The sequence below is a fragment of the Streptomyces echinatus genome, assembly GCF_014203595.1.
In the GTDB taxonomy this organism is placed as follows: domain Bacteria; phylum Actinomycetota; class Actinomycetes; order Streptomycetales; family Streptomycetaceae; genus Streptomyces; species Streptomyces echinatus.
Window position 1 is genome coordinate 111,559 of the sequence record NZ_JACHJK010000015.1, and the last position, 55,577, is coordinate 167,135.

Genomic DNA, 55,577 nt, shown 5'->3' on the forward strand with positions numbered 1-55,577 from the left:
GAGGCGATCGTGACCAGCACCCTCCTGCCGGCCGCCGAGGCCCACCGCTACTCCCTGCTGGGCCCCCAGGTCATCCGGGTCTGACCGGCCCGGCCCCCTCCGCCGCCCCCACCCTCAGGGCACCCCGGCCCCAAAAGCCCATTATGTCCACATGTCTCCCTATTCATGCCCTCATACCTCCAGGAGCGATCCATGCGCACCCCGAGCCGACGGAGGCCGCGAGCCACGCTCGCCGCGGCCGCCGCAGGGACGCTGCTCGCCCCGCTGCTCTCCGGCTGCTGGGCCGGTGCGGGCGGGACCGGTTCCGGCGGCGACGCCATCAACGTCCTGATGGTCAACAACCCGCAGATGACCGAGTTGCAGAAGCTGACCGCCGCGCACTTCACCAAGGAGACCGGCATCAAGGTCAACTTCACGGTCCTGCCCGAGAACGACGTCCGCGACAAGATCAGCCAGGACTTCGCCAACCAGGCCGGCCAGTACGACGTGGCCACGCTGTCCAACTACGAGATACCGATCTACGCCCGCAACGGCTGGCTGCACGAGATGAACCCGTACGTCGCGAAGGACCCGGCCTACGACGAGCAGGACGTCCTCCAGCCGATGCGCGAGTCCCTGACCGGCGACGACGGCAAGCTCTACGGCCAGCCCTTCTACGGCGAGTCGTCCTTCCTGATGTACCGCAAGGACGTGTTCGCTGCGAAGGGCCTGACCATGCCGGCCCACCCCACCTGGCGGCAGGTGGCCGACCTCGCGGCGAAGGCGGACGGCGCCCGGCCCGGCATGCGGGGCATCTGCCTGCGCGGACTGCCCGGCTGGGGCGAGGTGATGGCACCGCTGACCACCGTCGTGAACACCTTCGGGGGCACCTGGTTCGACAAGGACTGGAAGGCCCGGCTCGACTCCCCCGCCTTCCGCGAGGCGACGGAGTTCTATGTCGGCCTCGTCCGCGAGCACGGCGAATCCGGCGCCGCCCAGTCGGGTTTCGCCGAGTGCCTGAACAACATGACCCAGGGCAAGGTCGCCATGTGGTACGACGCGACCTCCGCGGCCGGCCTGCTGGAGGCGGACGACTCACCGGTCAAGGGCAAGCTCGGCTACGCCCCCGCGCCCGTGGAACGGACCAGGTCCTCGGGCTGGCTGTACACCTGGGCCTGGGGCATCCAGCAGGCCTCCCGCAATCCGGACAAGGCCTGGAAGTTCGTCTCCTGGGCGTCGGGCAAGGGCTACGAACGGCTCGTCGGCGAGACCAGCGGCTGGTCCGACGTGCCGGCGGGCAAGCGGGCGTCGACGTACACCAACGCCGCCTACCGCGCGTCCGCCGCCGCCTTCCAGGAGATGACCCGGGAGGCCATCGAGAACAGCCGCCCGAACGACCCCGGCGTACAGCCGCGCCCCGCGCCCGGCATCCAGTTCGTCGGCATCCCCGAGTTCACCGACCTCGGCACCAAGGTCTCCCAGGAGATCAGTTCCGCCATCGCCGGACGGCAGTCCACGGACTCGGCCCTGAAGAAGTCGCAGGCGCTCGCCGAGCGCATCTCCGAGGAGTACGAGGGACGATGACCGCGACGACACCCTGCGCGGCGACACCGGCACGCGCCACACGTCGGCCCCCGGCCCGGCTGCGCGCCTGGGCCACCCGGGCCCCCCTCCTGCCCGCCCTCGTCTTCATGATCGTCGTGACCCAGCTGCCGTTCGTCGCCACGCTGGTGATCTCCTTCTTCGACTGGAACGCCCTCTACCCGAAGGCCCGCCACTTCACCGGCCTCGACAACTACCGCCAGGTCCTGACCGACGCGGACCTGCGCCATTCGGTGTGGACGACCGTGCTGCTGACGGTGACGGTGGTGCTCGTCAGCCTGGTCCTCGGCCTGGCGCTGGCGCTCCTGCTGAACCACAGGTTCCGCGGCCGGGGCGTCGTCCGCACCCTGCTGATCGCCCCCTTCCTGGTGGTCCCGGTGGCCGCCGCCCTGCTCTGGAAGCACGTCCTCTACAACCCCGAGTACGGCCTGCTCAACGGCCTGTTGCACTACGTCGGCGGCCCGCAGCCCGACTGGATCTCCCGTATGCCGCTGCTGGCGGTCGAGGCCTCCCTGGTGTGGCAGTGGACGCCGTTCATGATGCTGATCCTGCTGGCCGGTCTGCAGAGCCGTGACCCCGAGCAGATCGAGGCCGCGCGGGTGGACGGCGCGAACGACTGGCAGGTCTTCCGCCATCTGACGCTCCCGCACCTGCGCCGCTACCTGGAACTCGGCGCCCTGCTGGGCTCGATCTACATCGTCCAGAACTTCGACGCCGTCTTCACGATCACCTCCGGCGGGCTGGGCACCGCCAACCTCCCCTACACCGTCTACCAGAGCTTCTACCAGGCCCACGAGAACGGCCTCGCCTCGGCCGCCGGCGTCCTGGTGGTCATCGGCTCCATCGTCATCGCGACCTTCGCCCTGCGCGTGGTGTCGTCCCTGTTCCGCGAGGAGGCGTCCCGCGCATGAGCGACATCGCCCTGAGGGTCAGAAGGCACCGGGGCCTGGGCTTCGGCCTGGTGGCCTGGCTGGCCGGCATCGTCTTCTTCCTGCCCATCGCCTGGATGGCGCTGACGTCCTTCCACTCCGAGGCGGACGCGGCGGCCAATCCGCCGTCCTTCGGCGCCTCCCTCACCCTGGACGGCTACCGTGAGTTCTTCGGCAGCGGCGGCGGGGCGAGCCCCTGGCCCGCGCTGATCAACTCGACGGTCGCCTCGCTGGTCTCGACGCTGTGCGTCCTCCTCCTCGCCCTGCCGGCGGCGTACGCGCTGTCGATCCGCCGGGTGCGGAAGTGGACGGACGTCCTGTTCTTCTTCCTGTCCACGAAGATGCTGCCGGTCGTGGCCGGCCTGCTGCCCATCTACCTGTTCGCGAAGAACACCGGGATGCTCGACAACATCTGGCTCCTGGTCGTCCTCTACACCTCCATGAACCTGCCGATCGCGGTGTGGATGATGCAGTCCTTCCTCGCCGAGGTCCCGGTCGCGGTGATCGAGGCGGCGCAGATCGACGGCGCCCGGCTGCCGACGATCCTCGCGCGCGTGGTGGCCCCGATCGCCCTGCCCGGCATCGCCGCCACCGCCCTGATCTGCTTCATCTTCAGCTGGAACGAGCTGCTCTTCGCCCGGGTCCTGACGGGTGTGGTCGCCGAGACCGCCCCCGTCTTCCTGACCGGCTTCATCACCAGCCAGGGCCTGTTCCTGGCCAAGGTGTGCGCCGCGTCGCTCGTCATCTCCCTGCCGGTGCTCGCCGCGGGGTTCGCCGCCCAGGACAAGCTGGTCCAGGGCCTGTCGTTGGGAGCCGTGAAATGAAGGCCGCCGTCATCGAGTCCGTGGGCCGGGCCGTCGTCACCGAGGTCCCCGACCCGACGCCAGGGCCCCGCGAGGTCGTCGTCGAGGTCGCCGCCTGCGGCCTGTGCGGGACGGACCTGCACATCCTCCAGGGCGAGTTCGCGCCCAAGCTGCCGATCGTCCCCGGCCACGAGTTCGCGGGCGAGGTGGTCGGAGTCGGCACGCAGGTCACCGAGGTGGCGGTCGGCGACCGGGTGGCCGTCGACCCCTCGCTCTACTGCTACGAGTGCCGGTACTGCCGCACCGGACATAACAACCTGTGCGAGCGGTGGGCCGCGATCGGCGTGACGACGGCGGGCGGGGCCGCGCGGTACGCCCTCGCCCCGGTGGCGAACTGCGTGAAGCTGCCCGAGCACGTGCGCACCGAGGACGCGGCCCTGGTGGAGCCGCTGTCCTGCGCGGTGCGCGGCTATGACGTCCTGCAGTCCCGCCTCGGCGCGCACGTGCTCATCTACGGCTCCGGGACCATGGGCCTGATGATGCTGGAACTGGCCAAGCGGACCGGAGCGGCGAGCGTGGACGTGGTCGACGTGAACCCGGCCCGCCTGGAGACGGCGCGGCGCCTCGGCGTGTCCGGCTCGGCGGCGAGCGCGGACGAGCTGGACCGGCCGCGGGGCTGGGACGTCGTGGTGGACGCGACCGGCAACGCGGCGGCGATCCAGGACGGCCTGGACCGGGTGGCGAAGGCGGGCACGTTCCTGCAGTTCGGGGTGGCCGACTACGCGGCCCGGGTGACGATCGACCCGTACCGGATCTACAACCAGGAGATCACGATCACCGGTTCGATGGCCGTGCTGCACAGCTTCGAGCGCGCGGCGGAACTGTTCGCGAACGGTGTCCTGGACCCCGAGGTGTTCATCAGCGACCGGATCCCGCTGGAGCGGTACCCGCAGGCGCTGGAGCAGTTCGCGGCGGGGGTGGGGCGGAAGATCGTGGTGGTGCCGTAAGCCGTTCGGCCGGTAAGGGAACGGTAAAGGGGTGTCGTTCGTTCACCCGGCATGACAGCTATGACCCCTGGCTCGAACATCCCTCTCTCGGCCGCGCGCGTGACGGTGGACGTCTCCGCCCCGGTGCGGCTCGACGTGTCGGGCCTGCTGCTCACCGGCGACGGCAAGGTGCGTTCCGACGACGACTTCATCTTCTACAACCAGCCCACGGGCCCGGGTGTGACGTACCGCTCCGGCGGCGGCACCGCCCCCGACGCGGTCACGGTCGACACCGCCGCCGTGCCGCCGGACATCGAGAAGATCGTCGTCACGGCCAGCCCGGACGCCGCAGGGCAGACCTTCCAGGGCATCGAGCCGACCGCCACGATCCGGGACGCGGACGGCGGTGCCGTGCTGGGGTCGTTCACCCCGCCGCAGCTCGGCACCGAGACCGCGCTGGTGGTCGTGGAGATCTACCGCAGGGGCGGCCAGTGGAAGGCGCGGGCCGTCGGCCAGGGGTACGCCAACGGGCTCGCGGGCATCGCGACCGACTTCGGTGTGACGGTGGAGGAGCCGGCCGCCGCCCCGGCCGCCCCCGCGGCCCCGCCGCAGCCGGCCGCCGCCCCGCCGCGGCCGAGCGCGCCGCCGCAGCCGGCCGCGCCGGCGCCGGGGGCCGGGAAGATCAACCTGGACAAGGGCCGGGTCAGCCTGCAGAAGAACCAGACGGTGTCCCTGGTCAAGGGCGGCCGGCCGCTGCTGTCCCAGGTGCGGATGGGCCTCGGCTGGGAGCCGGCCTTCCGCGGCAAGGACATCGACCTGGACGCCTCGGTCATCGCCTACGGACCGCAGCGCAACCACATCGACAGCTGCTACTTCGGCAAGCTGACGATCCTGAACGGCGCGGTCAAGCACTCCGGCGACAACCTGACCGGCGAGGGCGGCGGCGACGACGAGGTGATCGTGGTCGACCTCGGCCGCCTCCCCCAGGACGTCACCGGGCTGGTCTTCACGGTCAACTCCTTCTCCGGCCAGAAGTTCACGGAGGTCGCCAAGGCGTACTGCCGCCTGGTCGACGCGGCCACGGACGAGGAACTGGTCCGCTTCGACCTCACCGGCGCGCAGCCCCAGACGGGCGTCATGATGGCCAAGCTCGTCCGCCAGTTCTCCGGCGAGTGGGACATGACGGCGGTGGGCGAGTTCGTGAAGGCGCGGACGGTACGGAACATGGTGGAGCCGGGGGCGAGGGCGCTGTAGGACCGACATGAACCGGAGTCGGGCCGGCACCGGAGTCGGCCGGCACCGGAGTCGGCCGGCACCGGAGTCGGCCGGCACCGGAGTCGGGCCGGGGACGCGCCGTCGCGCTGACGGCCGTCACCCGGCTGCGGCGCCGTCGTGGCCGGGCGCGCAGTTCCCCGCGCCCCTTGGCGGGCGCTGCTGTGCCGTCGGCTTCGTCGTGGGCGTCCGCCACTGGGGACGGCCGTCACCCAGCTGCGGCGCCGTCGTGGCCGGGCGGCAGTTCCCCGCGCCCCATTTGGGCGCTCGCTCAGCCTGTCGGGGCGGGTGAGGCCCACCGCGTGACGGCAGACCAGCCTCAGCCGGACCGCAGACCCTCGTGCAGCAGGCCCAGGTAGCGGCGGATCTCGCGCTCCCCCGTTCCCGCCAGCTCCACGGCCGAGGCGACGCCGTGCGCCAGCCGCAGCACCTCGATCGGCTCCACGTCCCCCCGCAGCGCCCCCGCCGCCTGCGCGGCCCCGACCAGCCGGGCCACCGCGCCCTTCACCACGTTCCCGCACACCGTCAGCGCCGCCGCGCTGCTCTCCGTCACCGCCGAGCTGAGCAGCGCCTTCATCCCCCGCACCTGAAGGGTGCCGACGGCCAGTTCGTACAGCCACTCCCCGAGCGCCTCGCCCGGCGGCAGCTCCTTCGCCAGCTCCTCGGCGCGCACCCCCAGCGCTTCGATGCGGTCCAGGTACGCCGCCTCCAGCAGTGCCTGCCGGGTCGGGAAGTGCCGGTAGAGCGTGCCCGAGCCGACGCCCGCCCGCTTGGCGATGTCGTCGAGCGACGCCTTCTCCCCATGCTCCGCGAAGGCCTGCGCCGCCACCTCCAGCAACCGCTCGTAATTCCGCCGAGCGTCCGCGCGCATGGGCCTGCCCTGCGTCATCCACCCACTCCTTGCAAACCGGGGACCCTCTCCGTATCCTATCGAACACTAAACGGAGACATTCCCCGCTTATCGCCGTGGTGCTCTGCGGACGGACGCACGGCCCGCGGACGGTCAGGCGAGCCAGGGCCAGCGGCCGTCCCGGCCGCTCTCCAGCAGCGCGACCATGCGGAACGCGGCGTCGGTGAGCCCGCCGAAGGTGTGCCGGTTCCCCGTGCCCGACGGACCGTGGCCCGCCCGGTAGCCCTCCAGGTTCCAGGTGTACACCGGGACGTGGTCCGGGACCTGGGCCGTGGGGCCGCCGTGCCGGTGCGGGGAGTACTGCTCGTCGGTGACGATCAGCACCCGGTCGTGCCGCCTGTAGTGCCGGCGCACCGCCTCGGTGGTGTCGGTGCCCCCCAGGTCGCCGAAGCGCTCCAGGACCTTCAGCACCGACTCGCCCGTGCGGAACCGGACCGTGTCACTGGTCGAGCCGAACTGGACCAGGTCGGCGTCCGCCGCCCGCAGCGCGAGCGCCGTACCGAAGACCGCCGCCGCGTCCGCCCGGCTGAGCTGGGAACGCGCCGACACCTTCGACCAGAACATCGAGCCCGAGCGGTCGACCAGGATCAGCGTCCGGCCCGGCAGCGCGGGCACGTTGGCCAGCGAGTGGCCGAGCGCCTGCTCCAGCGGGTAGGACCAGCGCAGCGAGGGCGCGTGCTGGTAGGCGGCCAGGTAGCGGAACGGGAACTGCCGCGAGCGGCGCACCTGCTCCGGGTCGCTGATCCTCGCCGCGACCTGGGCGGCGACCTCGTCCGAGACGCCGGCCTCGTCGAAGTTCCGCAGGTTGCGGACCAGCGCCATCGGGCCCATGGACGGAATCACCGCCTCCCAGGCCGCCTTGTCCAGCGGGCCCTGGAGCCAGCCGGCCAGCGCCTCCCAGGTGACGCCCGCCGCCGCCAGCCGCTCGGCACCGTCGGCCGAGGTGACGACTGCCCGCCGTGCCTCGACGGGCAGCGCCATCAGCTCGCGGTGCAGGGAGAGCGCCGGGAGCGACGCGGGCGGCACGGCGGTGTCCGGGTGGTGGCGCCGGTCGAGCGCGTACCGGAAGAGGTCGCCCTGCCACGGCTTGTCCGGGTCCGGGGAGGCGTGCACCAGGTTGAGGATGTCGCCGAAGCGGTAGCCCTTGGACGCGGTGTCGTACTTGAGCAGCGACCGGGCGTGGTAGAGCCGTCGTACGGCGTCGGCGACACCGCGCTTGACGGGCTTGGGCACGGCGCGGCCGTACGCCGACGTCCAGTACGCGAGCAGCTCGCCGGGCTCGTCCGGGCGCTGCAGCACGGAGGCCACGACCTGCCGGTTCGACGGGCCGTCGGTCGCCCCGGCCGCCAGCCGTGCGTGCACGTACTCGGCGGCGCCCACGAGGGAGGCCGTGCGCATGTTGCCCTCGCCGCGCAGCCAGCCCAGCAGTCCGGCCGTCCACTGCGGGTCCGCGACGGCGAGGTCACGGACGAGCCGGGCGAACCGGTCGTCACGGTCCTCGGCCTTCTCGTAGAAGGTGTCCTGCGAGACGAAGTCGGCGACGGCGAGCAGGAACAGCTCCGAGCGCGGGTCGCGCTCCTGGCCCCGGCCGCCCTCGTGGGTCCGCAGGACGCGGCCGGTCGATGCCACCGCCGACTTCGGCTGCGCCTTGGCGGTACGCGTGTTGAATCGCGCCATGGTGAATTCCCCCGAATTCGTGAGCGTTTCGGAGGGAGGCGCAGCAAATGGAGGGTGCCCGAGGTCGAGAGTCGGCGGCGGTTCACATACGGCTGCTCTACCCGCTGAGCTACGGCGTCCCGAAGACGCCGACGGGATTCGAACCCGCGCTCTGCCGTCCAAGGAAGTAACCGCTGCCTGCGCACCGGACACCCACCATGTGCTGCGCCTCCCGAGATCAGGTCGGCGGCGGTCGTGGATTCTTTGCAAAAGAAGTAACCGCAGCCTGCGCACCGGGAGGTGCGAAGTTCTTGGTGTCCAGAGATCAGGATCGGCGGAACCGACGTACGGTGCTCTGCCCCTGAGCTACACCGGCCTGTCGGAGCCGGTGGCGGGATTCGAACCCGCGGCCTCCCCATGATGAGTGGAAGTAGGTCCTGCCTGTCGCACCTGGACGTGCACCACTCTAGGAGGACGGCCGCGGGCCGGGCCAACGAATTTGCTTACCGCTTGTGCCGCTTCCAGGGACCGGTGATGGCGAGCATGATGCCGGGGGTCTGGATGTTGGCGAAGAGGGTCTTGCCGTCGGGCGAGAAGGTGACGCCGGTGAACTCGCTGTACTCCGGCTCCTCCTCGGTGCCGATGTTCAGCTCGTTGCGGGCGATCGGGTAGGTCCGGCCGCTCTCGGTGGCGCCGAACAGGTGCTGGACGCCCTCGCCGTCCTCGGCGATGACGAGGCCGCCGTAGGGGGAGACGGTGATGTTGTCGGGGCCGTCGAAGGCGCCGTCCTCGGCCGGGTCGGGGTTCACCCCGAGCAGCACCTTCAGGGTGAGCGTGCGGCGCCCCGGATCGTAGAACCAGACCTGGCCGTCGTGCTGGACCGGGCTCTCCTGGCGGGCGAAGGAGGAGACGACGTACACGCCGCCGTCGCCCCACCACATGCCCTCCAGCTTGCGGGCGCGGGTGACCTGGCCGTCGGTGAACTGCTTGCGCACCGAGACGGTCTTGGCGTCACGGTCCGGGACGTCCACCCAGTCGACGCCGTAGACAGTGCCGATCTTCGTGGCGCGGGACAGGTCGTCCACGAACTTGCCGCCGGAGTCGAAGCACTTGAACGCCTGGAGCACACCCGCGTCGTCGGCGAGGGTGCGCAGCTTGCCGCGGCCGTGGTGGAAGCCGTGCGGCGGGACCCAGCGGTAGAAGAGTCCGTTGGGACCGGCGGCGTCCTCGGTCAGGAAGAGGTGGCCGCGCTTGGGGTCCACGACGACGGCCTCGTGGGCGTAGCGGCCGAGGGCCTTGATCGGCTTGGGGTCGCGGTTGGCCCGGTGGTCCTCCGGGTCGACCTCGAAGACGTAGCCGTGGTCCTTGGTGAAGCCGTATCTGCCGGCCTTGTCCTCGGTCTCCTCGCAGGTCAGCCAGGTGCCCCAGGGGGTCCGGCCGCCCGCGCAGTTGGTGGCGGTGCCGGCGATGCCCACCCACTCGGCGACCTGGCCGCCGCGGCGGACCTCCACGACGGTGCAGCCGCCGGCCGCCCCCGGGTCGTAGACGAGGCCCTCGGTCAGTGGCACCGGGTGCGGCCAGTTGGCGCGGGCGCCGGCCAGCTCGTGGTTGTTGACGAGCAGGGTGGCGCCGCGGGGGCCGTCGAAGGTGGCGGTGCCGTCGTGGTTGGACGGGGTGAACTCGCCGGACTCCAGCTTGGTCTTGCCGCTGTACGTGATGATCGTGTACTCGAAGCCGGCGGGCAGGGCGAGGATCCCGTCCGGGTCGGAGACCAGCGGGCCGTAGCCGACGCCGTGGTGGTGGCCCCCGTGGGCGGACTCGGCCTCGGCGCTCTCGGTGTCCGTGGCCGCCAGGGCGTTCGGCGCGGTGGCGAGGGCGCCGACGCTGCCCGCCAGGGCGACCCCGGCACCGGTGATCGCGGATTTTCTGGCGAAGTCCCTACGGGTGAGCGACATGGTGTCTCCTGTGACGACGGTGGTAGTGCCGTGGAGGGTGGGGGGCCTCGGCTCGGCGCACACGCTCCCGCCCACTCGTGAACGGGAGTTGAACGCCGCGCTACCACCAGGGCGCCGGTTCCATGAATCCGTATGCGGCGGACCATGGCCCGCAAAAGCACCGGTCATTTGTGCGACACGACGGTCATCCGCCGTGCTGGGACCGCGCCTTGAACGCCGCCTTCCGCGCTTCCTTGGCCACCTTCTTGTCCGGGTGCAGCCGGCCCATCGCGTCCAGGACCTCCGCGGTGGCGGGGTGCCCCACCCGCCAGGCCGCCGCGAAGAACCCGCTGTGCTGAGCCGCCAGCCCCTCCACCAGGGCCTGCAGCTCGTCGGAGTTGCCCTCGGCCTGGAGCTGCGCGGCCAGGGTGTCGACGGTCAGCCAGAACACCATGTCCTGGGAGGGCGCCGGTACGCCCGCGGCCCCCCGCTCGCTCAGCCACACGCGGGCGAGGCCGCCCAGCTCGGGGTCGTCCAGCACCTCCCGCAGCGCGGGTTCGGCCTCGGTGCCGAGCAGCGACAGCGCCTGCTGGCAGCGCAGCCTGCGCAGCGGGGCGCCCGCGTCCGCTCCCCGGGCCGCCGCCAGCAACTCCCTTGCGGCCGCGAGGGGTTCGCGGCTGTCGAGCCACTGTTCGGTCTCGGCCCGGGCGGCGGACCGGCCGAACCGGGCGGTGCCGTCGAGCAGTGCGTCCGCGCCCTTGCCGGCCAGCTCGCCGACGGCCGGTGCCTCGAACCCGGCCTCCAGCAGCCGGGCCCGCAGGCCGTAGACGCCGAGCGGGGTGAGCCGGACGATGCCGTAGCGGGTGACGTCGGTGTCGTCCACGGGCGCCGCGGGCTCCTCGTCGGCGTCGGCCATCAGGGCCTCGTCCACCGGCTGGTACTCCACGAGTCCGATGGGCTCCAGCAGCCGGAACTGGTCGTCCAGCCGCATCATCGCGTCGGAGACCTGCTCCAGGACGTCGTTGGTGGGCTCGCCCATGTCGTCGGGCACGATCATGGAGGCGGCGAGGGCCGGCAGCGGGACGGGGGACTCTCCGGGGCCGTCCTCACCGACGGTCAGCAGGTAGAGGTTGCCGAGGACGCCGTCGAGGAACTCCGCCTCGGCCTCCGGGTCCCAGTCGAGTGACGAGAAATCGACCTCGCCGCCCGCGTCCAGCGCGCCGGCCAGCTCCTGAAGGTCGGGGACGGACGCGTCGGCGACGACGGTCTCCAGCGCGGCGAGCCAGACGGTGAGCACGTCGTGCGGGGAACCGCCGGTGAGCAGCCCCAGCTCCTCGCCCGCCCGGACGGTGCCGGCGTCCTCGTCCACGATCTCCACCAGGCCGGCGTCCACGGCGACCCGCCAGGCCTCACTGGCGTACGCGGCGGCGTCGTCCCCGGTGAGTCCGAGCAGACCGGCGGCGGCCGGCAACTGCTCCTCGACCAGCCCGCCGCCGGCGTCCACACGGGTCTCGGGGCCGGCCCAGCGGGCGAGGCGGGCGGCCCGGGAGAGCAACGGCGTGGACAGCGCGGCGCGCGCCAGCTCCGCTTCGGGGTGCAGCCGTACGGGCGGCAGGGGGGAGCTGTCTGACATCGGCTGGTTCTCCTCGGACCGTGAAACGGGCTCAGCCGCTCAGCCTAGACGGATTTCCACCCATGCCGCCCGGTTCATCTCCCCGTAGGCCGCCGTACATGGCCGAAACCTTGACAACTCCCCGGGCCAGGCAGGAGATTGACGCGCGTAGAAGTTGGGGGGACAACTGTTCACTCGACTCTATGCGTGTCACAGAGGGCTACGAGCCCCGCACGCTCCCGTTCCACCCTCGTCCCGGCGCTCACGTACGTCCCCGGAGGGAATCCCTTGCCGAGCAGGTCTTCCGCGCGCCTCGCCGCGCTCACCGTCGCCGCCGTCTGCAGCGCGGCGTCCGCCGTCGTCCTCGCCTCTCCCGCGCACGCCGACTCGGTGCGCGTCCACGACATCCAGGGCACGACCCGGATATCCCCGTTCGCCGGGCAGAAGGTGACGGACGTGCCCGGCATCGTCACGGCCACCCGCACCTACGGCTCCTCCAAGGGCTTCTGGATCCAGGACGCGGCCCCGGACGACAACCCGGCCACCAGCGAGGGCGTGTTCGTCTTCACCAGCTCCACGCCGAAGGTCGCGGTCGGCGACTCGGTGACGGTGACCGGTACGGTCTCCGAGTACGTCCCGGGCGGCACCTCGTCCGGCAACCAGTCGGTGACGGAGATCACCAAGCCGGCGATCACCACCGTCTCCACCGGCAACGCCGTTCCGGCGCCGGCGGTCGTCGACCGGCACTCGGTGCCGGGCGCGTACGCCCCCGCGGGCGACACGGCCGCCGCCGGCTCGGTCAACGGCCTGCCCCTGGACCCGTCGAAGTACGCCCTGGACTACTACGAGTCCCTGGAGGGCATGAACGTCCAGGTCGCCGACGCCCGTGTGGTCACCGCCACCGACCCGTACAGCGAGCTGTGGGTCACGGTGAAGCCGTGGGAGCACCGCAACCGCCGCGGCGGCACGGTGTACGGCTCCTACGACTCCCAGAACACCGGCCGGCTCCAGATCCAGTCGCTGGGCTCCACCGCCGGCTTCCCCAAGGCGAACGTGGGCGACACCCTGGAGGGCACCACCACCGGCCCGCTGGACTTCAACCAGTTCGGCGGCTACACCCTCGTCGCGTCCGAGCTGGGCACGCTGAAGAGCGGCGGTCTGCAGCGCGAGACCACGCGGAAGCAGTCGGACCGCGAGCTGGCCGTGGCGACGTACAACGTCGAGAACCTCGACCCGTCGGACGCGACCTTCGACAAGCACGCCTCCTCGATCGTGCACAACCTGCAGTCCCCGGACATCGTGTCGCTGGAGGAGATCCAGGACGACAACGGCGCCAAGGACGACGGCACGGTCGGCGCGGGCGCGACCGTGAACAAGCTGATCGACGCGATCGTCGCGGCCGGCGGCCCGAAGTACGACTGGCGCTCGATCGACCCGGTCAACGACCAGGACGGCGGCGAGCCCGGCGGCAACATCCGCCAGGTGTTCCTGTTCAACCCGGAGCGGGTGTCCTTCGTGGACCGCGCGGGCGGCGACTCCACCACCGCGGTCGGCGTCACCAAGGTGCACGGCAAGGCGCAGCTGACGGCCTCCCCCGGCCGCATCGACCCGGCGAACGCGGCCTGGGCCCACAGCCGCAAGCCGCTGGCCGGCGAGTTCGCCTTCCGCGGCAAGACCGTCTTCGTGATCGCCAACCACCTCAACTCCAAGGGCGGCGACCAGGCGCTGACCTCGCAGTACCAGCCGCCGGTGCGCAGCTCGGAGGTCCAGCGGCACGCCCAGGCGACCGCAGTGAACGCGTTCGTCAAGGACATCCTGGCCGTGCAGAAGAACGCGGACGTCATCGCGCTCGGCGACATGAACGACTTCGAGTTCTCCGGCACCGCGGAGATCCTGGAGGGTGACGGCGCGCTGTGGTCGGCGATCAAGTCGCTGCCGAAGAGCGAGCGTTACACCTATGACTACCAGGGCAACCAGCAGGTCCTGGACCAGATCCTGATCAGCCCGGCGATCCGGCGCGGCTGCGACTTCGAGTACGACAGCGTGCACGTCAACGCGGAGTTCAACGACCAGATCAGCGACCACGACCCGCAGGTGCTGCGGTTCCGTCCGTGACCCGGCGGCGGGACCGGCCGGGCATCGTGCCCGGCCGGTCCCGCCGTGCGGTACTCACCGGTTGCGGTCGATCCTGCGCCAGATCACGGCCGCGCCGAGGACGGCGGCGCCCGCCGCGCCCACGATCAGCACCGGCCGGGGATGCCGCATCGCGGTACCCATGGCCGTCCGCACCGGTCGCGGCACCCGCAGGTCGTGCTGCACGGTGTGACCGGCGTGCAGCGCCCGGTCCTGCAGCGCGTGCCCGCCGTGCCCGGCCCGCTCCTGCACCAGGTGGCCGGCCTTCGTCATCCGTTCCTGAGCGTCGTGGCCGGCCCGTACGGCACGGTCCTGCATCAGGTGCCCGGCCTTGGCCGCGCGGTCCTGCATCAGGTGCCCGGCCTTGGCCGCCCGGTCCTGCACGCCGTGCCCGGCGTGGGCGGCGCCGGAGCGCAGCTGGACGGTCATGGCGCCGGCCTTGTCCCTCAGGTCGGCTGCCCGGGCCCGGGCCCGGCCCTTCACATCGGCCCGGCCCACCAGCTGCGCGACGGTGTCGCCGAGCTGGCTGCGGGTGTGTTCGATCTGGCGTCGCAGTTCGTCGGGGCCCTTGGCGCCCGAGCCGTGCGGATTGCTGTGCCTCATCGGTGTGCCCTTTCCCTGATCACGTCGACGTCCGCCCTGACGCTGCCGAGCGTCTCCTCGGGCGTGGGCGGGGCGGCGCGGCGCAGCTGGGCGCGTCCGGTCGCGGCCAGCACGGCAGCCACGGCGAAGAACACCGCGGCCACGATCAGCGCCGCCGCCCACACGGGCAGCACCAGACCGAGGGCGGCGGTGGCCGCTCCGGCCAGGACGATCAGTCCGACGTAGCCCACGGCGCCCGCGGCGCCGAGCAGTCCGCCGCCGCGTCCGGCCCGGCGTCCCTTCTCGGTCAGCTCCTCCTTGGCGAGGGCGACCTCCTGCCGCAGCAGCCGGGAGAGCTGTTCGGTGGCCCGGCCGACGAGTTCACCCGTGGAGGGGTGCCCGTCGGCCGCGGGCCGTGTCTGCGAGGTCACGGTCACGGTGTTCCGCCTCCTCTCTGTACGGAACCTCCGGGTACCCGGGCCGAAGGTCCTTAGCCCTGCCCGCCGCCTCCCGCCCCGTGCTCACCGAGGCGGGCGAGTTGGGACTGGAACCAGTCGAGACGCGCCTGCAACAGCGCGGCCTCGGCAGCCAGTTCGGGTACGCCCAACTCGTCGGCGGACATCAACTCCGTGAACGGCCGGTCGGCTCCGGCACTCCCGGCGATCACCCGGAGGCCCTGCCCGGCCAGCCTCGCGAACCCCGCGAGCGAGACGGACGTACGCCCGCGCGCGCAGCCGCCGCAGCAGGGGGCGAGGACCCGCCAGCCCGGACGGCCCCAGCCTGCGTCGGCCAGCGCGACGGCGGCGGTGCCGCAGCCGCAGGGTCCGGCCGTGGCGCTGCGCACCCGCTGCCGGGCGTAGCGGAAGCCGCGCTCGAAGCGGATGTAGGCACCGAGGACGGAGACCTCCAGCAGGACGGCGGACCGGTGTTCGGTGGTGCACAGCAGGGCCTCGGCCGCCGCCCGGTCGTGCACGCAGTGGAAGCCGCAGTCGCAGCGGCGGACGGGCGGGCGGTGGCGCAGGCCGTAGACGCAGGAGGCGTCGTCGAGGACGGCGTAGGGCAGTGCGCCGCCGAGCGATACACCGGTGAACCCGGCCCGGGTGCCGTCCTGGGACAGCACCGGGTGGGCGATCTTGTATCCGGTCGGCGGCTCCGTCGGGCGTTCCGCCGGGAGCCGCAGCCTCATCGGGCGGCCGGGACCTCTTCGCGGGCCGGCTCGGCCGGTTCGGTGCGGGCGGTCTCCTCGGGGAGCGGGGGTTCCTCTTCGTGGACGAGCGGTCGCTCCTCGGCGATGCCGGTGGCCAGTGCCTTGCCGAGCTTCATGGCGCCTCCCATGACCTGACGTCGGTGACCCTCCGGCCATAGTGACCCATGAAGGGCCGAGTTGGACATAGGACCTTGGGCCACACCCAGAACTCATCAGCAATGCTTATCGATACCTCTTAGGAAAATTAAGTAGAGCTTCACCGAAGTGCTGCGGAGACTACTCCCATGACGAGCCCACGCAAGCCCTCGCCCTTCGGCCGCACCCTCTGCGCGATGATCACGCCTTTCACCGGGACGGGTGAGCTCGACCTGACCGGCGCCCGCCGGCTTGCCACCCGGCTGGTCGCGCGGGGCTGTGACGGACTGGTCCTCAGCGGCACCACGGGCGAGTCGCCCACCACCACCGACGAGGAGAAGGCCGAGCTGGTCGCGGCGGTACGCGAGGCGGTCGGCGACCGGGCCACCCTGATCGCGGGCGTCGGCACGGCCGACACCCGGCACACGGTGCGGATGGCGCTCGCGGCGGAGCAGGCCGGAGCCGACGGTGTCCTGGTGGTGACGCCGTACTACAGCAGGCCGCCGCAGGAGGCGGTGGCCGCCCACTTCCTCGAGGTCGCCGACGCGAGCGCGCTGCCGGTGATGCTCTACGACATCCCGGGCCGCACCGGCACCCGCATCGAGCCGGACACCATGATCCGCCTCGCCCGGCACCCGCGCATCGTGGCCGTGAAGGACTGCTCCTACGATCTCCTCGGCACCCAGAAGGTGCTGGCGCGCACGGAGTTGGCGTACTACGCGGGCTGCGACGAACAGGTGCTGGCGCTGTACGCGGTCGGCGCGGCGGGCTGTGTGAGCACGGTTGCCAACGCCGTACCGGCGCACATCGCCGCGATCCTGGACGCGTTCGACGCGGGCGACACCGCCCGGGCGGCCGAACTCCAGCTGGCCGCCGTGCCGTTCATCGAGGCGATGATGAACGCGGGGCTGCCCGGCACCGTCACCGCGAAGGCCCTCCTGAGCCGCCTCGACCTGCCCGCGGGCCCGCCCCGCGCACCGCTGCTGCCCGCCGGCCGGGAGACGGCCGACGGACTGCTGGCGCTGTACGGGGCGCTCAGCGCAGGCTGACCGGCGGCGGACGGAGACGGTCACCGTTCCCGCCCGGGCCGCACCCGGCCGTCCGGTCCCCGCAGCTCTCCCGACTTGCGCACCGACCGCCGCCGGCCTGCCGAGCGAGGAGAAATCCCCTCGGGCCGGCCGCCCCTCCTGCCGTACGGTGTCCCCGTGAGCCGCCCCCTGTTGTTCCTGGACGTCGACGGCCCCCTCAACCCGTACGCGGCCCAGCCGGAACGCCGGCCCGAGGGCTACACGACGATCCGGGTGCCGCCGTACGGGCGGCGTCCGCTGCGGGTCTGGCTGAATCCGGACCACGGCCCGGCCCTGCTCCGGCTCGGCTACGACCTGTGCTGGGCGACGAGCTGGATGGCCGAGGCCAACGTCTGGATCGCCCCGGCCGTCGGCCTGCCCGAGCTGCCGTACGTCGACTTCGGCACCGGCCTGTTCGCCGAGCGCCCCGACGGCGTGCACTGGAAGACGGAGGCGATCGTGGCGTACGCCGAGGGCCGCCCGTTCGCCTGGGTGGACGACGAGCAGAGCCCGCCGGACACGCTGTACGTCCGCTCCCGGCACCCCGGCCCCGCCCTGCTCCACCACGTGAACCCGAGGATCGGCCTGCGCGCCCCGGACTTCACGGCACTACGCGAGTTCGCCCGGTCCCCACGCCGATGACAAAGCGCCCCTCACCCGGGGGGCGGGGGCGCTCGGCCGGGTGGGTGCGTCAGTTGTGGCTGTGCAGGATGTCGTTCAGGCCGCCCCAGACCGCGTTGTTCGGGCGGGCCTCGACCGTGCCGGTGACCGAGTTGCGGCGGAAGAGGATGTTGGACGCGCCGTTCAGCTCGCGGGCCTTGACGATCTGGCCGTCGGGCATGGTGACCCGGGTGCCCGCGGTGATGTACAGGCCGGCCTCGACCACGCACTCGTCGCCGAGCGCGATGCCGACGCCCGCCTCGGCGCCGACCAGGCAGCGCTCGCCGAGGGAGATGATCACATTGCCGCCGCCGGACAGGGTGCCCATGGTGGAGGCGCCGCCGCCGATGTCCGAGCCGTCGCCGACCACGACACCGGCGGAGATCCGGCCCTCGACCATGGAGGTGCCGAGGGTGCCGGCGTTGAAGTTGACGAAGCCCTCGTGCATGACCGTGGTGCCGGACGCGAGGTGCGCGCCCAGGCGGACCCGGTCGGCGTCGGCGATGCGCACGCCCTTCGGGGCGACGTAGTCCGTCATGCGCGGGAACTTGTCGACCGAGGTGACCTGGAGGTGCAGGCCCTCGGCGCGGGCGTTCAGGCGGACCTTCTCCAGGTCGTCCACGGCCACCGGGCCGAGGGAGGTCCAGGCGACGTTGGCGAGGTGGCCGAAGATGCCGTCCAGGTTCTGGCCGTGCGGCTTGACCATCCGGTGCGAGAGCAGGTGCAGGCGCAGGTAGACGTCGTGCGCGTCGATCGGCTTCTCGTCCAGCGAGGCGATGACCGTGCGGACCGCGACCACCTCTACGCCCCGGCGGGCGTCCGGGCCGGTCGCCGCGGTCGCGCCGCCGCCCAGCAGCTCCGCCGCCCGCTCGGCGGTCAGCCGCTCGGTGCCGGCCGGGCCCGGCTCCTCGACCAGCTCGGGGGCCGGGAACCAGGTGTCGAGAACGGTGCCGTCGGAGGCGATCGTGGCGAGGCCGGCGGCGACGGCGCCGGTGGTACGGGTTGCAGACTCGGTCATGGTGCAAAACCTAACGTGGGCGGGGCGGTGAGGGCGAACCGCGTCTCACGTGCCGGGCGCGGTTCAGGGGATCAGCCGAGCCAGCAGGGTGCGGGCGTACTCCTCGTCGTACGAACCGCCCGTCAGCAGCACCTGCAGACAGATGCCGTCCATCAGCGCGAGCAGGGCCCGGGCGGTGACCGGGTCGGTGCGGCGGGCCAGCAGCGCGGCCGCCTGCTCGGTCCACTCGGCGGCGACGGGGCGCAGCGCGGGCCGGCGCAGCGCCGCCAGATAGAGCTCGTACTCCAGCTCCACGCCGGTGCGGTCGCCTGTGAGCCACTCCCCGAGGGCCCGGGCGAGGTCCGCGGCGAGGTCGCCCCGGCCGCCGTCCGGCAGCAGCTCGGCCAGCACCTTGCCGAAGCCCTCGTTCGCCTGCCGCAGCGCGGCCACCAGCAGCTCCTCCAGGGTGGCGAAGTGGTAGGTGGTGGAGCCGAGCGGTACGTCGGCCTCGGCGGCGACCGTGCGGTGGCTCAGACCGGCGATGCCGTCCCGGCCGGCCACCCGGATCGCGGCGTCGATGATCCGCTGCCGGCGCTCGGGATCGTGCCGGCGGGGCATCAGTGGCTCGCCCCGTCCAGGTTGAGCACGACCACTCCGCCGATGATCAGCAGGATCCCGGCGACCTTGGCCGGGCTCAGGCCCTCCCCGAACAGCAGCAGGCCGAGGACGGCGATGGCCGCGGTGCCCACGCCGGACCAGATGGCGTACGCGGTGCCGATCTGGACTGTCTTCAGCGTCTGGGCGAGCAGTGCGAACGAGACGACGTATCCCAGGGCGGTCACGAGTGAGGGCCAGAGCCGGCTGAAGCCCTCGGTGTACTTCATCGCCGTCGTGGCGGCGACCTCGGCGGCTATGGCGCCGGCGAGCGTCAGATATCCCATGTGTACGAGCGTACACAACGCATGTGTACGGTCGTACACATGCTTCTGGCCGGAAGGTTGCGCCAACGGAAAGCGGCGGCACCCCGGAGGGTGCCGCCGCTTCACGCGCGAGGTGTTCTCAGACGTTGAACCCGAGCGCCCGGAGCTGCTCGCGACCGTCGTCCGTGATCTTGTCCGGACCCCACGGCGGCATCCAGACCCAGTTGATGCGCAGCTCGTTGACGAGGCCGTCCGTGGCGGACTTGGCCTGGTCCTCGATGACGTCCGTCAGCGGGCAGGCCGCCGAGGTCAGGGTCATGTCGATCGTCGCGATGTTCGCGTCGTCGATGTGGATGCCGTAGATCAGCCCCAGGTTGACGACGTCGATGCCCAGTTCGGGGTCGACGACGTCGTACAGCGCCTCGCGGAGTTCTTCCTCCGAGGCCGGCTTCATTTCAGCGGTCTCGCTCATGCCGTCTTCCTTTCGGCGTCGGCGCCACCCAGCGCCTGGGCCGTCGCGTCCTTCCACGCCATCCAGCTCAGGAGGGCGCACTTGACCCGCGCGGGGTACTTGGAGACACCGGCGAACGCGACCGCGTCCTCCAGGATGTCCTCCATGGCCTCGTCCGGCTCGATCCGGCCCTTGGACTGCATCAGCTCCAGGAAGGTCTCCTGGATCTGCTGCGCCTCGGTGACGTCCTTGCCGACCAGCAGCTCGTTCAGCACGGATGCGGAGGCCTGGCTGATGGAGCAGCCCTGGCCCTCGTACGAGACGTCCTCGATCTTCGTGCCGTCGTACTTCACGCGGAGGGTGATCTCGTCGCCGCACGTCGGGTTCACATGGTGCACCTCGGCGTCGCCATCCCTGAGACCACGCCCGTGCGGGTTCTTGTAGTGGTCCAGGATGACTTCCTGGTACATCGAGTCCAGCTTCACGGTTTCAGCTCACGCCTCTCAGCCGAAGAAGTTCCGTACGTGCTCCAGCCCCTCGACCAGTGCGTCGATCTCGGCGGGCGTGGAGTACAGATAGAACGACGCTCGCGTAGTCGCAGGAATTCCGTAGCGGAGGCAGACCGGACGGGCGCAGTGGTGGCCGACCCGGACCGCGATGCCCTGCTCGTCGAGGACCTGGCCCACGTCGTGCGGGTGGATGTCGCCCAGCGTGAAGGAGATCGCGGCGCCCCGGTCCTCGGCCGTGGTCGGGCCGATGATCCGCAGGTCGGGGACCTCCGCCAGACGCCGGACGGCGTACTCCGTCAGCGCGTGCTCATGGGCGAGGATCTTGTCCATGCCGATCGACTGGAGGTAGTCGATCGCCGCGCCGAGACCGACCGCCTGCGCGATCGGCGGGGTGCCCGCCTCGAACTTGTGCGGCGCCGGGGCGTACGTGGAGGAGTGCATCGAGACGGTCTCGATCATCTCGCCGCCACCGAGGAACGGGGGCAGGTCCTCCAGCAGCTCCTGGCGGCCCCACAGGACGCCGATGCCGGTCGGGCCGCACATCTTGTGGCCGGTGAAGGCCACGAAGTCGGCCTGGAGGGCCTGGACGTCCATCGGCATGTGCGGCGCGGCCTGGGAGGCGTCGATGCAGACGAGCGCGCCGACCTCCTGGGCGCGACGGATTATCGTCTCGACCGGATTGACCGTGCCCAGGATGTTCGACACCAGCACGAAGGAGACGATCTTCGTCTTCTCGGTGATGACCTCGTCGATGTTCGACAGGTCCAGGCGGCCGTCGTCGGTCAGGCCGAACCACTTCAGCTTCGCGCCCGTGCGCTGCGCCAGCAGCTGCCACGGCACGATGTTGGAGTGGTGCTCCATCTCCGTGATGACGATCTCGGTCTCGTGGTCCACCCGGTAGGGCTCGTCGGCCCAGCCCAGCATGTTCGCCACGAGGTTCAGCGACTCGGAGGCGTTCTTGGTGAAGATCACCTCGTCGCGGCTCGGCGCGTTGATGAACGCGGCGACCTTGTCACGCGCGCCCTCGTACAGCGCCGTGGCCTCCTCGGCGAGCACATGCACACCGCGGTGGACGTTGGCGTTGTAGCGCTCGTAGTACTCGCTCAGGGCGTCCAGCACCTGGCGCGGCTTCTGCGAGGTCGCCGCGTTGTCCAGGTACACGAGCTTCTTGCCGTCGTGGACCTGACGGTCCAGGACGGGGAAGTCCTTGCGGATCGCCTCGACGTCGAGGAGGCCCGGCAGCTGTGTCACGCGGATGCGCCACCCTTCACGTATGCCTCGTAGCCCTCGTTCTCCAGCTTGTCCGCGAGCTCGGGGCCACCGGACTCGACGATGCGGCCACCGGCGAACACGTGGACGTGGTCGGGCTTGATGTAGCGCAGGATGCGCGTGTAGTGCGTGATCAGCAGGGTGCCGACCTCGCCGGTCTCGCGGACGCGGTTGACGCCCTCGGAGACGATGCGGAGCGCGTCGACGTCCAGGCCGGAGTCGGTCTCGTCCAGGATCGCCATCTTCGGCTTGAGCAGCTCCAGCTGGAGGATCTCGTGGCGCTTCTTCTCACCGCCGGAGAAGCCCTCGTTCACGTTGCGCTCGGCGAAGGCCGGGTCCATGTTGAGGCGCTCCATGGCCTCCTTGACCTCCTTCACCCAGGTGCGCAGCTTCGGGGCCTCGCCGCGGATCGCGGTGGCGGAGGTGCGCAGGAAGTTGGAGACCGAGACGCCGGGGACCTCGACCGGGTACTGCATCGCCAGGAACAGGCCCGCGCGGGCACGCTCGTCGACGGACATCTCCAGGACGTCCTCGCCGTCGAGCAGCACGGTGCCGCTGGTGATCGTGTACTTCGGGTGACCCGCGAGGGAGTAGGCGAGGGTCGACTTGCCGGAGCCGTTGGGGCCCATGATGGCGTGCGTCTCGCCCTGCTTCACGGTGAGGTCGACGCCCTTGAGGATCTCCTTCGTGGCGTTGTCGGCCTCGACGGTGACGTGCAGGTCTCGGATTTCAAGCGTTGCCATGGGTGCCTCAGGACTCCTGGGTGAGGGAGACGAGAACGTCGTCCCCTTCGATCTTTACGGGGTATACGGGGACGGGGCGCGTCGCGGGGAGGCCGGACGGCTTGCCGGTGCGCAGGTCGAAGGCGGAGCCGTGCAGCCAGCACTCGATCTGGCAGTCCTCCACCTCGCCCTCGGAGAGCGAGACGTTCGCGTGCGAGCAGATGTCGTATATGGCGAACACCTCCCCCTCGGTCCTCACGACCGAAACCGGCGTGCCGTCGAGTTCCACCCGCTTCGGGATGTCCTCCTCCAGCTCGCTCAGCCCGCAGGCGCGTACGAAGGTGCTGGTCATGCGACCGACGCCTCCAGCTCCTCCTCGATCTTGGCGAGCAGGCGCTCCTCGATGTCGGCGACACCGATCTGCTGGACCAGCTCGGCGAAGAAGCCGCGGACCACCAGGCGGCGGGCCTCGTGCTCCGGGATGCCGCGGGCCATCAGGTAGAAGAGCTGCTCGTCGTCGAAGCGGCCGGTGGCGGAGGCGTGGCCGGCGCCGACGATCTCGCCGGTCTCGATCTCCAGGTTAGGCACCGAGTCGACGCGCGCGCCGTCCGTGAGGACCAGGTTGCGGTTCATCTCGTAGGTGTCCGTGCCCTCGGCCTTGGCCTCGATGAGCACGTCACCGATCCAGACCGCGTGCGCGCTCTCGCCCTGCAGCGCACCCTTGTACATGACGTTGGACTTGCAGTGCGGGGTGTTGTGGTCGACGAGGAGACGGTGCTCCTGGTGCTGGCCGGAGTCGGTGAAGTACAGACCGAACAGCTCGGCCTCACCGCCGGTGCCGGCGTAGGCGACGCGCGGGTGCAGGCGGACGAGGTCGCCGCCGAAGGTGACCACGAAGGACTTGAAGGTGGCGTCCCGGCCGATCAGCGCGTTGTGCTGGCCGACGTGGACGGCCTTGTCGTCCCAGTCCTGGACGGAGACGACGGTCAGCTTGGCGCCGTCACCCAGGACGTAGTCGACGTTGGCGGCCAGTACGGCGTCACCGGTGTGGTCGATGACGACGACGGCCTCGGCGAAGGCGCCCAGCTCGATCACCTGGTGACCGTAGGCGACCCCGCCCTCGCCGTGCACGGCGATGCGGATCGGCTCGCTGAGGACCGTCTCCTTGGGGACGGTGACCACGCCGGCCTTCTCGAAGGCCGAGTACGCCTGGGCGGCGACGCGGTCGACGGGGGTGCCGGCCCTGCCGATGCGGGCGTCGTCGCGGCCGACCGTCTCGACGGTCACACCCTCGGGAGCCCGGACGTCCACCTTCACGCCGTCACCGGTCGCGACCGCGGTGCCGTCGTGCAGCCCGCGCAGCCGCTCCAGCGGGGTGAACCGCCACTCCTCCTCGCGGCCGTGGGGGACGGGGAAGTCCGCCACGTCGAAGGACGGGGGCGCGCTCATGCGCGTGGCGACGGTCGACTCGGCGGCCACCGCGATCTGGCCGGCCGTGGTGGACCCGACCGGGTAATTCTGAGCCTCAGCCATGGCTGTCGGTCTGCTCTCTTTCCTGCGTCAGTTTCGCTAGCTGGGGTCCGGAGGCGGGGGCTTAGCCGACCGCGCCTTCCATCTGCAGCTCGATCAGCCGGTTGAGCTCGAGGGCGTACTCCATGGGCAGCTCCTTGGCGATGGGCTCGACGAAGCCGCGCACGATCATCGCCATCGCCTCGAACTCGCTCAGACCACGGCTCATCAGGTAGAAGAGCTGGTCCTCGGAGACCTTGGAGACGGTCGCCTCGTGACCCATGGACACGTCGTCCTCGCGGACGTCCACGTAGGGGTACGTGTCGGAGCGGGAGATCGTGTCGACGAGCAGCGCGTCGCACAGCACGTTCGACTTGGATCCGGCGGCGCCCTCGCCGATCTCGACGAGACCGCGGTAGGAGGTGCGGCCACCGCCGCGCGCCACGGACTTCGACACGATGTTGGAGGAGGTGTTCGGCGCCATGTGGACCATCTTGGAGCCGGCGTCCTGGTGCTGGCCCTCGCCCGCGAAGGCGATGGAGAGGGTCTCACCCTTGGCGTGCTCGCCCATCAGGTAGACGGCCGGGTACTTCATGGTGACCTTGGAGCCGATGTTGCCGTCGATCCACTCCATGGTCGCGCCCTCGTACGCCACGGCGCGCTTGGTGACCAGGTTGTAGACGTTGTTCGACCAGTTCTGGATGGTCGTGTAGCGGCAGCGGGCGCCCTTCTTCACGATGATCTCGACCACCGCGGAGTGCAGGGAGTCCGACTTGTAGATCGGCGCGGTGCAGCCCTCGACGTAGTGGACGTAGGCGTCCTCGTCGACGATGATCAGGGTCCGCTCGAACTGGCCCATGTTCTCCGTGTTGATACGGAAGTAGGCCTGGAGCGGGATCTCGACGTGCACGCCCTTCGGCACGTAGATGAAGGAGCCGCCGGACCACACGGCCGTGTTCAGCGCGGCGAACTTGTTGTCACCGGCCGGGATGACCGTGCCGAAGTACTCCTTGAAGAGCTCCGGGTGCTCCTTCAGGGCGGTGTCGGTGTCGAGGAAGATGACGCCCTGCTCCTCCAGGTCCTCGCGGATCTGGTGGTAGACGACCTCCGACTCGTACTGGGCGGCGACACCGGCGACGAGGCGCTGCTTCTCGGCCTCCGGGATGCCCAGCTTGTCGTAGGTGTTCTTGATGTCCTCGGGCAGGTCCTCCCAGGACTCCGCCTGCTTCTCCGTGGAGCGCACGAAGTACTTGATGTTGTCGAAGTCGATACCCGAGAGGTCGGAGCCCCAGTTCGGCATCGGCTTCTTCTCGAAGAGCTTCAGGCCCTTCAGGCGCAGCTTCGTCATCCACTCCGGCTCGGACTTCTTGCCCGAGATGTCGCGGACGACGTCCTCGTTCAGGCCGCGCCTGGCGGAGGCACCGGCGACGTCGGAGTCGGCCCAGCCGTATTCGTACTTGCCCAGGCCCTCGAGCTCAGGGTGGGCAGTCTCCGTGGGGAGAGTCATGCGGGGTTCCTCCCGGCCGTGCTTGCAGGTGCGTCAGTGGATGTCTTGGGGATGAACGTCGTGCAGACGCCGTCGCCGTGCGCGATGGTCGCCAGTCGCTGGACGTGAGTACCCAGCAGCTCTGCGAAGATCTCCGTCTCCGCCTCGCACAGCTGCGGGAACTGTTCCGCGACGTGGGCGACCGGGCAGTGGTGCTGGCAGAGCTGCTCGCCGACCGGTGCGCTGCGCGCCGTAGCAGCGTACCCGTCGACGCTCAAGGCCTTGGCCAGCGCTTCGGCCCGTTTGTCGGGTGTCACGGCCTCGATCGCCTCGCGGTACGCGCTCGCCTGGGCGGCGATCCGGGCGCGGGCGAACGCGGCGACCGCCTCGGGGCCGCCCCCCTGCTCGGCGATCCAGCGGAGCGCGTCCACGGCGAGCTTGTCGTACGACTGGTCGAAGGCGTCCCGGCCGCAGTCGGTGAGCGCGAAGACCCTGGCGGGCCGGCCGCGCGTGCGCGTGCCGTACACACGCTGCTCACGCGCCGCCACGACGTCGTCGGCGACCAGCGCGTCCAGGTGACGCCGTACGGCCGCCTGGGTCAGTCCCAGCCGGCCCGCGAGTTCGGCGACGGTCGACGGGCCGTGGTCCAGGATGGACCGCGCGACCCGGTTGCGCGTCGAGCGCTCACCGGTCGCTAGCTCCTCCTGAGGGGCCCCCGTGGGGGTCTCCCGAGCCTCGCCGACGTTTTTCACAACGCCATTGTTGCGTAATTCCGCGGAGCCTGACAAGCGACGTCCGGATCATCGCGCGGTGCCCTGCATCACTTAGGCCTACCTAATCCGACCTGCGGAAACGATCTTCTGATCGATCATCCAGGCCCGTTCCGAGGGCAATCCGGTGGCGTCGCGAGACCGCGTGGGGAAGACTCCCTGACCATGCCCGCACCCCTTCCGACCGGCCCTCTTGTCACTCGCGACACCCTCGCGGCAGGCCTGCGTCTGCTGGGTGCCGAGACCGGCGAGACCCTCCTCGTGCACTCCTCGCTCAGCTCCCTCGGCTGGGTGAACGGCGGGGCGGTCGCCGTCGTCCAGGCACTCCTCGACGTGCTCGGCCCGTCCGGCACGCTCGTCGTCCCCACCCAGACCGGCGACCAGTCCGATCCGGCCGCATGGGGGAGCCCGCCGGTGCCGGCGGAGTGGTGGGACCGGATCCGCGCCACCATGCCCCCGTACGACCCGCTGATCACCCCCGCGCTCGGGGTCGGCGTGATACCGGAGACCGTGCGGACCTGGCCGGGCGCCCTGCGCAGCGCGCACCCGCAGACCTCGTTCGCCGCGCTCGGTCCCCGCGCACGGGAGATCACCGAGGACCACGCCCCGGACTGCCGGCTCGGCGAGCGCAGCCCGCTGGCCCGGCTGGAGCGGCTGGGCGCCCGGGTGCTGCTGCTCGGCGCGGGCTACGACGCCTGCACCGCCTTCCACCTGGCCGAGTACCGGATACCCGCGCCCCGTGTGGAGGTCGGGCGGCCCGCCCCGGGCGGCGGCTGGGAGACGGTGGTCGAGGTCTCGATCACCTCCGACCGGTTCGACGAGCTGGGGCACGACTACGAACGGGACCGGTCCGTGCTGCGCGGGCGGGTGGGCGCGGCGGAGGTCCGGCTGTTCCCGGTGGCGGACGCCGTGGCCTACGCCGAGCGGTGGCTCCCGCTGCACCGGCCCCGTGAGGAGGACTTCCCCCACCCGGCCGCCTGAAGGGCAAGCGGTCTCCCTAGACTCTGGACCCATGCGAAGTGAGTCCGTCCACCCGTCTCCCGGCCACCACCCCCCGGAAAGACGCTTCGCGCCGCACCCGCTGATCGAGGTCCAGGGCCTGGTGAAGCGGTACGGCACGAAAACCGCGGTGGACGGCCTCGACCTGGTGGCCGGTGCGGGCGTGACCGCCGTGCTCGGCCCCAACGGGGCGGGGAAGACGACCACGGTCGAGACCTGTGAGGGATACCGGAAGCCGGACTCCGGCACGGTGCGCGTCCTGGGTCTCGACCCCGTGCGGCAGTCCGCCGAGCTGCGGCCCCGCATCGGCGTGATGCTGCAGTCCGGGGGCGTGTACTCGGGCGCCCGCGCGGACGAGATGCTCCGGCACGTGGCGAAACTGCACGCGCACCCGCTGGACGTCGACGCCCTCGTCGACCGCCTCGGCCTCGGCTCCTGCGGCCGGACCGGCTACCGCCGGCTCTCCGGCGGCCAGCAGCAGCGCCTCGCGCTCGCCATGGCCGTCGTGGGCCGTCCGGAGCTGGTGTTCCTGGACGAGCCGACGGCCGGACTCGACCCGCAGGCCCGACGGGCCACCTGGGACTTGGTGCGGGACCTGCGCGCCGACGGCGTCTCGGTGATCCTCACCACGCACCACATGGACGAGGCCGAGCAGCTCGCCGACGACGTGGCGATCATCGACGGCGGCCGGGTCATCGCCCAGGGCTCCCCCGAGGAGCTGTGCAAGGGCGGCGCCGAGAACACCCTGCGCTTCACCGGCCGCCCCGGCCTCGACGTCGGCTCGCTGCTCAAGGCCCTCCCGGCCGACTGCACGGCCGCCGAGCTGACCCCGGGCTCCTACCGGGTCGTCGGCAACGTCGATCCCCAGCTGCTGGCCACGGTCACCTCCTGGTGCGCCCAGCACGGGGTGATGCCGGACCGGATCTCGGTGGAACGCCACACCCTGGAAGACGTCTTCCTGGAGCTCACCGGCAAGGAGCTGCGCTCGTGACCACCGTGGGTACCTACACCCCGAAGCCCGGAGCCGCCCCGCTCCCCCGCATGATCGCGGCGCAGGCGGCGCTGGAGACGAGGATGCTGCTGCGCAACGGCGAGCAGCTGCTGCTGACGGTGGTCATCCCGACCCTGCTGCTGGTGCTCTTCAGCTCGGTCGACATCGTGGACACCGGCAAGGGCGAGGCCGTCGACTTCCTCGCCCCGGGCATCCTGGCCCTGGCCGTGATGTCGACGGCGTTCACCGGCCAGGCCATCGCCACGGGCTTCGAGCGCCGCTACGGCGTCCTGAAGCGGCTCGCCTCCTCGCCGCTGCCCCGCTGGGGCCTGATGACCGCGAAGACGGCGTCCGTGCTGGTCACGGAGATCCTCCAGGTCGTGCTGCTGACCGTCATCGCCTTCGCGCTGGGCTGGTCCCCGCACGGCAGCCCCGCCGCCGTCCTGCTGCTGCTCGTCGTCGGCACCGCCGCGTTCTCCGGGCTGGGCCTGCTGATGGCGGGCACCCTCAAGGCGGAGGCGACGCTGGCCGCCGCCAACCTGGTCTTCCTGCTGCTGCTCGTGGGCGGCGGGGTGATCGTGCCGCTGGAGAAGTTCGGCTCGGCGGGCGAGCAGGTGCTCGGCCTGCTGCCGGTCTCCGCGCTCTCGGACGGCCTGCGGGACGTGCTCCAGCACGGCGCCGGCATGCCCTGGGCCGACCTGGGGATCCTCGCCGTGTGGGCGGTGGCCGGGCTGGCCGCGGCGGGCAGGTTCTTCCGCTGGGAGTGACCCGGGCCCGCGCCTGCCGCGGGCCCTGCCGAGCACGGGACACGGGAGCGGCCCCTCGGCCACGCGTGCGGAACCACTGTGCCGCGCGGGAACGGGCCCTCGGCCACGCCCGTCCGGGCCGTAGTGACGCGTGGGAGTGACCCGCATGACGCGTGAGAGTGACCCTCGTGAACGCGTGCACAAGCGGCGGCCTACCATGGTGCGCGTGCCAAAGCTGACCCGCGCCGATGCCGAAGCGGCCCTGCGCAACCCGCTCGCCTTCATCGCCGACCGCTGGACCCCGGATCCCCGGACCGTCCGGCGGGCGGCCCTCGCCGCGCTCGTGATGTCGGTGGTGATCGTCGTCACCGGCGGCGCCGTCCGCCTGACCGGCTCGGGCCTGGGCTGCCCGACCTGGCCCACGTGCACCGACGACTCGCTGACCACCACCCGGGCCATGGGCTTCCACGGGGTCATCGAGTTCGGCAACCGCATGCTGACGTACGTGCTGTGCGCCGCCGTCGGCTGGGCCATCATCGCGGCGCGCTCCCAGAAGCCCTGGCGGCGCAGCCTGACCCGGCTGGGCTGGGCGCAGTTCTGGGTGGTCATGGGCAACGCGGTGCTCGGCGGCATCGTGGTGCTGGTCGGCCTCAACCCGTACACGGTGGCCGCCCACTTCCTGCTCTCCACGGCGCTGATCGCGGTCGCGACGGTGATGTGGCAGCGCACCCGGGAGGGCGACGCGGCGCCGCGCCCGCTGGTCGGCAAGGCGGTGCAGCAGCTGGTGTGGTTCCTGGTGGCCGCGTCCGCACTGCTCATCGCGGTCGGCACGGTGGTGACCGGGGCCGGGCCGCACGCCGGTGACTCCAGCGAGGTCGAGCGCATCCACATCGACTGGGAGGCGGTCGCCAAGCTGCACGCGGTGCTCGCCTGGATCGTGGTGACGCTGACGTTCGCGCTGTGGTTCGTGCTGAAGGCGGTCGACGCGCCGCGGGGCCCGCTGGCCCGGACGCGCGAGCTGTTCATCCTGCTGCTGTGCCAGGGAGCCGTGGGCTACGTCCAGTACTTCACCCACCTCCCCGAGGCGCTGGTGGCCGCGCACATGCTCGGTTCCACGGTGATGTGGATCTGGGTGCTGCGGGTGCTGCTGTCGCTGCGGGAACGCCCCGTGACCGAGCCGGACGTCCCGGCGCCCGCCCCGGCCGAGCGGCTCGAACCCGCTTCCGGCTGACCCTCCCTGCCGCCGCGCCGTGGTCAGCCGTACGCGGTGACCAGGGCGTCGATCGCCGGGCCCAGATAGGCCCGGGTCAGGCCGGCCCGGCGGGCGAGCCAGTCGGCGGTGGCCGGGCCGGGGACAGGTGCCTCGTACCGCCGGCGGGCGATGTCCTCGACGACCTCGGCCGGAGCGCCGAGCGCCGGCAGTTCGGCCAGGGCCTCCCGCTTGGAGATCAGCCGCCCGTCCCGCAGGGTCACGGTGGCCCGGGCGAAGGTCAGCAGGCCCAGGTCCACCCAGACGTCCTGCCGCCACAGCCGGGCCCTGTCGACGGCCGGGCGCCAGAAGGTGCGCTGGTCACGTACGACGAAGCCGTTGAGCTGTTCCCCGGACACCGGCGGGAGCAGCCCGGCCGGCGGCTCACCCTGCAGCACCCGGCCGAAGTCGTGCAGTTCACGCCGGGTGACGGGGGTGACCGGACGGCGCATCAGACGGCCGTGCGCCCAGGTGAGGTGCGAGCGGCCCGGGTCGCCCAGGGTGGCCGGGGTCAGGTAGCTGCAGTGGAGATGCGCCGCGAGGGGCGCCCCGCGCAGCCTTCGGTGCGACCGCGCCAGCCGCCGTACGGTCCCCAGGGACAGGGGGCCCGGCAGGACGGCGATCAGGTCGAGGTCGCTGCGCCCCTCCTGGTAGTCACCGCCTGCCAGTGAGCCGTGCGCCCAGACGGCGCGGGGCCGCAGCGGCAGCAGCGCGTCCATGAACTCGTCGAGCAGGGATGCGGTCGTCATCCGCCCAGTCTCGACGGCTCACCCGAGTCCGTACACCCGGCGCGCGTTGTCCGCCGCGATCAGCCGGGCCACCCGCTGGGCGTCCTCCAGGGACCACGCTCCCTCGGCCACCCAGGTGCCCAGGACCCGGCCCAGGGCCTCCCGGAAGAGGCGGGCGCCGACGACGTGCAGTTCGGGCAGGCCCTGGGCGCCGGTGGAGAAGAGGATCTTGCCGAAGGGGGCCAGCTCCAGGATCTCGGCCAGGACCGTGGCGGCCCGGGCTCCGGTGCGGACGAGCGCGGCGCCCGAGTCCGCGTAGACGTGCGGGAAGACGCCGGCCAGATGGGCGGCGTGGCGGTGGTACGGATAGCCGTGCAGCAGGACGAGATCGGTGCCGAGGCCGGCGGTGGCGCGGACGAAGTCCGTGAGCAGCACCGGGTCCGTGCGGTCGATGCGGGAGCCGGGCTCGCCGAGACCCGCGTGCAGCTGCAGGGGCAGGCCCGAGGCGACCGCGATCCACAGCAGGTGCCGCAGCAGCACGGCGTCGGTGAGCGCTCCGCCGACCCGCCGCCCGGCCAGCCAGCGGCCCGCCGCGCCCCGCACCTCGCCGGGCCCCGGCGGCTCCGGTGCGAGCGCCAGGCCGTGCCGCAGGCCCGCGACGGAGGTGAAGGCGACGGCGGTCGACGCGGCTCCGTGCACCGACTCGGCGAGGTTGGCGAGGAAGGACTCGACGGTGCCGGAGGTGTCGGCGACCTGCTCCGCGAGCAGCTCCAGGCGGACGATCTCCCGCGCCTGGGCCTCCCCGGCGGAAGCCAGCTCGGTGGGACCGGTGAGGTCGCCGGGCAGGCCCGTGTCGACCAGATAGGTCGTGATCCCGCTGCCGCGCAGCAGCCTGCGGCCCGACTCCAGGACACCGAGTTCACGGCGCCGCGCGAGATACAGGGCGGGCGGGCAGTGCGGTTCCAGGCCGAGTATCGGCGGGCACCAGCGCCGTACGGCGAAGCCGGTCTGGGTGTCGAAGAGGGTGGTGCCCGGCGCGGGCGGTCCCTCGGTGCGGGCCAGCTGGGCCTCGAAGGTGCCGAGGCCCAGTTCCGTCCGCAGCACGCCGTGGCAGTACTGGTCCACGAGGGACGGCATTTCGATCATCCGGGACTCCCCGTGGGACGTGGGCGCGCGGTGCTGCCCTACACGTCCTAACGGGTGAACCCGGTAGGAGGTCGCGGCCCGGCTCAGCCCTTGGCCGAGCCGCCCACCTGAATTCCGGCCATCCGCTTCCACTCGTACGGGCCGGTCGTCACCTTCGCCGCGAACTCGCCGTCGAAGGCCTCGTGGACCGTGATGCCGGACTTGGCCACCGCCTGCTCGGCGATGGCGTAGGAGGGCGCCACCAGGTCGCCCCAGCCGCCGTCCTCGCCGACGAGGACGATGCGGGCGCCGCGCTCGCCGATGTAGGCCACCTGGCCCTCCGCGCCGCCGTGCGCCTTCGCGAAGGCGCTGATCTGGTGGGCGAGCCGGGACACCTTGCGCTCGGCCCGCGCGTCAACCTGCTGCGTGTCTGCCATGGCCAGGATGCTACTCACCGGTAGATCGACTGGCGAGGGCAGGGCCCTGTGACTTACGCCCGGCGGCGTCAGCGCAGGAACGGGTCGACGGCGACCGCGACGAAGAGGATCGACACATACGTGATCGACCAGTGGAAGAGGCGCATCTCCTTCAGCTTGACGCCCGTCACCTCGGCCTTCGCCCGGTTCTGCAGCCCGTGCGCCTCCCACAGCCAGAAGCCGCCGGCGGCCAGGGCGACCGCCGTGTAGAACCAGCCGGTGTAACCGAGCGGGGTGAGCAGCAGGGAGACGGCGACCATGACCCAGCTGTAGATGACGATCTGCCGGGCGACGACCTTGTTGGAGGCGATGACCGGGAGCATCGGCACGCCCACGCGCGCGTAGTCCTCCTTGACCTTCATGGACAGCGGCCAGTAGTGCGGCGGCGTCCAGAAGAACATGACGAGGAAGAGGATGACCGGGGCCCATGACATCGAGTTGGTCACGGAGGACCAGCCGATCAGCACGGGGAGGCAGCCCGCGATGCCGCCCCACACGATGTTCTGCGACGTGCGCCGCTTGAGGATCATCGTGTAGACGACGACGTAGAAAAGGAGCGCTCCGAGCGAGAGCCAGGCGCTCAGCCAGTTGACGGCGAGCCCGAACAGCAGCGTCGAGACGACCGCCAGCGTGATGCCGAAGACCAGGCATTCGAGCGGGCTGACCATGCCGGTCACCAGCGGGCGCTGCGAGGTGCGGTCCATCAGGGCGTCGATGTCCCGGTCGATGTACATGTTCAGCGCGTTGGCGCCGCCCGCGGACAGGTAGCCGCCGACGCAGGTCAGCAGCACCAGCTTGAGGTCCGGCACACCCTGCTGCGCCAGGAACATCACCGGCACGGTGGTGATGAGCAGCAGCTCGATGATCCGCGGCTTGGTCAGCGCCACGAACGCCTTGACGCGGGCCCCGAACGGCCGATGAGCCGGGCCCTGGCTCGCACCACCGAGCACACCCGATGGACGGGATTCGACGGCCGTCACGCACACCCCTGACAGAGACATCCCAGCAAGCCTCCCCGTGTGAAGTCCCGGTAAAGGCTCGCGCGTACCACGCCACTTTAGACGTTGCCCATACCCCGGCCTTCGCGGGGGTGGGGTCGTGTTGGCGGGGCCGCCGCGGGCCCGTCCGGACATACGTGCGCAGGCTCGCTCCGACGTGCGTACCGGGGCCGGGTCGGGCGCCCCGTGGAGGCCGGATCCGACGTGCGCGTGAGGGCTCGATTGAGCAGTCAGATGAGCGGCTCCGTATTCATGTGCCGACTGGCCTTCCGGCCAGTCGAGAGGCGGATCGCACGGACTCCCGGCAGTCTGGAAACACTCGAAAAAACGCACGTCCTGACGGGGGTAGGCTCGACAGCGGCCGGTGGGCGAAAAGCCCTCCGGCGGCCGGGACGGGCGCATGCCCCGACGACCGGCGACCGACATGTGGAGAGGAGCCCTGACCCAGGGTGAGCACCAAGCCGACCACCACAGAGCTTGAGTGGACCGAGCTGGACCAGCGGGCCGTGGACACCGCCCGAGTCCTGGCCGCAGACGCCGTACAGAAGGTCGGCAACGGCCATCCCGGTACGGCGATGAGCCTGGCCCCGGCCGCCTACACCCTCTTCCAGAAGGTGATGCGGCACGACCCGGCCGACCCGGAGTGGGTCGGACGCGACCGCTTCGTGCTGTCCGCCGGCCACTCGTCCCTGACCCTCTACACCCAGCTCTACCTGGCCGGTTTCGGCCTGGAGCTGGACGATCTGAAGGCGTTCCGGACGTGGGGCTCGAAGACCCCGGGCCACCCCGAGTACGGGCACACCAAGGGTGTCGAGACCACCACGGGCCCGCTGGGTCAGGGTGTCGCCAACGCGGTGGGCATGGCGATGGCCGCCCGCTACGAGCGCGGTCTGTTCGACCCGGAGGCCCCGCGGGGCGAGTCCCCCTTCGACCACTTCGTGTACTGCATCGCCGGTGACGGCTGCCTCCAGGAGGGCATCTCCGCCGAGGCGTCCTCGCTGGCGGGCCACCAGAAGCTCGGCAACCTGGTCCTCCTGTGGGACGACAACCACATCTCCATCGAGGGTGACACCGAGACGGCCGTCTCGGAGGACACCGTCAAGCGGTACGAGGCCTACGGCTGGCACGTGCAGCGGGTGGAGGCCCAGGAGAACGGCGACCTGGACCCGGTGGCGATCTTCGCCGCGATCCAGGAGGCCAAGGCCGTCACCGACCGGCCGTCCTTCATCGCGATGCGCTCGATCATCGCCTGGCCGGCCCCGAACGCGCAGAACACCGAGGCCGCGCACGGCTCGGCGCTGGGCGACGAGGAGGTCGCGGCCACCAAGCGCGTCCTCGGCTTCGACCCCGAGCAGAGCTTCCAGGTCGAGGACGAGGTCATCACCCACACCCGCAAGGCGCTGGAGCGGGGCGCCCAGGCGAAGGCCGAGTGGGAGAAGTCCCTCCAGGTGTGGCGCGACGGCAACCCGGAGCGGGCCGCCGAGTTCGACCGGATCGCCAAGGGCGAGCTGCCCACCGGCTGGGAGGAGAAGCTCCCGGTCTTCGAGCCCGGCAAGGGTGTCGCGACGCGTGCCGCGTCCGGCAAGGTGCTGCAGGCGCTCGGCGCGGTGATCCCCGAGCTGTGGGGCGGCTCCGCCGACCTCGCCGGGTCGAACAACACCACCATCGACAAGGACAGCTCGTTCCTGCCCGAGGGCAACCCGCTGCCCGAGGCCAACCCGTACGGCCGCACGATCCACTTCGGCATCCGCGAGCACTCCATGGGTGCGGAGCTGAACGGCATCACGCTGCACGGCAACACCCGGGTGTACGGCGGCACCTTCCTCGTCTTCTCCGACTACATGCGCAACGCCGTGCGCCTGTCGGCCCTGATGCACCTGCCGGTGACCTTCGTGTGGACGCACGACTCCATCGGCCTCGGCGAGGACGGTCCCACCCACCAGCCGGTCGAGCACCTGGCCTCGCTGCGCGCGATCCCGGGTCTGAACGTCGTCCGCCCGGCGGACGCCAACGAGACCGCGATCGCCTGGCGCGAGATCCTGGGCCGCTGGACCAAGGAGTTCGGCAAGGGCCAGCCGCACGGCCTGGCGCTCACCCGCCAGGGCGTGCCGACCTACGAGCCCGACGAGAACGCGGCCAACGGCGGCTACGTGCTGTTCGAGGCCGAGGGCGGCGAGCCGCAGGTGATCCTGATCGCCACCGGTTCCGAGGTGCACGTGGCCGTCGAGGCGCGTGAGCAGCTCCAGGCCGACGGCGTGCCCACGCGGGTCGTGTCCATGCCCTGCGTGGAGTGGTTCGAGCAGCAGGACCAGGGGTACCGGGACTCCGTGCTGCCGCCGTCCGTCAAGGCCCGAGTCGCCGTGGAGGCGGGCATCGGCCTGACGTGGCACAAGTACGTGGGGGACGCCGGCCGCATCGTTTCCCTGGAGCACTTCGGTGCGTCCGCGGACGGCAAGGTGCTCTTCCGCGAGTTCGGCTTCACTGCCGAGAACGTGGCCGCCAAGGCCCGGGAATCCATCACCGCCGCACAGCGCTGACGCTCATATCGACACCTAGGAGATGTAATTCCATGACAGACGCACTCAAGCGCCTCTCCGAGGAAGGCGTCGCGATCTGGCTGGACGACCTGTCGCGCAAGCGGATCACGTCCGGCAACCTCGCCGAGCTGATCGACCAGCAGCACGTCGTGGGCGTCACGACCAACCCGACGATCTTCCAGAAGGCGATCTCCCAGGGCGACGGCTACGACCAGCAGCTGTCGGACCTCGCCGCCCGCAAGGTCACCGTCGAAGAGGCCATCCGCATGATCACCACGGCGGACGTCCGCGACGCCGCCGACATCCTGCGCCCCGTCTTCGACGCCACCGGCGGCAAGGACGGCCGGGTCTCCATCGAGGTCGACCCGCGCCTCGCGCACAACGAGAAGGCGACCGTCGCCGAGGCCAAGCAGCTCGCCTGGCTCGTCGACCGCCCGAACACCCTGATCAAGATCCCGGCCACCCAGGCGGGTCTGCCGGCGATCGCGTCCACGATCGGGCACGGCATCAGCGTCAACGTCACCCTGATCTTCTCCCTGGAGCGCTACCGCGCCGTCATGGACGCGTACCTCACGGGTCTGGAGAAGGCCAAGGAGCGGGGCCTGGACCTCTCTCTGATCCACTCCGTGGCGTCCTTCTTCGTGTCCCGTGTGGACACCGAGATCGACAAGCGCCTGAACGACATCGGCACCGACGAGGCCAAGGCGCTGCGCGGCAAGGCCGCCGTCGCCAACGCCCGTCTCGCCTACCAGGCGTACGAGGAGGTCTTCTCCTCCGACCGCTGGAACGCACTGGAGAAGGCGGGCGCCAACAAGCAGCGTCCGCTGTGGGCGTCGACCGGCGTGAAGGACCCGGCGTACCCGGACACCCTGTACGTCACCGAGCTGGTCGCGCCGAACACGGTCAACACCATGCCGGAGGCCACTCTGGAGGCCACCGAGGACCACGGCGAGATCACCGGTGACACCGTCTCCGGCACGTACGAGCAGGCCCGCGCCGACCTCGACGCGCTGGAGAAGCTCGGCATCTCGTACGACGACGTGGTCCAGGTGCTGGAGGACGAGGGCGTCGAGAAGTTCGAGGCGTCCTGGAACGACCTGCTGAAGTCCACCCAGGCGGAGCTTGAGCGCCTCGCTCCTTCGGAGGGCTGACTTGTCACCCGTTTCCGGATCCGGAGCGAACCCGCTTCGTGACCCGGCCGACCGACGGCTCCCGCGTATCGCGGGGCCGTCGGGCCTGGTCATCTTCGGCGTCACGGGCGACCTGTCGCGCAAGAAGCTGATGCCCGCGGTGTACGACCTCGCCAACCGGGGTCTGCTGCCGCCGGGCTTCTCGCTGGTGGGCTTCGCCCGCCGCGACTGGGAGCACGAGGACTTCGCCGAGGTCGTCCACGACGCGGTCAAGGAGCACTCGCGTACTCCGTTCCGCGAGGAGGTCTGGCAGCAGCTCATCCAGGGGATGCGCTTCGTCCAGGGCACCTTCGACGACGACGAGGCATTCGAGCGGCTGCGCGCCACCATCGGGGAGCTGGACAAGGCACAGGGCACGGGCGGCAACTTCGCCTTCTACCTGTCCGTGCCGCCCCGCTCCTTCCCGGTGGTCATCCAGCAGCTGAAGAAGCACGGTCTGGCCGACCAGAGCAGCGGCTCCTGGCGCCGCGCGGTCATCGAGAAGCCGTTCGGACACGATCTCGCCTCCGCCGAGGAGCTGAACAAGGTCGTGCACGAGGTGTTCGAGCCGGACCAGGTGTTCCGCATCGACCACTACCTCGGCAAGGAGACCGTCCAGAACATCCTGGCGCTGCGCTTCGCCAACACGATGTTCGAGCCGATCTGGAACCGGTCCTTCGTGGACCACGTGCAGATCACCATGGCCGAGGACATCGGCATCGGCGGCCGGGCCGGCTACTACGACGGCATCGGCGCCGCCCGTGACGTCATCCAGAACCACCTGCTCCAGCTCATGGCCCTGACCGCCATGGAGGAGCCCGCCTCCTTCGGCGCGGACGCGCTGGCCGCGGAGAAGGAGAAGGTGCTCGGTGCGGTACGGCTGCCGAAGGACCTGGGCAGCAGCACCGTCCGCGGGCAGTACGCGGCGGGCTGGCAGGGCGGCGAGAAGGTCATCGGCTACCTCGAAGAGGACGGCATCGACGCCAAGTCGAAGACCGACACCTATGCCGCGATCAAGCTGGAGGTGGACAACCGCCGCTGGGCGGGCGTCCCCTTCTACCTGCGCACCGGCAAGCGACTCGGGCGCCGGGTGACGGAGATCGCGGTCGTCTTCCAGCGGGCCCCGCACTCCCCGTTCGACACGACGGCGACGGAGGAGCTGGGCCAGAACGCGGTCGTCATCCGCGTCCAGCCGGACGAGGGTGTCACGGTCCGCTTCGGCTCCAAGGTGCCGGGCACCTCGATGGAGATCCGGGACGTCTCCATGGACTTCGCCTACGGCGAGTCGTTCACGGAGTCCAGCCCGGAGGCGTACGAGCGGCTCATCCTGGACGTGCTGCTCGGCGACGCCAACCTCTTCCCGCGCACGGAGGAGGTCGAGCTGTCCTGGAAGATCCTCGACCCGATCGAGCAGTACTGGGACAAGCACGGCAGGCCCGCGCAGTACAAGTCGGGCACCTGGGGTCCCGTGGAGGCGGACGAGATGCTCGCACGAGACGGACGGAGCTGGCGCCGGCCATGAAGATAGACCTGACCGACACCACCGCCGGAGAGATCAACAAGGCGCTCGTGCAGGGCCGCCGCGCCATCGGCACGCCTGCCGTCGGCATGGTCCTCACCCTCGTCATCGTCACCGACGAGGAGAACGCCTACGACTCCCTGAAGGCCGCCAACGACGCCTCGCGCGAGCACCCCTCGCGCACGCTGGTGGTCATCAAGCGGGTCTCCCGCAGCCTGCGCGACCGTACGTCCTCGCGGCTGGACGCCGAGGTGCGGGTGGGCGCGGAGGCGGGCACCGGCGAGACGGCCGTCCTGCGCCTGTACGGCGAGGTCGTCGAGCACGCCGACTCGGTGGTCCTGCCGCTGCTGCTGCCGGACGCCCCGGTGGTCGTGTGGTGGCCGGTGAACGCCCCGGTGGACCCGGCGAAGGACCCGCTGGGCGCGCTGGCCCAGCGCCGGGTCACCGACACCTACACCGCCGAGCAGCCGGTGCGGGAGCTGTCCGCCCGCGCCGCGGCGTACACGCCCGGCGACACCGACCTGTCCTGGACCCGGATCACCCCGTGGCGCTCGATGCTGGCGGCGGCCCTTGACCAGGTCACCTGCGAGGTGAAGGCCGTCGAGGTGGAGGGCGAGGAGTTCAACCCGAGCTGTGAGCTGCTGGCGATGTGGCTCGCGGACCGGCTGGACGTGCCCGTCAAGCGCTCCCGGTCCGCGGGCCCGGGGCTCACGGCCGTCCGCATGGACACCAGCTGCGGCCCGATCGCACTGGACCGCGCGGACGGTTCGCTGGCGACGCTGTCCATCGAGGGCCAGCCGGCCCGAGCGGTGGCGCTGAACCGGCGGGACACCGCCGAGCTGATCGCGGAGGAACTGCGCCGGCTGGACCCGGACGACACCTACGCGTCGGCGCTGCGCTACGGCGTGGAGCGGCTGAACACGGTTCCCGGGCAGGCTTCCGAGGAGTCCGCGGGGCAGTCGGCGGCGGATCCGGCCGAGCCGGTCGCGGAGCCCGAGCCGGTCGAGGAGGCCGCGAAGGCACCCGCGAAGAAGGCGGCGGCCAAGACCGCGAAGAAGGCACCGGCGAGGAAGGCGGCGGCGAAGTGAGCACTCCGCAGCTGGTCGTCCACCGCGACAAGGAGCTGATGGCGCAGGCCGCCGCGGCCCGCCTGATCACGAAGATCGTGGACGCGCAGGCCTCCCGGGGCACCGCGTCCGTGGTCCTCACGGGCGGCCGCAACGGCAACGGGCTGCTGGCCGCGCTGGCGGCGGCGCCCGCCCGGGACGCCGTCGACTGGGGCCGCCTCGACCTGTGGTGGGGCGACGAGCGCTACCTGCCCGAGGGCGATCCCGAGCGCAATGTGACGCAGGCCCGCGAGGCCCTGCTGGACTCGGTCCCGCTGGACCCGGAGCGCGTGCACGCCATGCCCGCCTCCGACGGTCCGTACGGGGCGGACGTCGAGGCGGCGGCCGAGGCGTACGCGGCGGAGCTGGCGAAGGCGGCCGGGCCGGAGAACCACGGCTCGGTCCCGACGTTCGACGTCCTGATGCTGGGCGTCGGCCCGGACACCCATGTGGCCTCGCTCTTCCCCGAGCTGCCGGCCGTGCGGGAGACCGAGCGCACGGTGGTCGGTGTGCACGGCGCGCCCAAGCCGCCGCCGACGCGGATCTCGCTGACCCTTCCGGCGATCCGGGCGGCCCGCGAGGTCTGGCTGCTCGCGGCCGGCGAGGACAAGGCGGAGGCCGCGGCCATCGCCCTGTCGGGTGCGGGCGAGATCCAGGCACCCGCGGCGGGCGCGTACGGCCGTGCCCGCACGCTGTGGCTGCTGGACGCCGCCGCGGCCTCGCAGTTGCCGCGGTCGCTGTATCCGCCGGCTTCGCCGTGAACCGGTGAGCCTCTGAGGAACGATCAGAGCGAGGGCGGCAGGGGACGACTCCCCTGCCGCCCTCGTCGTGTGCGCCGACGCCCCCTCAGCAAGCCCTTCACGACTTCCACGAAAGATTCATACAACACTCAACTTTTGTGTAAGCTCCTGGGCGCATCATCCGCATCACCGAGGGGGGACCTCACCTCATGCGCATACGCTCCGTGCTGGCCACCGCCGCCACCGCCGTCACCGCCGGAACGCTCGCCGTCGTCGTCGCGGCGCCGGCCCAGGCCGCCGAGTACTCGTCGTCGCTGAAGATCAAGGGCGTGCAGTACGACGCCCCGGGGCGGGACTCCAACAACTGCCGTACCGGCAACAGCAAGAGCGAGTACGTGACGATCAAGAACTACTCGCGGACCGCGACCGTCAACCTCAAGGGGTACGTGGTCCGGGACACCACCACGACCAACAAGTTCACCTTCCGCTCCAACCACTACCTCGAGCCCGGCGACTACGTGATGCTGCGCGGGGGCCACGGCACCGACTCGGACGCCAAGAACGTCGTCTACCGCCAGAACTGCAACTTCATCTGGAACAACGACAAGGACACCGTCTACCTGTACAAGCCGACCGGTGCCCACGCGGACACCCACGCCTACACCAAGTCCCGCGACGACCGGGACGGCAACGGCTACATCTCCTTCCACGGCTGACGCGGTGGCGCCCCGCCCGCGGCGGCCCGGTCGGGCCGGCCGCCCCGGGCGGGGCGCGGTCACTTGACCGACCCGGCCATCACGCCCTGCACGAAGTGCCGCTGGAACGCGAAGAACACGGCCACCGGCACGATCAGGGACAGGAACGCGCCCGGCGCCAGGACGTCGATGTTGCTGCCGAACTGGCGAATCTGGGACTGGAGTTGCACGGTCAGCGGCTGGGCGGAGCTGTCGGCGAAGAGCAGCGCGACCAGCATGTCGTTCCAGACCCACAGGAACTGGAAGATGGCGAGCGAGGCGATCGCCGGGCGCCCCACCGGCAGGACCAGCCGGGTGAAGATGCGCCACTCGCTGCCGCCGTCCATCCGGGCCGCCTCCAGCATCTCCTTCGGCATCTCCGCGAAGTAGTTGCGCAGGAGGAAGACGGCGAAGGGCAGGCCGTAGGCGACGTGGAAGAGGACGACTCCGGGGATGGTGCCGAACAGGCCCAGCGTGCCGAAGAGTTTGGCCACCGGCAGCAGGCCGATCTGGACCGGCACCACCAGCAGGGCGACCACCAGCAGGAAGAGCGGTTCGCGCAGCGGGAAGTCCAGCCAGGCGAAGGCGTATCCGGCGAGGGCCGCGATGACGACGACCAGCGTGGTCGCCGGCACCGAGATCAGCACGGTGTTCCAGAAGGCCTGGGTCATGCCCGAGTTCTTCAGCAGGGCCGAGTAGTTGTCGAAGGACAGCTGGCCGGGGCCGGCCAGCGCCGTCCACCAGCCGCCCTTCGCGTTGTCCTGGGACGAGCGCAGGGAGGACAGGAACAGTCCGGCCAGCGGGGTGAGCCAGACCAGGCCGATGACCACGAGGACGGCCTGGACGAGACCGTTGCCCAGAGAGCGCCGCAGGGCGTTCATCGCTGACTCCTCATCGTTGACTGCTGCGGAAGCGGCGGACGTTGAAGACCATCGCGGGGATCACCAGGAGCAGCAGCAGTACGCCGAGGGCACTGCCGAGGCCCTGGTCGTTGCCGCCGCCGAAGGAGACGAGCCACATCTGGGTGGCGAGGACGGTCGCGTCCTCCTGCACCGGTCCGGGCGCGATGATGTAGACGAGGTCGAAGACCTTCATCACGTTGATCACGAGGGTCACGAAGACCACGGTGAGAACGGGCGCGAGCAGCGGGACGGTGATCCGGCGGAAGATCTGCCACTCGTTCGCCCCGTCCATGCGGGCCGCCTCCAGGGCGTCACGTGGGAGTGTCGACAGGCCCGCGCCGATCAGGACCATCGCGAACCCCGTCCAGATCCACAGGTACGCGCCGATGATCGCCGGGGTGACGAGCGCCGGGCCGAGCCAGGAGACGCCCTGGTAGGGCGGGGCGAAGTTGGACTCCGGCAGCTTCACCGTGTACGGGCCCGACGCCAGGCCGGAGAAGCGGAAGGAGCCGTCGGCCGCGGTGGTCGCGCTCGCGACCGTCTTCCCCTCGCGCACCGCCTCGACCTTCATCCCGGGCAGTCCGCTCTCCTTCGCGTCGATCCTGCCCTGCTCGCCTCCGCCGCCGGGGGTGAAGTCCAGGTAGACGACGCCGCGCAGTTCGCCGGGCGCGGCCTTGTGCGCGGCCGCCGTACGGGCGGGCGCGGCGTCGCGGGGCAGGTCCCCCGGCAGAACGCCGACCATCGGGAGCGTGACCGACTCCCCCGCCGACGCGGTCGTACGGTACGAGCCGTCCCGGTCCTGGGCGAGCAGCCCGGTGCGGCCGCGGGCGGTGGGGTACGTCGACGTGCCCTCGAAGGCGTCGTGGACGGAGACGACGGCCGCGTTCAGGACGCCCTTGTCCGGGTCCTCGTCGTAGGCGAGCCGGAAGATGATGCCGGCGGCGAGGAAGGACACCGCCATCGGCATGAAGAGGAGCAGCTTGAAGGCCGTCGCCCAGCGGACCTTCTCCACCAGGACGGCCAGGATCAGGCCGAGACCGGTGAGCAGGGCGGGAGCGACGACCACCCAGATGGTGGTGTTGCGGATGGCCTTCAGCGTGGCCGGGTCGCGGAACATCTCGGCGTAGTTGTCGCCGCCGACGAACCGGGTGCCGGAGGCGTCGAAGAAGCTGCGGCCGACGGAGAACAGCACCGGGTAGACGACGAGCGCGCCGAGCAGGAGCAGCGCGGGGAACACGAAGAGCAGGGCGGCCAGCCGGGCGCGCCGCCGGCCGCGGCGCGCGGGCGCCGGGCCGGCGGCCCGCGGGCCCGCCTGCTGTTTCACGAGTGTGGTGGCGGTCATGGCGCAGTCGCTCAGTCCTGGTAGGCCTTGGCAGCGGCCGACTCCAGCTTCGCCGCGGTGCCCTTCGGGTCCGACGGGTCGCGCAGGAAGTCCTGGAGGAGCTTCCACTCGCCGGCGCCCTTGGTGCCGCCGAAGGCCGCCGGTGCCTGGTCCGACATGTCGAAGCGGACCGAGTCGCCGGCGCCGACCAGGGACTTGGCGGTGGCGCGGGTGACGTCGTCGCCGTACGAGGCGAGGTCGAGCTTTTTGTTCGGGGACAGGAAGCCGCCGGCCTTCGCCCACACGGACGCGGCCTCGGGGGTGGCCAGGTACTCCAGGAGCTTCATGCCGGCCCCGGCGTTCTTGGCGTCCTTGAGGACGACGGCCGCGTCACCGCCGCTGACGACCGGGGCGTTGCCGCCGTCGACCGCGGGGAACGGGAAGAAGTCCGCGTCCTTGCCGATGGCCTTGCCGTACTGGTCGTGGGCGACGCCGGCGACGAAGTCGCCCTCGTAGACCATGCCCGCCTCGGGCTCGGGGCCGAACACCTTCTCCACCGATCCCGGGAAGTCGGTGTTGAGGGCCTGCTTCTGGCCGCCGGCGACGAGCTGCTTGTCCTTGAACAGCTTGCCGAGCGTGGTGAGCGCCTTGACCACGGTCGGGTCGGTCCACTTCAGCTTGTGGGCGGCGAGGGCGTCGTACTTCTCGGGGCCGGCCTGGGAGAGGTAGACGTTCTCGAACCAGTCGGTGAGGGTCCAGCCGTCCTGTCCGGCGACGGAGAAGGCGGCGAGGCCGGAGTCGGAGACGGTGTGGCCGGCCTTGAGCAGTTCGTCGTACGTCTTCGGCGGCTGGACGCCGGCCTGGGTGAGCGCCTCGGGGCTGTACCAGACGGTGGACTTGTGGGCGGCCTTGAAGTAGAGGCCGTAGAGGGTGCCGTCGACGCTGCCGTACTTCTTCCACACCGGGGCGTAGTCGGCCGTGATCGTCTGCTGGGCCGTGCCGGACAGCGGCTTGAGCCAGCCCTTCTTCGCGAACTGCTGGAGCACGCCGACCTGCGGGACCATCACGACGTCGGGGGCGTTGCCGCCCTCGATCTTGCTGCCGACGACGGTGGAGACGTTGTCGCCGGTGGAGACGAACCGGGTCTTGGCGCCGGTCTTCTCGGTGAAGGCGTCCAGCACCTTCTGGAAGTTCTTCTGCTCGCTGCCGGACCAGACGCCGGCCACGGTGACCGTCTGGCCGTCGAGGGACTTGTCGCCCCCGCCCGCGGAGACCGGGTCACCGCCGCAGGCGGTGGCGCCGAGGGCGAGCGCGAGAGCGGTGCAGCCGGTGAGCAGGGTCGTGCGTCGTCGCATCATCGTTGACGGACCTTTCCTTCGGATGGGGTGATCAGATCTCGTTCAGCCACCAGGCCGCCGTGGCGCCGGGCAGCACGCCGGGCGGGCAGGGGCCGCTGGAGAGCAGGGGGGTGCCGGGGACCGGCGCGGGGGCGCCCGCCGCACCGAAGTTGACGGCGCAGACCAGGCCGTCGCCGCGGGCGAAGGCGAGGACACCGGGCGGGGAGTCCAGCCACTCCAGCGTGCCCTCGCCCAGCTGGGGCAGGGACGCCCGGAGTTGCAGGCCGTCGCGGTACAGGTGCCAGAAGGAGCGGGTGTCGGCGAGGGCGCGGTCGGTGGCGTACTCGGCGAAGTACTCCGGCTGCGGCAGCCAGGGCTTGGCGCCCTCCGCGCCGGAGGTGAAGCCGAACGGCGACGCCTGCCCGGACCAGGGCAGGGGCACCCGGCAGCCGTCGCGGATGCGGGCGCGGCTGCCGGTGCGGTGGAAGATCGGGTCGGTGAGCACGTCGTCGGGCAGGTCGACGACCTCGGGCAGGCCCAGTTCCTCGCCCTGGTAGATGTAGGCGGCGCCGGGCAGCGCCAGCATCAGCAGCGCGGCGGCGCGGGCGCGGGCGGCACCGAGGCCGCTGCCCTCGGTGGCGGGTTCGCCGTAGCGGGTGACGGTGCGGACCTGGTCGTGGTTGTTGAGGACCCAGGTGACCGTGGAGCCGGTGCCGGCGATGTCCTGCATGGCCTCGGAGATGACCTTGCGGAAGGCGTCGGCGTCCCAGGAGGCACCGAGCAGGTCGAAGAAGAAGGCCTGGTGGAGTTCGTCGGGGCGGACGTACAGGGCGTGTTCGCGGGCGGTGGGGACGGAGACCTCGCCGACGAGCAGGCGTTCGCGGCCGTCCCGGTCGGCGTACTCCTCGCAGATGGAGCGCCAGCGGCGCCACACCTCGTGCACCTCGGGCTGGTTCCAGGCGAGCGGGTTGACCGAGTCGCGGGTGCGGGCGTCGGCCTCCGGGTCGTCGGAGTCGGGCAGTGCGGGGTGCTTGTAGAGACCGGCGGCGACGTCGATGCGGAAGCCGTCCACGCCCCGGTCGAGCCAGAACCGCAGGACGCGGTCGAACTCGTCGGGTATCTCAGGGTTGCGCCAGTTCCAGTCGGGCTGTTCGGGCGTGAACATGTGCAGGTACCACTGGCCGTCGCCGACCCTGGTCCAGGCCGGGCCGCCGAACATGGCGTGCCAGTTGTTGGGCGGCTCGTCGCCGCCCTGGCCACGGCCCGCGGCGAAGTGGAAGCGGTCGCGGGCCGGGCTGCCGGGCTCGGCGGCGAGGGCCTCGCGGAACCACGGGTGCTCGCTGGAGCAGTGGTTGGGGACGATGTCGAGCAGGACCCTGATGCCGAGCCGGCGGGCGGCCGCCATCAGCAGGTCGAACTCGGCGAGGTCGCCGAAGACCGGGTCGACATCGCGGTAGTCGGCCACGTCGTAGCCGTGGTCGTGCTGCGGCGAGGGGTAGAAGGGGCTCAGCCAGATGCCGTCGACGCCGAGCTTCTTCAGGTACGGCAGTCCGGCCCGGACGCCGGCCAGGTCGCCGATGCCGTCGCCGGTGCTGTCGAGGAAGCTGCGGACGTAGACCTGGTAGATCACCGCGTCCCGCCACCAATGATGCCTGTTCAACCCTGTGGAACCTGTCTCTGAAGGGGGGCTGTTATGCATGCATGTTAGGTAGGCGATGCGCGAAGGTGTCAACGAAGTGAACGTAAGATACTGGCCAGTTGGGGAGCCGTACTGGGGCAAATCACCGCAAGGTGAATACAGTCGTGATGGTGGCGTTACTTAACAAGTAACTAGCGGCGGGCGATGGCGTCGAGTTCGCGCGCCAGCCGGCGCACGGCCTGCCCCGGCGTCTGCCGCCCGGTGAGCGCGTCCTGCACGACCGCCTGCACGGCCAGGCTGACCTGGTCGTAGTGCGGGCTCCTGGGGCGCGGACGGGCGGTGAGGACGGCGGTGCGCAGGGTCGGCAGGTACGGGAACCGCCGCACCAGCGCGGGGTCCTCGTAGAGCGCGGCGCGCACGGGCGGCAGTGCGCCCCGCATCAGCACCTGGCGCTGGACGGGCGCGCTGGTGAGGTACGCGATCAGACGCGCGGCGGAATCGGGATGCCGGGTGTGGGAGTTGACGGCGAGGTTGGATCCGCCGAGGACGCTGGTCCCCGGCCCGTCGGGCCCCGGCAGCGGAACGGCGCCGATCCGCCCGGCCACCTTCGTGCCCTTCTCCGAGGCGACGGCGTAGGCGTAGGGCCAGTTGCGCAGGAAGAGCAGCCTGCCGTCCTGGAAGGACTGCTTGGACTCCTCCTCCTTGTACGTCAGGGCCCGTTTCGGGATCCAGCCCTCGCGGATGCCCCGGGCGAGGAAGCCGATGCCCTCGCGGGCGGCGGCCGAGTCGACGGTCACACGTCTGCCCTCGCCGCCGAGGATCGTGCCGCCCGCCGAGTACACCGCCTCGGCCGCGTTCACGGTGAGGCCCTCGTAGGGCAGGAACTGCCCCGCGTAGCCGTCGAGCCCGTACTTCGGCGCGATGGTCCTCGCGTCGCGCTCCAGCTCGGCCCAGGTGCGTGGCGGGGGCACGCCCTCCCGGTCGAGGACGTCCCTGCGGTACAGCAGGAGTCCGGCGTTCGTGACGTACGGGACCGCGTACAGCCGTCCCTCGTACGTCGCCGTGTCCACCACCGGCGGCAGGAAGCTGCCCAGCGGGAAGCGGTCGCGGGGCAGCGGGCGGATCCAGCCGGCCGCCGCGAACTCGGAGGTCCAGTCGACGTCGATGTTGAGGACGTCGAACCGGCCCCGGTCGCCGCCGCGCAGGTCCGTCGTCATCTGCGCGTGCGTCTCGTCGGCGGAGTCCGGCAGTTCGACCAGGGTCACCCGCTCGCCGGGGTGGGTGCGGTTCCAGCCCTTCAGCAGCGGACCGAGATAGCCGGTGAGGTCGCCGGCCGTGGCCAGGGTGAGCGGGCCGCGACCGCCGGGCGGGCCGTCGCCGGCACGGGCGCCGGAGGTGACGTACCCGGTCATGATCACGACCAGAACGAGGAGGCCCCTACCGGCGGTGTGCATCCACCGCATAGGTTCCTCCCTGTACACCGGCACCACGGGCACCTTCGTCCCGGGACAGAGGCCATGTATACCCGTTAGGTATGCGCGATACTAGGGCCTGGAGCACATGGAGCAGACAGGAGGACAGCACGAGTGCGCCTGCCCCTCCTGGCACTCCTCGCCCGCGGCCCGGCCCACGGCTACGAGCTGAAACAGGACCTTGAGCAACTGCTGGGCTCCGCGTACCCTCAGCCGAACGTCGGCCAGATCTACGTCACCCTGGGCCGCCTGGAGAAGTCCGGGCTGATCGAGGGCGAGGACGTCGAGCAGTCCAGCCGGCCCAACAAGAAGGTCTACCACCTCACCGAGGCCGGACGTGAGGCGCTGAGCGTCTGGTTCGAGGAGACCGAGGACGAGCCGCGGGTGCGGGACGAGTTCTTCATGAAGCTCGCCGTCGCCTCGCAGACCGGCCTCGCCGACCGGATCGCCCTCATCAACCGGCAGCGCCGCCAGTACCTCAACACCATGCGCAACCTGTCGAAACTCGCCGCGGCCGAGAACCGGGACAACCGAATCGCCCAGCTGCTGATCGAGGGCGCGATGCTGCATCTGCAGGCCGACCTCGACTGGCTGGAGCGGTGCCAGGAGGAACTGGAATGAGCGAGGACACTCCGGTTCTGCGAGCCGAGGGCCTGGTGAAGACCCACCACGGCGAGGGCGCGCCCGCGCATGCCGTCCGCGGGGTCGACCTGAGCGTGGCCCGCGGCGAGTTCGTCGCGATCACGGGCCCCTCCGGGGCCGGCAAGTCGACCTTGCTGCATCTGCTGGGCGGGCTGCAGCGGCCGGACGCGGGCAGCGTCTGGCTCGCCGGCCGGTGCACGGACTCCTTCGGCGAGGCCCGCTGGGCGGTGGAGCGGCGCAAGGCCATCGGGATCGTCTTCCAGTTCTTCAACCTGGTGTCGAACCTGTCGGTCGCCGACAACGTCGAGCTGCCCGCGCTGCTGGCCGGCGTCCCGCCGAAGAAGGCCCGGGCCGAGCGCGAGGCACTCCTGGCCGAGCTCGGTCTGGAGGGCAAGGAGCGCAGCATGCCGGGCGAGCTGTCCGGTGGCGAGCAACAGCGGGTCGCCCTCGCCCGGGCCCTGGTCAACCACCCGCCCCTGCTCCTCGCCGACGAGCCCGCGGGCAGTCTGGACAGCAAGGGCACCCGTGAGGTGATGCGCCTGCTGTCCCGCTTCCACGGGCGCGGGCAGAGCATCGTACTTGTCACGCACGACGCCCGGCTGGCCAGCGCCGCCGACCGCGTCATCAGTTTCTTCGACGGCCGCATAGCCGACGACGCGGCCCTGGACGGCGCACCCCCGCCCCGGCGCGGCGGCATCTCAAGCGTGCTGGAGCTGAGGGACTGACCGTGCCGGATCTCAGGAACATGCGGGCCACCCTGCGCTGGGCGCACTCCGATCTGCGCGCCCATCGCGGCGAGGCGCTGTTCCTGGTGCTGGCGACCGCCGGCATCGTCGCCTCGCTGCTGCTCGCCACCGCCCTCTTCGGGTACGCCACCAACCCCTGGCAGCGGACCTTCGCCGAGGCCCGCGGCGCCCACGTCTGGCTGCACACCGTGCCCTCCGCCGACGCCCGCGCACTGGCCCGGCTGGACGGTGTCTCCTCCGTCGCCGGTCCCTACCGGACCGAGTCCGCCGCCGTCGCCGCCCGCGGCACCCGTGCCTCCGTGGAGCTGCGCGCCACCCCGGACCTGCCCTCCGTCGGCCGGCCCCTGCTCACCGCGGGGCACTGGCTTGAGCCGGCCGCGCCGGACGGCGTGGTGCTGGAGAGCAGCCTGGCCCGGGCCCTGCTGGCCGAACCCGGCGACACCCTGACCCTGCCCGGCACGGCCCGCACCCTCACCGTCGAGGGCATCGCGGACAGCGCCGAACCCCCGTACCACCCGGGCGATCAGCCAGGTCTGGTGTGGGCGCTGCCGTCCGCGGTGCGCGCCCCGGCCGGCCAGGTCATCGGGCTGCGGCTCGGTGATCCGGCCGACACGGACTACGCGGTCCAGCGCGCCGTCACCGTGCTGGGCGCGAGCGCCGTCGGCGAGGTCTCCACCTGGCAGCAGGCGCGCGCCGAGGCACAGGGCGACAACCGGCTGCTGGGCCAGGTGCTCGGGCTGTTCGGGCTGGCGGCGCTGGTCGCCGCCGGGTTCGCCGTGCACGGGGCCATCGCCACCCGGATCCGGGGGCATCTGCGGGACCTGTCGGTGCTGAAGGCGATCGGCTTCACGCCCGGCCAGGTCGTGCGGGTCTTCCTGCTCCAGCACCTCGCGTACGCGCTGCTCGGCGCCGTCGCCGCGGCGGCCCTCACCGAGGGGCTGGGGAGCCGGGTCCCGGGGCGGCTCGGGGACGCGGTGGGCGTGTGGCAGGGGCTGCCCGGGCACACCCTGGCCGTCGTCGCGGTGCCGGCGGGCGCGGTGCTGTTCATCGGTCTGACCACGGGGCTCGCCGCCTGGCGTGCCGGGCGGGTGCCACCGGTCCCGGTGCCGCGCCGCACCTCCGGCCCGGCCGGCGGTCGGCTGACCGGGCCGGCCCGGCGGGCGCTCGGGCTGCGGCTGCCGGCCGCGCTGGTCCTCGGCTGCCACAAGGCGTTCGCGGGGCGCGGCCGGTCGCTGGCCACCGTGGCCCGGCTGACGCTGCCGCTGCTGCTGATCGTGGTGGCGCTCAGCGCCTGGACCACGATCGACCGCTTCCACAGCAGCCCCGAGCGGGTGGGGCTGCCGACGTCGCTCACGGCCCGCTCGGACAGCGCCCTGGACGCCCCCGGCGTACGGTCCGTGCTGGACCGCGACTCCCGGGTCACCGCCGCCTATCCGGGCGTCGAGGTGGCCGCGCTGGTCCCCGGCCAGACCGGGACCATTGCCCTGCGCGGCGTCGGCACCCGCGCCGAGCCCTACCCCTACGCCCTCGCCGAGGGCCGTGCCGCGCGCGGGCCGGACGAGGCGGTGGCCGGCCAGGGCCTGCTCGACCTGCTGCACGCGCGGGTCGGCGACTGGGTCCGGATGACGGTGGGCGACCGGCCGCAGATCCTGCACATCGTGGGCCGCGGCCTGGAACCGCGCAACGCCGGCCGGGTCGTGACCACCTCCCTGGACACCCTTCGCGAGAACGACCCGGAGCTCTCCCCCGCCTTCTACGAGCTGCGGCTGCGCCCGGGCGCCGACCCGCGGCGGGTGGCCGCCGCGCTCACCTCGGCCGGCCACGGCCACCTGGAGGTGCATCCGGTGGCCAACCCCGCCGACGGGCTGTCCCCGCTGCGCGGTGTGGTCGCCGGGCTGATCGCCGTGCTGGCCCTGATCGGGCTGGTCGAGCTGCTCACCGCGATCGGCGGCGGCGTCCGGGAGGGCGAGCGGGACGTGCTGGCGCTCCGGGCGATCGGCATGTCCCCGCGGCAGATCACCGCGATCACCGTCACGGCGACGAGCTGTACCACCCTGGCGGCCGTCGTCGCCGGTACGGCGCTGGGGCTGCCGCTGGCCCGGCGGCTGATCGACGCGCAGGGGGGTTCCAGCGGCATCGGTGCCGGCATCGCCCAGTCACCCTCGCCGGGCCTGCTGCTCCTGCTGGGCTCGGCCGCCGTGCTGGGAGCGGCGGCCCTGGCCACCCTGCCCGCGGCCCGGTCGGCCCGCCGCCGCCTCGCGGACACGCTCAGCGCGGTGGCCTGAGCCCGCCCGGGCGGTCTCGCCCGCACACTCCCGGACGGCCTCGCCCGCGCAAGGGAAGGCGGCCCTCGTTCAGGGGGAGCCGGCCTGCCACGCCTCGGGGTTGTCGCGGATCGTTCTCAGCATGTCGCCGAAGATCTTCTTGTCGAAGAGCAGGCCGTTGTACCGGACCGGGACGGGCACGTCGTTGATCTCGGCGGTCGGGGTGCCGCGCCCCTTGGGGTCCTGCGCCCCGCCCGCGCGCTCGTACGCGTCCTCTGCTTCGGTCACGAACGAGCGGTACTTCATGGTCTTCACGGCCGCGTCGAAGTCCGGCCCGCGCAGTCCCGGCACCCGCCCCGCCAGCTGGAGCAGAGAGGAGTCGGTGAAGCCGTCGACGCTCTCCTCGGGCTGGTTGGCGTAGAGCACGTCGTGGTATTCGGCGAATCTGCCCTTGTCCAGCGCGGCGCGCAGGGCGTTGACGGCCTTCCGCGAACCCTGCCCGCCGAGCCGGCCGTCCAGGAAGGAGGCGAGGGTGTACTGGGTCTTCGCCTCCCGCCGGACGGTCGCCGCGCGCAGCTCCGGGGCAGCGCCGGTGGTCTCGAACTCCTTGCACACCGGGCACCGCGGATCCTCGTACAGGTGCACGGTCACCGGGGCGGCCGGGTCCCCGACCGTGATGGTCGTGCCGTCGTTCCCGAGCCGCTCCGGCACGTCCGCCGGGCCGGCGTACGGTGTGGCCTTCGCGGCGTCCGGCCGGCCGCTCTCCGTCCCGGCCGGACGAGATCTGCCGCCGCAGCCCGCCAGCGAACCCCCGGCCACGGCCACCGCGACCGCCGTGGCCAACACCCTGCGCACCATGCGTCCCCTCCCCTGGTTCAGCGGAACCCTAGAGGATCGGCGCGGGCATCGCGCAGGGATATCGCCCCGGCGGCCCCGGCCACGGCTCAGCCGCGGCCCCGCAGCTCCCGGTACCTGGCGACCAGCGCCTTCGTCGACGGATCCAGGCCGGGAACCTCGGCGCCCTCGGTGAGCGCGGGCTCGACGCGCTTGGCGAGGACCTTGCCGAGCTCCACGCCCCACTGGTCGAAGGAGTCGATGTTCCACACCGCGCCCTGCACGAACACCTTGTGCTCGTAGAGGGCGACCAGCTGGCCCAGCACGGAGGGGGTCAGCTCACGGGCGAGGATCGTCGTGGTCGGCCGGTCGCCCCGGAAGGTCTTGTGCGCGACCAGCTCCTCGGGCACGCCCTCCGCTCGGACCTCCTCCGCCGTCTTGCCGAAGGCGAGCGCCTGGGTCTGGGCGAAGAAGTTGGCCATCAACAGGTCGTGCTGGGCCTTGAGTTCCCCGCTCAGCTCGGCGACCGGGCGGGCGAAGCCGATGAAGTCCGCCGGGATCAGCTTGGTGCCCTGGTGAATCAACTGGTAGTAGGCGTGCTGACCGTTGGTGCCGGGCGTGCCCCACACCACCGGTCCGGTCTGCCACTCCACCGGATTGCCGTCCCGCTGCACCGACTTGCCGTTGGACTCCATGTCCAGCTGCTGGAGGTACGCGGTGAACTTCGACAGATAGTGGGAGTACGGCAGCACCGCGTGGGTCTGGGCGTCCAGGAAGTTGTCGTACCAGATGCCCAGCAGGCCCAGCAGCAGGGGCGCGTTGGCCTCGGCGGGCGCGGTGCGGAAGTGGTCGTCGACCAGCCGGAAGCCGTCGAGCATCTCCCGGAAGCGGTCCGGGCCGATGGCGATCATCAGGGACAGGCCGATCGCGGAGTCGTACGAGTACCGGCCGCCGACCCAGTCCCAGAACTCGAACATGTTGTCCGGGTCGATGCCGAACTCGGTGACCTTCTCCGCGTTCGTGGACAGCGCCACGAAGTGTTTGGCCACCGCGGATTCGTCGCCGAGCGCGGCCAGCAGCCAGGCGCGCGCCGAGGTGGCGTTGGTGATGGTCTCGACGGTGGTGAAGGTCTTGGAGGCGATGATGAACAGGGTCTCCGCCGGGTCCAGGTCCCGGGTGGCCTCGTGCAGGTCGGCGCCGTCCACGTTGGAGACGAAGCGGACCGTGAGGTCGCGGTCGGTGAAGGTGCGCAGCACCTCGTAGGCCATCGCGGGGCCGAGGTCGGAACCGCCGATGCCGATGTTGACGACGTTCTTGATGCGCCTGCCGGTGTGGCCGGTCCAGGCGCCGGAGCGGACGCGGCCGGCGAAGTCGCCCATCTTGTCGAGTACGGCGTGCACGGCCGGCACGACGTTCTCGCCGTCGACCTCGATCACCGCGTCCCGCGGGGCGCGCAGCGCGGTGTGGAGCACGGCCCGGTCCTCGGTGACGTTGATCTTCTCGCCGCGGAACATGGCGTCCCTGAGGCCGAAGACGTCCGTCGTGGCGGCCAGCGCGCGCAGCAGGCGCAGCGTCTCGTCGGTGACCAGGTGCTTCGAGTAGTCGATGTACAGATCGCCGACCTGGAGCGTGTACCCGGTGCCGCGCGAGGGGTCGGCCGCGAACAGTTCCCTCAGCCGGGTGTCCGCCAGCTCCTCCCGGTGCTTGGCGAGCGCGGTCCATTCGGGCGTCTGGTTGAGCCTGGTACGGCCGTCTGCGTTCATATCCGACTTCAGCCTTCTTTCGGTACCTGTCCCGCTGCCGGTCCCAACCTAATTGATCAGGGTGCGGGAGGAGCGGTGGAGACGCCGTCCTCACGGACGACAACGGGTACGTCAGGCTTGTGCACCGGTATCAACGCGGTGCCGGAAAGAACGAAGGGAACCCGGCCAGGGCGGCCGATGGGCAGGCCGTCACCGGAGCCGGAGAGCATGGCGGCGCCGCGCAGCCACCCGGGGCCCCCGCGCCACGCGGGCGCACGCATGTCCGCCGTCTCGACCGCCGTCACAACTCCCCCTCGCGGTTCACGCCTTCACGAGAACCGTAGAGGGCACCACTGACCATCGGGCGGCGCCGCGTGGCGGATACGGCTCCGGCCAGGCGCCCGCGGGCACCCGGCCGGTGAAACTCCTAGATCTCGCCCCGCAGTTTGGCGAGCGCCTCGGCGAGGATCGCCTCGCCGTCCGCGTCGCTGCGCCGCTCCCGCACGTACGCGAGGTGCGTCTTGTACGGCTCGGTGCGCGGCGGGTCCGGCGGGTTGTCCCGGTCCTGGCCGGCCGGGAAGCCGCAGCGCGGACAGTCCCAGGTCTCGGGAACCTGCGCGTCGCTGGCGAAGCTCGGCTGCGTCTCGTGCCCGTTGGAGCACCAGAAGGAGATGCGCAGACGCGGCGCGGACTCGCCGCGCTCGGCCTCGCCCATCGGCCCCGCCCCGACCCGGCTTCCTCGGATCGCGTTGCCACTTGCCACGGTCGTAACTCCCTGCGTGATGGTGCCGCGAAGTGAGTCGGCGTTTCGCTTCGCTGCGAGCGCCTCAGTCTACGTAAGGCCCAACGCGCGTCCAGTGATTGGAGTTACCGGCCCCCACATCCAGACGCAAGCCCCATGATAGGCCGCGCTCAGGAGCACGTACCCAACACGGGGCTTTACGTGGGGAATATACGGAATATGCGGGGCGTACGCCCCGTTTGCGCTGTTTGCGCGTCAGCTGTTCGACTTCATCAGGATGCCGAGGACGATGATGGACGCGAACCACAGCAGACCGATCACGATGGTGATCCGGTCGAGGTTGCGCTCGGCGACCGAGGAGCCACCGACGGAGGACTGCATGCCGCCACCGAACATGTCGGAGAGGCCGCCGCCCTTCCCCTTGTGCATCAGCACCAGCAGCATCAGCAGCAGGCTGAAGACGATCAGGGCGATCGAGAACCCCAAAACCACGGCTGGACCAACTTCCTCGGATTCGGATGGACGACGGGGGCACAGCACCTCGGCTGTGCCCCCGCAAGGGTACGACGTATCGTCGCTACCGCCTACTCACAGCTCGTCCTACTGATCGCGGAAACGCACGATCTTGACGAACTCGTCGGCGTCCAGCGAGGCGCCGCCGACCAGGGCGCCGTCGATGTCGGCCTGGGCCATGATCTCGGCGACGTTGCCCGACTTCA

55 protein-coding genes (2 of these 55 only partly in view) are annotated in these 55,577 nt (G+C 71.3%); 22 read left to right on the plus strand and 33 right to left on the minus strand.

What is annotated here, in order from left to right:
* From FHS34_RS33220 to FHS34_RS33245, 6 genes are all read left to right on the plus strand, one after another.
* A protein-coding gene (locus FHS34_RS33220) for a DeoR/GlpR family DNA-binding transcription regulator (protein ID WP_184972685.1) crosses the window boundary here: on the plus strand, positions 1-84 show its end. 687 nt of this gene lie to the left of the window's left edge; 84 of the gene's 771 nt are visible here — the last part of the coding sequence; the start codon falls outside the window, past its left edge; it ends in the stop codon at positions 82-84.
* A 108-nt stretch (positions 85-192) separates the two neighbouring features.
* On the plus strand, positions 193-1,563 hold the full coding sequence (locus FHS34_RS33225) for an ABC transporter substrate-binding protein (protein ID WP_184972417.1): 1,371 nt from the start codon (positions 193-195) through the stop codon (positions 1,561-1,563).
* Positions 1,560-2,492, plus strand: coding sequence for a carbohydrate ABC transporter permease (locus FHS34_RS33230; protein WP_184972419.1), 933 nt, complete (start codon positions 1,560-1,562; stop codon positions 2,490-2,492). The genes FHS34_RS33225 and FHS34_RS33230 overlap by 4 nt, the downstream gene beginning before the upstream one ends.
* Positions 2,489-3,334 (plus strand): carbohydrate ABC transporter permease, encoded by an 846-nt coding sequence (locus FHS34_RS33235; protein WP_184972421.1) that lies wholly within the window; start codon positions 2,489-2,491, stop codon positions 3,332-3,334. Before FHS34_RS33230 ends, FHS34_RS33235 begins: the two co-directional genes overlap by 4 nt.
* Complete coding sequence (locus FHS34_RS33240; RefSeq protein ID WP_184972424.1) at positions 3,331-4,320, plus strand: zinc-dependent alcohol dehydrogenase family protein; 990 nt, start codon at positions 3,331-3,333, stop codon at positions 4,318-4,320. Before FHS34_RS33235 ends, FHS34_RS33240 begins: the two co-directional genes overlap by 4 nt.
* Positions 4,321-4,380: 60 nt before the next feature.
* Positions 4,381-5,553, plus strand: coding sequence for a TerD family protein (locus FHS34_RS33245; protein ID WP_184972426.1), 1,173 nt, complete (start codon positions 4,381-4,383; stop codon positions 5,551-5,553).
* Positions 5,554-5,890: 337 nt separating this feature from the next.
* Here FHS34_RS33245 and FHS34_RS33250 read toward each other — a convergent pair whose 3' ends face one another.
* The 4 genes from FHS34_RS33250 to FHS34_RS33265 all read right to left on the minus strand — a co-directional run bounded on the left by FHS34_RS33250 (position 5,891) and on the right by FHS34_RS33265 (position 11,704).
* Positions 5,891-6,460, minus strand: a complete 570-nt coding sequence (locus FHS34_RS33250) for a TetR/AcrR family transcriptional regulator (protein WP_184972428.1) — start codon at positions 6,458-6,460, stop codon at positions 5,891-5,893.
* A gap of 114 nt (positions 6,461-6,574) precedes the next feature.
* On the minus strand, positions 6,575-8,158 hold the full coding sequence (locus FHS34_RS33255) for a TROVE domain-containing protein (RefSeq protein ID WP_184972430.1): 1,584 nt from the start codon (positions 8,156-8,158) through the stop codon (positions 6,575-6,577).
* Between the two features lie 482 nt (positions 8,159-8,640).
* Positions 8,641-10,092 carry an alkaline phosphatase PhoX gene (locus FHS34_RS33260; RefSeq protein ID WP_184972432.1) on the minus strand — a complete coding sequence of 484 codons (1,452 nt, stop codon included), beginning with the start codon at positions 10,090-10,092 and terminating at the stop codon, positions 8,641-8,643.
* A 184-nt stretch (positions 10,093-10,276) separates the two neighbouring features.
* Complete coding sequence (locus FHS34_RS33265; protein ID WP_184972434.1) at positions 10,277-11,704, minus strand: hypothetical protein; 1,428 nt, start codon at positions 11,702-11,704, stop codon at positions 10,277-10,279.
* Between the two features lie 267 nt (positions 11,705-11,971).
* Between FHS34_RS33265 and FHS34_RS33270 the strand changes: the two genes are divergently transcribed.
* Positions 11,972-13,798, plus strand: coding sequence for a DUF8508 domain-containing protein (locus FHS34_RS33270; RefSeq protein ID WP_184972436.1), 1,827 nt, complete (start codon positions 11,972-11,974; stop codon positions 13,796-13,798).
* Positions 13,799-13,852: 54 nt separating this feature from the next.
* Here the strand turns inward: FHS34_RS33270 and FHS34_RS33275 are convergent, their stop codons facing one another.
* The 4 genes from FHS34_RS33275 to FHS34_RS33290 are packed head-to-tail and all read right to left on the minus strand — an operon-like array spanning position 13,853 to position 15,721.
* Positions 13,853-14,419 carry a DUF3618 domain-containing protein gene (locus FHS34_RS33275; protein ID WP_184972438.1) on the minus strand — a complete coding sequence of 189 codons (567 nt, stop codon included), beginning with the start codon at positions 14,417-14,419 and terminating at the stop codon, positions 13,853-13,855.
* Positions 14,416-14,835 carry a phage holin family protein gene (locus FHS34_RS33280; RefSeq protein ID WP_184972440.1) on the minus strand — a complete coding sequence of 140 codons (420 nt, stop codon included), beginning with the start codon at positions 14,833-14,835 and terminating at the stop codon, positions 14,416-14,418. The genes FHS34_RS33275 and FHS34_RS33280 overlap by 4 nt, the downstream gene beginning before the upstream one ends.
* Positions 14,836-14,888: 53 nt before the next feature.
* Complete coding sequence (locus FHS34_RS33285) at positions 14,889-15,584, minus strand: hypothetical protein (RefSeq protein ID WP_184972442.1); 696 nt, start codon at positions 15,582-15,584, stop codon at positions 14,889-14,891.
* Positions 15,581-15,721: a hypothetical protein gene (locus tag FHS34_RS33290; RefSeq protein ID WP_184972444.1), complete on the minus strand. Its 141-nt coding sequence runs from the start codon at positions 15,719-15,721 to the stop codon at positions 15,581-15,583. The genes FHS34_RS33285 and FHS34_RS33290 overlap by 4 nt, the downstream gene beginning before the upstream one ends.
* A gap of 168 nt (positions 15,722-15,889) precedes the next feature.
* On the opposite strand from FHS34_RS33290, the gene dapA reads away from it, so the two are divergent.
* Both dapA and FHS34_RS33300 read left to right on the plus strand, forming a co-directional pair.
* On the plus strand, positions 15,890-16,789 hold the full coding sequence (gene dapA / locus FHS34_RS33295) for a 4-hydroxy-tetrahydrodipicolinate synthase (protein WP_184972446.1): 900 nt from the start codon (positions 15,890-15,892) through the stop codon (positions 16,787-16,789).
* A 156-nt stretch (positions 16,790-16,945) separates the two neighbouring features.
* A complete protein-coding gene (locus tag FHS34_RS33300; RefSeq protein ID WP_184972448.1) occupies positions 16,946-17,449 on the plus strand; it encodes an HAD domain-containing protein in 504 nt (167 codons plus the stop codon).
* Positions 17,450-17,498: 49 nt separating this feature from the next.
* Here FHS34_RS33300 and dapD read toward each other — a convergent pair whose 3' ends face one another.
* The 11 genes from dapD to FHS34_RS33355 form a co-directional block, all read right to left on the minus strand.
* Entirely contained in the window at positions 17,499-18,485 is a 987-nt protein-coding gene (gene dapD, locus FHS34_RS33305; protein WP_184972450.1) for a 2,3,4,5-tetrahydropyridine-2,6-dicarboxylate N-succinyltransferase, read from the minus strand.
* 63 nt (positions 18,486-18,548) lie between these two features.
* Positions 18,549-19,082: a TetR/AcrR family transcriptional regulator gene (locus FHS34_RS33310; protein ID WP_184972452.1), complete on the minus strand. Its 534-nt coding sequence runs from the start codon at positions 19,080-19,082 to the stop codon at positions 18,549-18,551.
* The gene (locus FHS34_RS33315; RefSeq protein WP_184972454.1) at positions 19,082-19,405 is read right to left on the minus strand and encodes a DMT family transporter; all 324 of its coding nucleotides are present in this window, start codon (positions 19,403-19,405) and stop codon (positions 19,082-19,084) included. Before FHS34_RS33315 ends, FHS34_RS33310 begins: the two co-directional genes overlap by 1 nt.
* 118 nt (positions 19,406-19,523) lie before the next feature.
* The gene (locus FHS34_RS33320; protein WP_031166063.1) at positions 19,524-19,856 is read right to left on the minus strand and encodes a metal-sulfur cluster assembly factor; all 333 of its coding nucleotides are present in this window, start codon (positions 19,854-19,856) and stop codon (positions 19,524-19,526) included.
* Positions 19,853-20,320 (minus strand): Fe-S cluster assembly sulfur transfer protein SufU, encoded by a 468-nt coding sequence (gene sufU / locus FHS34_RS33325; protein WP_184972457.1) that lies wholly within the window; start codon positions 20,318-20,320, stop codon positions 19,853-19,855. The genes FHS34_RS33320 and sufU overlap by 4 nt, the downstream gene beginning before the upstream one ends.
* 18 nt (positions 20,321-20,338) lie before the next feature.
* Positions 20,339-21,595, minus strand: coding sequence for a cysteine desulfurase (locus FHS34_RS33330; protein ID WP_184972459.1), 1,257 nt, complete (start codon positions 21,593-21,595; stop codon positions 20,339-20,341).
* Positions 21,592-22,356, minus strand: coding sequence for a Fe-S cluster assembly ATPase SufC (sufC, locus tag FHS34_RS33335; RefSeq protein WP_184972460.1), 765 nt, complete (start codon positions 22,354-22,356; stop codon positions 21,592-21,594). The genes FHS34_RS33330 and sufC overlap by 4 nt, the downstream gene beginning before the upstream one ends.
* 7 nt (positions 22,357-22,363) lie before the next feature.
* Positions 22,364-22,687, minus strand: a complete 324-nt coding sequence (locus tag FHS34_RS33340) for a non-heme iron oxygenase ferredoxin subunit (protein WP_184972462.1) — start codon at positions 22,685-22,687, stop codon at positions 22,364-22,366.
* Positions 22,684-23,868, minus strand: a complete 1,185-nt coding sequence (gene sufD, locus FHS34_RS33345; protein WP_184972464.1) for a Fe-S cluster assembly protein SufD — start codon at positions 23,866-23,868, stop codon at positions 22,684-22,686. The genes FHS34_RS33340 and sufD overlap by 4 nt, the downstream gene beginning before the upstream one ends.
* 61 nt (positions 23,869-23,929) lie before the next feature.
* Positions 23,930-25,351 carry a Fe-S cluster assembly protein SufB gene (sufB, locus tag FHS34_RS33350; protein WP_133922277.1) on the minus strand — a complete coding sequence of 474 codons (1,422 nt, stop codon included), beginning with the start codon at positions 25,349-25,351 and terminating at the stop codon, positions 23,930-23,932.
* Positions 25,348-26,082: a helix-turn-helix transcriptional regulator gene (locus tag FHS34_RS33355; RefSeq protein WP_184972466.1), complete on the minus strand. Its 735-nt coding sequence runs from the start codon at positions 26,080-26,082 to the stop codon at positions 25,348-25,350. Before FHS34_RS33355 ends, sufB begins: the two co-directional genes overlap by 4 nt.
* 183 nt (positions 26,083-26,265) lie before the next feature.
* Between FHS34_RS33355 and FHS34_RS33360 the strand changes: the two genes are divergently transcribed.
* From FHS34_RS33360 to FHS34_RS33375, 4 genes are all read left to right on the plus strand, one after another.
* Positions 26,266-27,081: an AAC(3) family N-acetyltransferase gene (locus FHS34_RS33360; protein ID WP_184972468.1), complete on the plus strand. Its 816-nt coding sequence runs from the start codon at positions 26,266-26,268 to the stop codon at positions 27,079-27,081.
* A 100-nt stretch (positions 27,082-27,181) separates the two neighbouring features.
* Entirely contained in the window at positions 27,182-28,090 is a 909-nt protein-coding gene (locus tag FHS34_RS33365; RefSeq protein ID WP_184972687.1) for an ABC transporter ATP-binding protein, read from the plus strand.
* 50 nt (positions 28,091-28,140) lie between these two features.
* Positions 28,141-28,857, plus strand: coding sequence for an ABC transporter permease (locus FHS34_RS33370; protein ID WP_221509820.1), 717 nt, complete (start codon positions 28,141-28,143; stop codon positions 28,855-28,857).
* A gap of 196 nt (positions 28,858-29,053) precedes the next feature.
* The gene (locus tag FHS34_RS33375) at positions 29,054-30,067 is read left to right on the plus strand and encodes a COX15/CtaA family protein (RefSeq protein ID WP_184972472.1); all 1,014 of its coding nucleotides are present in this window, start codon (positions 29,054-29,056) and stop codon (positions 30,065-30,067) included.
* Positions 30,068-30,090: 23 nt separating this feature from the next.
* On the opposite strand, the gene FHS34_RS33380 is transcribed toward FHS34_RS33375, so the two are convergent.
* From FHS34_RS33380 to FHS34_RS33395, 4 genes are all read right to left on the minus strand, one after another.
* Positions 30,091-30,834 carry a nucleotidyltransferase domain-containing protein gene (locus FHS34_RS33380; protein ID WP_184972474.1) on the minus strand — a complete coding sequence of 248 codons (744 nt, stop codon included), beginning with the start codon at positions 30,832-30,834 and terminating at the stop codon, positions 30,091-30,093.
* Positions 30,835-30,852: 18 nt separating this feature from the next.
* Positions 30,853-31,959: an amidohydrolase family protein gene (locus tag FHS34_RS33385; protein ID WP_184972477.1), complete on the minus strand. Its 1,107-nt coding sequence runs from the start codon at positions 31,957-31,959 to the stop codon at positions 30,853-30,855.
* An 83-nt stretch (positions 31,960-32,042) separates the two neighbouring features.
* Positions 32,043-32,375, minus strand: coding sequence for a hypothetical protein (locus tag FHS34_RS33390; RefSeq protein ID WP_184972479.1), 333 nt, complete (start codon positions 32,373-32,375; stop codon positions 32,043-32,045).
* Between the two features lie 68 nt (positions 32,376-32,443).
* Positions 32,444-33,415: a heme o synthase gene (locus tag FHS34_RS33395; RefSeq protein WP_221509787.1), complete on the minus strand. Its 972-nt coding sequence runs from the start codon at positions 33,413-33,415 to the stop codon at positions 32,444-32,446.
* A 446-nt stretch (positions 33,416-33,861) separates the two neighbouring features.
* On the opposite strand from FHS34_RS33395, the gene tkt reads away from it, so the two are divergent.
* The 6 genes from tkt to FHS34_RS33425 all read left to right on the plus strand — a co-directional run bounded on the left by tkt (position 33,862) and on the right by FHS34_RS33425 (position 41,199).
* Positions 33,862-35,949, plus strand: coding sequence for a transketolase (gene tkt / locus FHS34_RS33400; RefSeq protein WP_184972481.1), 2,088 nt, complete (start codon positions 33,862-33,864; stop codon positions 35,947-35,949).
* A gap of 32 nt (positions 35,950-35,981) precedes the next feature.
* Positions 35,982-37,100 (plus strand): transaldolase, encoded by a 1,119-nt coding sequence (tal, locus tag FHS34_RS33405; protein ID WP_184972483.1) that lies wholly within the window; start codon positions 35,982-35,984, stop codon positions 37,098-37,100.
* Between the two features lies 1 nt (position 37,101).
* Complete coding sequence (gene zwf / locus FHS34_RS33410; RefSeq protein WP_184972485.1) at positions 37,102-38,640, plus strand: glucose-6-phosphate dehydrogenase; 1,539 nt, start codon at positions 37,102-37,104, stop codon at positions 38,638-38,640.
* Positions 38,637-39,725 carry a glucose-6-phosphate dehydrogenase assembly protein OpcA gene (opcA, locus tag FHS34_RS33415; protein ID WP_184972486.1) on the plus strand — a complete coding sequence of 363 codons (1,089 nt, stop codon included), beginning with the start codon at positions 38,637-38,639 and terminating at the stop codon, positions 39,723-39,725. Before zwf ends, opcA begins: the two co-directional genes overlap by 4 nt.
* The gene (pgl, locus tag FHS34_RS33420) at positions 39,722-40,504 is read left to right on the plus strand and encodes a 6-phosphogluconolactonase (RefSeq protein ID WP_184972488.1); all 783 of its coding nucleotides are present in this window, start codon (positions 39,722-39,724) and stop codon (positions 40,502-40,504) included. The genes opcA and pgl overlap by 4 nt, the downstream gene beginning before the upstream one ends.
* Positions 40,505-40,692: 188 nt before the next feature.
* The gene (locus tag FHS34_RS33425; RefSeq protein WP_184972490.1) at positions 40,693-41,199 is read left to right on the plus strand and encodes a lamin tail domain-containing protein; all 507 of its coding nucleotides are present in this window, start codon (positions 40,693-40,695) and stop codon (positions 41,197-41,199) included.
* Positions 41,200-41,258: 59 nt separating this feature from the next.
* Here FHS34_RS33425 and FHS34_RS33430 read toward each other — a convergent pair whose 3' ends face one another.
* The 5 genes from FHS34_RS33430 to FHS34_RS33450 form a co-directional block, all read right to left on the minus strand.
* On the minus strand, positions 41,259-42,098 hold the full coding sequence (locus tag FHS34_RS33430; RefSeq protein ID WP_184972492.1) for a carbohydrate ABC transporter permease: 840 nt from the start codon (positions 42,096-42,098) through the stop codon (positions 41,259-41,261).
* Between the two features lie 10 nt (positions 42,099-42,108).
* Positions 42,109-43,461, minus strand: a complete 1,353-nt coding sequence (locus FHS34_RS33435; protein ID WP_184972494.1) for an ABC transporter permease — start codon at positions 43,459-43,461, stop codon at positions 42,109-42,111.
* Between the two features lie 11 nt (positions 43,462-43,472).
* Entirely contained in the window at positions 43,473-44,798 is a 1,326-nt protein-coding gene (locus FHS34_RS33440; protein ID WP_184972496.1) for an ABC transporter substrate-binding protein, read from the minus strand.
* Between the two features lie 31 nt (positions 44,799-44,829).
* The gene (locus FHS34_RS33445; protein WP_225817747.1) at positions 44,830-46,476 is read right to left on the minus strand and encodes a glycoside hydrolase family 13 protein; all 1,647 of its coding nucleotides are present in this window, start codon (positions 46,474-46,476) and stop codon (positions 44,830-44,832) included.
* Between the two features lie 131 nt (positions 46,477-46,607).
* On the minus strand, positions 46,608-47,879 hold the full coding sequence (locus FHS34_RS33450) for an ABC transporter substrate-binding protein (protein WP_184972500.1): 1,272 nt from the start codon (positions 47,877-47,879) through the stop codon (positions 46,608-46,610).
* Positions 47,880-48,002: 123 nt separating this feature from the next.
* Between FHS34_RS33450 and FHS34_RS33455 the strand changes: the two genes are divergently transcribed.
* The 3 genes from FHS34_RS33455 to FHS34_RS33465 are packed head-to-tail and all read left to right on the plus strand — an operon-like array spanning position 48,003 to position 51,561.
* Entirely contained in the window at positions 48,003-48,509 is a 507-nt protein-coding gene (locus FHS34_RS33455; protein WP_184972502.1) for a PadR family transcriptional regulator, read from the plus strand.
* Positions 48,506-49,255, plus strand: coding sequence for an ABC transporter ATP-binding protein (locus FHS34_RS33460; protein WP_184972504.1), 750 nt, complete (start codon positions 48,506-48,508; stop codon positions 49,253-49,255). The genes FHS34_RS33455 and FHS34_RS33460 overlap by 4 nt, the downstream gene beginning before the upstream one ends.
* 20 nt (positions 49,256-49,275) lie before the next feature.
* Positions 49,276-51,561, plus strand: a complete 2,286-nt coding sequence (locus tag FHS34_RS33465) for an ABC transporter permease (RefSeq protein ID WP_184972692.1) — start codon at positions 49,276-49,278, stop codon at positions 51,559-51,561.
* 69 nt (positions 51,562-51,630) lie between these two features.
* On the opposite strand, the gene FHS34_RS33470 is transcribed toward FHS34_RS33465, so the two are convergent.
* From FHS34_RS33470 to tpiA, 5 genes are all read right to left on the minus strand, one after another.
* Positions 51,631-52,398 (minus strand): DsbA family protein, encoded by a 768-nt coding sequence (locus FHS34_RS33470; RefSeq protein WP_184972505.1) that lies wholly within the window; start codon positions 52,396-52,398, stop codon positions 51,631-51,633.
* An 86-nt stretch (positions 52,399-52,484) separates the two neighbouring features.
* Positions 52,485-54,137 (minus strand): glucose-6-phosphate isomerase, encoded by a 1,653-nt coding sequence (gene pgi, locus FHS34_RS33475; protein ID WP_184972507.1) that lies wholly within the window; start codon positions 54,135-54,137, stop codon positions 52,485-52,487.
* A gap of 406 nt (positions 54,138-54,543) precedes the next feature.
* Entirely contained in the window at positions 54,544-54,879 is a 336-nt protein-coding gene (locus FHS34_RS33480) for an RNA polymerase-binding protein RbpA (RefSeq protein ID WP_003976875.1), read from the minus strand.
* Positions 54,880-55,113: 234 nt separating this feature from the next.
* The gene (gene secG / locus FHS34_RS33485; RefSeq protein WP_184972509.1) at positions 55,114-55,350 is read right to left on the minus strand and encodes a preprotein translocase subunit SecG; all 237 of its coding nucleotides are present in this window, start codon (positions 55,348-55,350) and stop codon (positions 55,114-55,116) included.
* Positions 55,351-55,458: 108 nt separating this feature from the next.
* Positions 55,459-55,577: the final stretch of a triose-phosphate isomerase gene (gene tpiA / locus FHS34_RS33490; RefSeq protein WP_184972511.1), read on the minus strand. Its footprint extends 658 nt past the window's final position; only the last 119 of its 777 coding nucleotides appear in the window; its start codon lies off the right edge, out of view; its stop codon occupies positions 55,459-55,461.

What these genes read in the sequence shown, in the direction of transcription:
- sufB (WP_133922277.1), bottom strand. Translation starts at nt 25,351, where the DNA reads ATGACTCTCCCCACGGAGACTGCCCACCCTGAGCTCGAGGGCCTGGGC.
- sufC (WP_184972460.1), bottom strand. Translation starts at nt 22,356, where the DNA reads ATGGCAACGCTTGAAATCCGAGACCTGCACGTCACCGTCGAGGCCGAC.
- FHS34_RS33235 (WP_184972421.1), top strand. Translation starts at nt 2,489, where the DNA reads ATGAGCGACATCGCCCTGAGGGTCAGAAGGCACCGGGGCCTGGGCTTC.
- FHS34_RS33225 (WP_184972417.1), top strand. Translation starts at nt 193, where the DNA reads ATGCGCACCCCGAGCCGACGGAGGCCGCGAGCCACGCTCGCCGCGGCC.
- FHS34_RS33290 (WP_184972444.1), bottom strand. Translation starts at nt 15,721, where the DNA reads ATGAAGCTCGGCAAGGCACTGGCCACCGGCATCGCCGAGGAGCGACCG.
- opcA (WP_184972486.1), top strand. Translation starts at nt 38,637, where the DNA reads ATGAAGATAGACCTGACCGACACCACCGCCGGAGAGATCAACAAGGCG.
- FHS34_RS33230 (WP_184972419.1), top strand. Translation starts at nt 1,560, where the DNA reads ATGACCGCGACGACACCCTGCGCGGCGACACCGGCACGCGCCACACGT.
- FHS34_RS33315 (WP_184972454.1), bottom strand. Translation starts at nt 19,405, where the DNA reads ATGGGATATCTGACGCTCGCCGGCGCCATAGCCGCCGAGGTCGCCGCC.
- FHS34_RS33445 (WP_225817747.1), bottom strand. Translation starts at nt 46,476, where the DNA reads ATGCATAACAGCCCCCCTTCAGAGACAGGTTCCACAGGGTTGAACAGG.
- FHS34_RS33385 (WP_184972477.1), bottom strand. Translation starts at nt 31,959, where the DNA reads ATGATCGAAATGCCGTCCCTCGTGGACCAGTACTGCCACGGCGTGCTG.
- FHS34_RS33450 (WP_184972500.1), bottom strand. Translation starts at nt 47,879, where the DNA reads ATGCGGTGGATGCACACCGCCGGTAGGGGCCTCCTCGTTCTGGTCGTG.
- tal (WP_184972483.1), top strand. Translation starts at nt 35,982, where the DNA reads ATGACAGACGCACTCAAGCGCCTCTCCGAGGAAGGCGTCGCGATCTGG.
- pgi (WP_184972507.1), bottom strand. Translation starts at nt 54,137, where the DNA reads ATGAACGCAGACGGCCGTACCAGGCTCAACCAGACGCCCGAATGGACC.
- dapA (WP_184972446.1), top strand. Translation starts at nt 15,890, where the DNA reads ATGACGAGCCCACGCAAGCCCTCGCCCTTCGGCCGCACCCTCTGCGCG.
- FHS34_RS33425 (WP_184972490.1), top strand. Translation starts at nt 40,693, where the DNA reads ATGCGCATACGCTCCGTGCTGGCCACCGCCGCCACCGCCGTCACCGCC.
- FHS34_RS33470 (WP_184972505.1), bottom strand. Translation starts at nt 52,398, where the DNA reads ATGGTGCGCAGGGTGTTGGCCACGGCGGTCGCGGTGGCCGTGGCCGGG.
- FHS34_RS33240 (WP_184972424.1), top strand. Translation starts at nt 3,331, where the DNA reads ATGAAGGCCGCCGTCATCGAGTCCGTGGGCCGGGCCGTCGTCACCGAG.
- FHS34_RS33370 (WP_221509820.1), top strand. Translation starts at nt 28,141, where the DNA reads ATGATCGCGGCGCAGGCGGCGCTGGAGACGAGGATGCTGCTGCGCAAC.
- FHS34_RS33250 (WP_184972428.1), bottom strand. Translation starts at nt 6,460, where the DNA reads ATGACGCAGGGCAGGCCCATGCGCGCGGACGCTCGGCGGAATTACGAG.
- FHS34_RS33390 (WP_184972479.1), bottom strand. Translation starts at nt 32,375, where the DNA reads ATGGCAGACACGCAGCAGGTTGACGCGCGGGCCGAGCGCAAGGTGTCC.
- sufD (WP_184972464.1), bottom strand. Translation starts at nt 23,868, where the DNA reads ATGGCTGAGGCTCAGAATTACCCGGTCGGGTCCACCACGGCCGGCCAG.
- FHS34_RS33340 (WP_184972462.1), bottom strand. Translation starts at nt 22,687, where the DNA reads ATGACCAGCACCTTCGTACGCGCCTGCGGGCTGAGCGAGCTGGAGGAG.
- FHS34_RS33460 (WP_184972504.1), top strand. Translation starts at nt 48,506, where the DNA reads ATGAGCGAGGACACTCCGGTTCTGCGAGCCGAGGGCCTGGTGAAGACC.
- FHS34_RS33430 (WP_184972492.1), bottom strand. Translation starts at nt 42,098, where the DNA reads ATGAACGCCCTGCGGCGCTCTCTGGGCAACGGTCTCGTCCAGGCCGTC.
- FHS34_RS33465 (WP_184972692.1), top strand. Translation starts at nt 49,276, where the DNA reads ATGCGGGCCACCCTGCGCTGGGCGCACTCCGATCTGCGCGCCCATCGC.
- FHS34_RS33380 (WP_184972474.1), bottom strand. Translation starts at nt 30,834, where the DNA reads ATGACGACCGCATCCCTGCTCGACGAGTTCATGGACGCGCTGCTGCCG.
- FHS34_RS33360 (WP_184972468.1), top strand. Translation starts at nt 26,266, where the DNA reads ATGCCCGCACCCCTTCCGACCGGCCCTCTTGTCACTCGCGACACCCTC.
- FHS34_RS33310 (WP_184972452.1), bottom strand. Translation starts at nt 19,082, where the DNA reads ATGCCCCGCCGGCACGATCCCGAGCGCCGGCAGCGGATCATCGACGCC.
- FHS34_RS33395 (WP_221509787.1), bottom strand. Translation starts at nt 33,415, where the DNA reads ATGTCTCTGTCAGGGGTGTGCGTGACGGCCGTCGAATCCCGTCCATCG.
- FHS34_RS33275 (WP_184972438.1), bottom strand. Translation starts at nt 14,419, where the DNA reads ATGAGGCACAGCAATCCGCACGGCTCGGGCGCCAAGGGCCCCGACGAA.
- FHS34_RS33435 (WP_184972494.1), bottom strand. Translation starts at nt 43,461, where the DNA reads ATGACCGCCACCACACTCGTGAAACAGCAGGCGGGCCCGCGGGCCGCC.
- FHS34_RS33255 (WP_184972430.1), bottom strand. Translation starts at nt 8,158, where the DNA reads ATGGCGCGATTCAACACGCGTACCGCCAAGGCGCAGCCGAAGTCGGCG.
- FHS34_RS33260 (WP_184972432.1), bottom strand. Translation starts at nt 10,092, where the DNA reads ATGTCGCTCACCCGTAGGGACTTCGCCAGAAAATCCGCGATCACCGGT.
- FHS34_RS33265 (WP_184972434.1), bottom strand. Translation starts at nt 11,704, where the DNA reads ATGTCAGACAGCTCCCCCCTGCCGCCCGTACGGCTGCACCCCGAAGCG.
- FHS34_RS33285 (WP_184972442.1), bottom strand. Translation starts at nt 15,584, where the DNA reads ATGAGGCTGCGGCTCCCGGCGGAACGCCCGACGGAGCCGCCGACCGGA.
- FHS34_RS33440 (WP_184972496.1), bottom strand. Translation starts at nt 44,798, where the DNA reads ATGATGCGACGACGCACGACCCTGCTCACCGGCTGCACCGCTCTCGCG.
- FHS34_RS33375 (WP_184972472.1), top strand. Translation starts at nt 29,054, where the DNA reads ATGGTGCGCGTGCCAAAGCTGACCCGCGCCGATGCCGAAGCGGCCCTG.
- dapD (WP_184972450.1), bottom strand. Translation starts at nt 18,485, where the DNA reads ATGACCGAGTCTGCAACCCGTACCACCGGCGCCGTCGCCGCCGGCCTC.
- FHS34_RS33245 (WP_184972426.1), top strand. Translation starts at nt 4,381, where the DNA reads ATGACCCCTGGCTCGAACATCCCTCTCTCGGCCGCGCGCGTGACGGTG.
- FHS34_RS33320 (WP_031166063.1), bottom strand. Translation starts at nt 19,856, where the DNA reads ATGAGCGAGACCGCTGAAATGAAGCCGGCCTCGGAGGAAGAACTCCGC.